A 54495-nucleotide genomic window follows, 5' to 3' on the forward strand; every position below is an offset into this window, starting at 1 on the left:
CCCCTTCACGATACCATTAAATCTGGTTGTCCACTGCTCGTGCGCCCGAACCGGCGCCGGAGGCCGGACGGGGCGGGAGATGTATGCGAGATGATCGGAACAGGTGGTGAAGATACGCGGATACTTGTCGTCGAGGATGACGGCATCATCGCGTTCGATATGGTGTCCCGCCTTGAAAAACTCGGGTACGGGGTTGTTTCGATTGCAGCGACAGGGGCTGATGCGATCCGCCGGGCGGAAGAGCTGCGGCCGCACCTGGTCTTCATGGATATCACGCTCATGGGTGATATGGACGGTATCGAGGCGGCGAAGATCATTCGTGACCGCTTCGGCAGCCGCATTGTTTACGTCACCGGACACTCGGATCCTTCCATCAAAAACCGGGCAATGGCAACGTCCCCCGCCAGATACATCTTAAAGCCATATACCACCGCGGATCTGATCTGCGCGATCAGGTGCGCTCTCCGGCCGGAGTAGCCCCGAGAGGGGGCACGTGCGGCTCCTCTCCGTTGAAGGCGATCGTCACCGTCGTGCCGCCGTCTCCCCGTATTGAGATCTCACCGCCCAGGTACTGCTCGACGAGGTATCGAACTGAGGGAAGGCCGGGGGTGGTGCCCGCGGCAATCTCCATTCCTTCCGGGATACCCACCCCGGTGTCCCGGACGGTAATGGTATATCTGCCTGTATGGTCGCGGTCGATCGCCAGTTCCATCGATCCGGTCATTCCGTCGGGGAATGCGTGCTGGATGACGTTGACAATCCGCTCGGTGAGGATGAATCCGGTGAACTGGGCAAGTTCGAGCGGCATCTCGACCCCCGGGGCACGCACTTTCCAGGCGATCTTCTCCGGGGGCACGTTGTAGGTCCTAAAGAGGGTGCCGGCGAGGCGGGCAATGTAATCCGCCATGCGGACACGGCTGAGGTTCTGCGAGAGGTGGAGTTCTTCGTGGGCGAGGGCGAGCGAGAGGATCTGCTGCTCGGTTGCCCGGACTGCTCTTCGTGCAGCGGGGTCGGTAAGGTGTGAGGTCTGCAGGTGCATGATGCTCGACACCGTCTGGAGTGCGTTGCGCATCCGGAAGTGAATGGCGTGGATCAACGCATCCTTCTCCTCCAGTGCTTTCCTGAGGTCCTGCATCGCTTCGACCTCGCGGGTGACGTCTTCTAGGATGACGGTCACCCCCGGTGCGCCGTCCTCGAAGACGATCGGGATGAACGTCGCGTGGAACTTCATCGTGTGCCCGTCCACTTCCCAGGGGAGTTTGCACCTGCGCTCCTGTCCCCGGAGAGCGGCGTGTATCATTTCGGTGATCTGCTGGCGGATGGGGCGGTCCGGGAGGAATGCCTCAATCGGATAACCGACGATCTCATCTCTGCCGGGGCAGAACTCGGTGCAGAATGCAGTATTGGCGAATACAATGCACAGGTTCCGGTCGAGGACGACGATCAGGTCGGATGTCAGCCCGAGGAGCGCAGAGACCGGCACCCGGTGCGCGAGGGTGTAGAGTTTCGCCGCCGCAACCCTGCGCACCTCGACCTGGCCTGCGGCATGGAGCATGCTCATGTACTTTGCCGTCACGTTTCTGCCGATGCCGAGTTTTCGGGAGATCTCGAGGATACTGAGTCCGTGAGGTTCCTTACGGAGGAGTTTCTTGATCTCTTCGAGTTCGAGCATCTCGCTCGTCATGCAGATCGCGCCTCCTCCGTACTTCTCCGCTGCCATGGTGGTTATTTATGATGTCCGCTCACCATAATTGTTGATATCTTGCCTCTGGAGAACCGGCTTGTGTGTAAAAAATTCATTTTTTTGCAAAAAATTCGAAATACGTTTCGAGAGGCTAAATTTTATTTCACAACATTTATCATAATCTTAGAGTGATCTGCATATAGTATATGCATGCATATATGCGTGCATATCCGCGGGGCGAATCACTCACCCGGGGTTCTCCCCGATATCCCGTGGGACCTGGTCAGGTCCTCTGCACCACCACCCTAGACCCACCGGCGGCAGAGCACACCCGAATCATACACACCGGGGGGCAGAGAGCCCTTTCCCGTTGCCGCACGAGTTCTTCCTGACCTAGTCCGCCTTCGGACGGAAGCATCGTCCATCGTCCCCGGGATGACCAATAAAGGGGATGAACTACGTGGAGAGGATACTGGAACCATTAGATGACAATACTTTCAACTCCGGTAATGACTGTGGAATAAGCGCTGACCTCATAAGGTTGCTTAAAAACGCCGTCGATGGGAGGTTCGAACCGGTGGGGCTCCCGGCCGGATTTAGAGAGAGCGGTGCGGTGGAGGCTCTTGAGTTGATGGCCGATGCCCGGACGGTCCTCCTGAAGAACCCCCTTCCCATGGTCCTCACCGACGTCGGCCTCAACGTCCTCGATCTCAACGATGAGGCGCTCGAACTTTTCGGATGGAGCCGCGAAGAGGCCCTGCACCTGAACATCAAGGACATTGACATCCTCGACCTGAATGGCAAGAGCGTCGCCGACGCCGTGCGCGAGAAACGCCCCATCTCCAGCGAGTTGAAGATCCGGTGCCCGAAGGGCATCCTGTTCCTCAAGACCTGGAGCATTCCTCTGCTTGACGCCGCCGGCAACGTCAAGAGAGTGCACATGCAATTTGTGGACGTCACCGCGGAGAAGAATGCGGCTGCGGATACTGCCGCCTGGTATGAGTCGATCCTTGACGCGGTCCCATTCCCCATCTCGGTCACCGATCTTGAGATGAACTGGACGTTCGTCAACAGGGCCACGGAAACCTTCCTCGGGCGGACGAGGGCGGAGCTCATGGGCCGGCAGTGCAGCGAGTGGCAGGCAAACATCTGCAAGACCCCTAACTGCGGCATCGCCTGCCTCCGGCGCGGGCAGCACCAGACGCTCTTCGAGCAGAACGGCGGCAACTTCCAGGTCGACGTCTCCTACATCAAGAATGCCCGGGGCGAGAACGTCGGCCACGTCGAGATCGTGCAGGATATCTCGGTTATGGTCAAAGCCTCCAGGTACATGGAGGGCGAGGTCCAGCGGCTTGCCGGCAACCTGAGCCGGCTTGCGGCGGGGAACCTGGACTTTGACACCAATATCGCCCCTGCGGACCGGTACACCGAGGACGTTCGGCGGAGTTTCGTCAAGATCATGGAGAGCCTCACGAGTGTCCGCGACAGACTGGGTGCAATGATCGAGGATGCCGAACTGCTGGAGCAGGCAGCGCAGGACGGGCGCCTGCAGGTCCGGGCCGACGCCACGCGGCACGAGGGTGAGTTCCGCACAATCATCGAGGGTCTCAACGCCACGCTGGACGCGGTCGTCACGCCGCTTACCGAGGCGAATGGTGTCCTCCAGCGGATGGCCGTCAATGACTACACAGTGCGGATGACCGGCCAGTATCAGGGAACCTATGCGGAGGTCGCGACGGCCATCAATCGGGTCATAGACCAGGTCAACCGCGTCGCCGATGTCTTTGACGGATCAGTCATGGTGACCTCTCCGACCGCGAAGCGCTTGCGAAAATCGGCCGCCGTTCTGAGCAGGATCGGCTTGCCCCGGCCGGTCTGCGCACTTTGGAGACCCTCCATACCCTGGTTACCGAGACTGAGATGCTGACTCGTGCGGCCCAGAATGGGCAGCTCGGCGTGCGTGCCGATGCAACACAGCACGAAGGGGAGTATCGCAAGATCGTGGAGGGGATCAACGAGACCCTGGATACCATCGTCGTTCCCTTCAAGATGGTAAAAGAGGCTATCGCCCAGCTCGAGAGCAGCACGCAGGAGACGAGCAAGAGTTCCGACGAGATTGCAAAGGCGGCCGAACAGGTGGCGGTGACGAGCCAGAAGTGTGCAGACTTCTCAAGGCAGGTGCTCAAAGAGATCGAGGGCATCGGGAACCAGATGGCGGATCTCTCCGCCTCCAACGAGGAGATTGCGAGCACTGTGCAGGAAGTGCTCTCTGTGAGCAATGAAACGGCCCGGATCGGAAAAGGGGGTCTGGAACTTGGAGAGGCCACCAAACAGAAGATGGCTGCCGTTGAGGAGATCTCCCGGCAGAGCATGGAAGAGATCGTCAGGCTCAACGGACAGATGGCCGAGATCGGCAAGATCGTGAAACTCATCAACGACATCGCCAACCAGACCAACCTCCTCGCGCTCAACGCCGCGATCGAGGCCGCCCGGGCCGGGGAGCACGGCCGCGGGTTCGCGGTCGTCGCAGGCGAGATCCGCAACCTTGCCGGAGAGTCCAAGAAGGCGAGCCACAACATCGAAGACCTTATCGCCTCGATCGTTGCGAACAGCAATAGGACCGCAACGAACATGGAGCAGGTCTACGCGGAGATCGAGGAAGGCGTCGAGAGCGTCAACCGCACGATCGCCGAACTGAAGAAGATCGTCTCCGGGGCGGAGACGGTCAGCGGCGATGTGGGTGAGATCGCCCGGGCTATCGAGAACCAGGCGAACGTCGGGAACCGCGTTGTCGAGGCGATGGACGAAGGAACCCGCCTGATCAAAGAGACCCAGGCGCAGGTGGAGAACCTGGCGTCTCTCTCTGAAGAGACGAGCGCTTCGACCGAGGAGATCGGGAGCGCCGCGCACGAACTCAACGACATGGCAGGCAATCTCAAGGCAACCATGCAGCGGTTCTCCTTCTAGAGCGGGGTGTGGAGAATGGCGACCATAGGTGTTGTTGAGTTCCAAGTCGGGGGATCACTGTATGCCCTCGACATCCACCTCGCGCAGGAGATCGTCGAGATGATGCCGATCACGCCGGTGCCGAGAGCACCGCCCTACCTCGAAGGGATCATGAACCTCCGGGGCGAGATCACCAACATCATCAACCTCAGTCAGCTGCTGTGCCTCTCCGAACAGGAGAGGACCGAGAATCAGAAGATCATCGTTCTGGCTCCCGAGGCCTCCGGCGGGTCGAAGGTCGGGATCGTCGTCGACGACGTCCTTAGCGTCATCCAGGTCGCGGAGACGGACGTCGAACGGCTGGACGCAGCCATCTCAAGCCAGGCCTACATGAAGGGGATCATCAAACTTCAGGGCAGCGACGGGCTTGACCGGGAGAAGAAGGGCGAGAAAGACCTCGTCATCTGGATAGATATCCAGAAGGCCCTCGGGGATCTGGTGAACGATCGGGGTGCGTGATGGAATGGGGTGGGGAAGGACCGTCCTCCTCATCCTGGGGCACGCGGCCGGCCCTGAACCGTGCGGTGCTTTCCGCAAGACCCTTCTGATGCAAAGTTGCTTCTGTTATTTTAGCGAAATACTGAGTTTTCAACGCCATTCCTCGAGCAGCCTTCGGATGAGTTCTCTCTTATCGGGCCTCCCGGCAGTGAGCGCCTGAAAATGCTCCTCGTAGATGGGTTTTTTCGCCGAATAAAACGTCCCGAGTGCGATAGGCGCTTCCCGGTCGTAGTTCCACTCACGTATCTTTGCAAGAGCGCTCTCGAACCGCCCCGTATCGACATCCCCCTCCCGCAGTTCGTAGGTGTGCTTGTTGTAGTAATCGGTCAGATTGAAGTAGGTCGCGCAGATCTGGAGAACGTCGACGAACGAGAACCCCCTGTGCATGATCGCTTCTTTGAAGAGGCCTTTTAGGTGCTGGACCTTCTTTGTGTAGCCACGCGCGATGTGGGTCGCCCCGGCGGCGAGCATCACCTCTAGCGGGTTTATGGGATGCTCCGTGATCCCGCCGGGGGTGGAGCGCCCTTTAAACCCGGTGGGCGATGTCGGTGTGTACTGCCCTGTCGTCAGCCCGTAGACCCGGTTGTTGTGGACGATGACCGTGATGTCGCTGTTTCGTTTGGCTGCGAAGATGAGGTGGTCGAGCCCCTCGGCGTAGATATCCCCGTCCCCGACGTGACAGATGACCTTTAAGTCCGGATTTGCCATCCGTATCCCGGTGGCCGCCGGGATCGAGCGGCCGTGGATGCCGTAGAAACTGTTGACGCCCAAGTAGTCGACCAGTTTACCGTGACATCCGATCCCGCCGAGGAGGACGAAGTTCTCGAGAGGTATCCCTTCCTCCTCCGAGAGCTCGGCGATTGCCGACTTCATCATATGCTGGATCGAGAAGTTGCCGCACCCGGGGCACCAGGTGTTCTGGACCGGGGTGATGAGTTCCCCTGCCGTCTTTCCCGCAGGCTGTTTTGGTTTCATACAAAGACCTCCGCAAGGCGCGCCTCGAGTTCATCAACCGCAAACGGCCGCCCGTCGTACTTCAGGATCGATCTCCCCGGGTCGAACCCATGCTGCCTGAGTAATCGTGCGAGCTGGCCGGTGGCGTTATTCTCGACGCAGACGACCTTCCCCGCCCCGATCATCGCCTCCTTCCAGGCGCGGACGGGGAACGGGGCGAGCACCAGCGGCTGGACGACCCGAGCCTCGAAGGCCTCGGCAGCCTCGATGCACGCCCACTTCTCCGATCCCCAGCAGATGATCGTTTTCCCGGCGTCGCGTGCGCCGTATGTCCTCACGACCGGGTAGGCGCCCAGTTCCGCCGAGAGACTTGCACCCTTCTTGAGCATCTTCTCCCTCAGTCTCCGTGTCTGATCAGGCGCTTCCGTGGTGAACCCGGCCTCGTCGTGGGCGTAACTGTTCACCTTCACGACCGCGCCCTCCCGCCCCGGGAAGGCAAGCGGCGATACCCCCTCCTCGGTCAGTGCATAGCGGCTGTACTCTCCATTTCCATCCCAGAGCAGTGGTTCCTGGTCCGGGTGCGGGACGACGGCATCGATATCGAAGGAGAAGGCGCCTTCCGCGAGCGTCTTGTCGGTCAAGATAATAGAAGGCACCTGATACTTCCATGAGAGCATCAGAGCGGTCGCCGACCAGACGTAGGCTTCATCGAGGTCGCCCGGAGCGACGACGAGTCGGGGGAACTCTCCCTGGCCTGCGTTCAGGATAAAGTGGAGTTCGGTCTGGGCAGTGTAGGTGGGGAGGCCTGTGCTCGGGCCGGGGCGTTGCCCCATCACGATCGTCACCGGGAGTTCCGCCATCCCGGCAAGGGAGAGCCCCTCGGTCATCAGGCAGAACCCGCCGCCAGATGTACCGACCGCAGCCTTCTTTCCGGCGTAGGCAAGGCCAAGGGCCATCATGACGACGCTGATCTCGTTTTCCGGGTGGAGGACCTTGATAGAGAGGTCCTCCGCCCGTTCCGCAAGGAAGTGGAGGAGGTTTGACGTCGGGGTCATCGGGTAGGCGATATAGGTATCTAGCCCGCCGTGGACGAGCCCAAGCCCCGTGACCTCGTTTCCGGTCAGGACGGGAAGCGTCGGAGCACCGAGCGGTTCGACGGAGAAGACGGTTTCCACGGCATCGTAGCCCCGGCCGGCGACCCGGAGGTTTGCCTCCAGGTGCTTTTCCGGGACGGCGGCGCGGAGGACATCCTCAAGGACCTCTCGGCCGATGCCCGCCGTCCGCGCGAGGGCACCGAGCATCGCGGAGTTCTTGGTGATCGGGGGCGCTTTCTCCTCTTCGATTATTCTATCGAGCGGGAGGCCCTGGCCTATCCCTTTTGCCACCTGAGAGGCGTCGTAGATGACTGTCGTGCCTTCGTGGATCCGTTCCCGGTGGGTCTCAATGCCGTTCTGGTCGAAGGCGAGAAGGATATCGACCCGGGTACGGTGTGCTCCGATTGCCTTATCCGAAGCGCGGATGATCGCGAAGTTATGCCCGCCGCGGATGAGCGATGGGTAATCGAAATACATGTAGGTGCGGTATCCGAGCCGTGAGAAGAGGCGGGCAATGGAGAGGCCTGCCGTGTTGATTCCTTCGCCGGCCTTGCCGCCGATCAGTACCGAGTATTCGCTCATGGTATTCGAGTGTGGCGTACCGCGGTTGCGGGTATATAGATTGTGCCTCCGGGGAAGAGGGGCATGAGGGCTGCGGGGCAGCAAAGGACGCAAAAAGGAATGGGCGGCAACCTTCGCCCCTCACGTCCATCATGGTACCCTTACCGCACAATCGGCGACGCTGTCTTATCGAAGGGGTTTGAACGCACGGCAAGCGAGAAGAGGTAGGGATAGTTCTTCTGGAGGTATTCCATGTAATTGAGCCATTCTCCTATGAGCAGGCTGTATGCCCGCTTGATGTCCACGGTGAGGTGGGCAATATCGGTCTGTGGGAGAGCGGAAAAGTCGCCCCGGCGTTCGAGTTCCTCGGTCAGGTGGAATACAGCCCGGAGGAGGTTGGTGAATGACTCGTGCTCCAGGAGGACAGGGTTCTCAAGCAGCCGCAGAAGGAATCCACGCCGCTCTGTAAGGTAACGGCAGAGTTCTTCAAGATTCGCGGCCCCGACGGAAAGGTTGCAACGATGGCTGCGAAGACGGTCGCGCACGCGCGAGAACCTCTCCGGCGTCCAGGCCTCCGTTACGATGAGTTCCTGCCTTATCTCCTCTAGATCTCGGTCGTGTTCCGAGAGGGAGGTGAGGAGTCCGGAGCCGACCTCCGAAAAGAATGCCCCGATGACCATATTCATCTTCTCCAACCGTTCGCGTTTGGCCCGAATGCTTAAAAGCTGGTTTAAGATGAGCGTCACAAGAAGGACATTGATCGGTAGAAAACCGAGGGCGTTGAAGATATACTGGTAGGTATTCTGGGGATCTCCGAGCAGGAGGTCTTTTACGACGTATATCACGACCGAAGAAGCAACCAGGATGATCCCGAGCCGTACTTCCCAGGTCCTAAGACTGAGATGCATGATTTAGAGAAAGTACGACTGCCGGGAAAATAATGGTTGGGCCCCGGGCAGCCTTCAAACGTGGAGGCGCGATGACGCCGGAGTCTTGAGGTGCAGCTTGGGCCTTTGCAGGCCTGCAATCTCTCCTCGAACCCAGGCGACGAGATCGAGCAGCCCCTCCTCAAGGGAGACCTTCGGCTCGTAGCCGAGGGCCTCCCGGGCACGGCTGATATCTGCAAAGCAGTGGCGGACGTCACCGACCCGGGCGGTCCCCATGATCTCGGGCGCAAGGTACTCTCGTCCGGTTATCGTTGCAAGGAGGTCGACGACGGTCCGGAACGTATGAGGGCGGCCGCTCCCTATGTTGAACGTCTCATAGGCAGCTCCTGGCGACTCCAGGGCCAGGCGGAAGGCGCGTGCCGCGTCGTAAACGCTCACAAAGTCGCGCTGCTGGTATCCGTCCTCAAAGAGGCGCACAGGAAGCCCCTGGAGGAGACGGGATGCATATTCGGTCAGCATGCCGGAGTACGGGCTGGCATAACCCTGATGCGGTCCATAGATGGGAAAGAGTCTGAGGATGGTCGTCGGAATGCCGTATGCCTCGCCGATCATCCTGCACATCTCCTCCTGGTTGTACTTGGAGACGGCATAGATCGAGAGTGGTGATGCTTCTTTCGTCTCCGGTGTGGGAAGGGGATAGATCACTTCGCCGTCAGGGCTCCGGGGTTCCCAGTTTCCCTTTGCAATATCCTTGGGCGAGCGCCTGATCTTCGGGTAGACGGTGCCGTTGTACGAACAGTACAGGCCTTCTCCGTAGACGGCAGAGCTTGAGGCGACGATGAGCCGCTCGATGGGATGGTCGAGCAAGGCCTCGAGGAGGACGGCTGTCCCGATGGTGTTGACGCTCGTATACTTCTCAATCCGGCACATGCTCGGCCGTTCTCCAACGACCGCCGCAAGATGGATGACGGCATCCACCCCCTCCAGGGCCTCCTGCAGATGCTGTGGGTCACGTATATCCCCGACGAGGACTTCGGCCCGCCCATCAAGATGGCCGGGAGGCTGCCTGTCTGGACCGTGCACCTGCGGCGTCAGGTTGTCAAGGATCCGGACATGATAGCCGTGCTGTAGCAGTTCCGTCGTGAGATGTGAGCCGATGAATCCAGCCCCACCGGTGATGAGGAGGGTTGGATTTGTGTCCGTATGCATGGTATATCAGGGAGACCTGACGCGCTCTTTACATTAAATATTATCGCGATAAATAAATAAATTTAAAAATTGGTGATTGGATGGATCCTCCCCTCCAGAGTTCTTGATTCCCGATCAATCAAGCGCTCTGGAGGTGGTCTGCGCCCATTGCGTGGTATGGACGTTTATCGGTGCTGCTGGTGCTGATGTGTAACTTATGAGTCGAGGATTGCCTCGGCGGCGTCGCGGTAGGCCCGCATTACGTATGGGATGCCGGAGACTGCTTCCGCCTCTTCGGTCAGGGCCATCAGATCGTTCCGGGAGATTGTCTTGAGGCTGAAGTTCCGCGTCCCGGCCATGATCTGCTGCAGTCCGGTCCTGAACTTCTGGGTGTAGGTGTAGACCCCCACCGCTCCGAGCGGGATCTCGTCGATACGGTCGGGGTACCTCTCCTTGAGCTGCTCGTAGCAGACGAAGATCTCCTCTTTTGTGCGGCCGTACTTCGAGACGGTCTTTGGGAGCTCGCCGGCTTCGAGCCACTTCGCAATATTCTTCCCGACCATGCCGGGGATCATGAGGGCACGGCCCATACAGACGGCCTTGGTGTAGGGGCTCCCCATGGCGAGCGCCTTAAAGACGTTTGCCTCATCCGAAAACCCGCCGGCGATGGCGATGTCCGGAACCCGGATGCCCCGTTCCCGAAGCCGTTCGGCGAACTGGTAGGCGAGGGACTCGATGTAGAAGGTCGGTATCCCCCACTCGTTCATCATCGGCCAGGGGCTCATCCCGGTGCCGCCGGGTGCGCCGTCGATGGTGAGGAGGTCAATCTTCGCCTCGGCTCCGTACCGAAGGGCCATCGCGAGTTCGACGGCCGAGTAGGCGCCTGTCTTGAGGGTAACCCGCTTAAACCCGATATCCCGGAGCCGGTCGACCTCCTCAAGGAACCCCTCCCGGGTGACGAAACCGAGACGCGAGTGCCTCTCGAACTCCTTTATGGCCCCGTTCCGGAAGGCTGCCTGCACTTCGTGGATCCCCGGATCGGGGAGGACGACGTAGCCGCGATCTTTTAGCTGATTCGCCCGGTCGAGGTTGCCGACCTTGATCTCGCCGCCGATACACTTTGCACCCTGGCCCCACTTCAACTCGATCGTCTCCAGGTTGTGCTTTGACGAGACGTACTCGGCGGTCCCAAGCCTTGTATCCTCCACGTTCATCTGTACCAGGAGTTCGCCGTACTTGTCGTGGAACTGCCGGTAGGTCTTGATACGGCGGTCCATCTCGGGCGACTTGCTGATCTTTCCGGTGTGGTCAAGTTCGAGCCCGGGGTCGACACCACAGACGTTCTCTCCGCAAACGAGGGTGATGCCCGATATGGCGGCTCCGATAGCGAAGTGCTCCCAGTTTGCCCGGGCACTCTCGGTCGACCCGAGCGCCCCGGTGAAGACGGGGACCCGCATCGGGACCTTGATACTCCATCCATACTCTGTCCTGGTATCAACATCCGGGAAGAGTGCGGTGTCCGGGCCGGCCTCGATACCCTCCGGCAGCCCTTTTGCACCCCTGGCATAGCCCTGGATGTTCAGGTGCGAGTAGTCGACCGGATAGTTCTTGTCCGCACCAGCGGTGATCTCCCCGTACGGGCCGGGATAGAGGACCTCCCTGCCCCGGAAGGAGGAGAGCCAGATCTCACAGGATCCCTTGCAGCCGTCGACGCACCGGCTGCAGATGCCTGACATGGGCACGACATCCCGGGAGCGGTTGCTCGTTCCAGTCGCGTCGTTGGCGTTCGGTCTTCGTAGGTTCATCGTTGCACCTGATGTGGATAGAAGTTTCCTTCCAATAATTATAAATCTTTCTATTGCCCGATCCGGGACAACTTCCTGATGTCTTTTTGGTCACTATTCGAGGTCGGGATCTCCATAAACCAGGCATTTTTATACAATATTCCGGGAAATTTGTCGCGGACCTTACGAAACTATGAAATATCATGATGCGCATGATCGGATCATGAACTTCAGGTTGCTATCCGCTCTGATCGTTCTGCTGCTCGCGTTCTCGTTTGGCGCTGCCTGTACGGGAGCTGGCAGTGACGTCGGGCCGTCCCCGACTGAGACTACCCCGATTGAGACTCCCGGGAGTACGGCAACGCCTGTCTCCACATCAACAGTCTCGCTGACACCCGGTCCGACGCAGACGATGCCGCCGGGAAAAGAGGTTGAGTTCCAGATTACGGGCGGATTCCCCTCACGGGTTACGAATGATCTCTACATCGCGTTCCGCGGCGGTGCAGGGAAGACCTTCGTAAAGAGCATCGACGTGCGTGTGACTAAGTCGACCGGGGAGGTCGTCACCGATAGCCTGCAGCCGATCACCGGCGAAGAACTGATCATCCAGAACGCAAAAGGAGAGAACCGGGTTGAGATTACCATCTCTCTCATCACGGGCGGTTCCTACAAGGTTATAGATCAGATTGCAGTGGTTCCGTAACACTCTCGCCTCTTTTTTCTAAAAAGGCGACCCTCCGGTAGAGATCTCCTTACCTATTCTCGACGCTCCACCGTATCAGGAGACCGTCATCGAGCTGAACGGCCTCGATCAGGCGCAGTCGCGCAAAGTCTGCTTCCCGGAGAAAACCCTCTCCGTCGGCAGGCGTGGGGGCGTCCTTTCCGCCGATGACGATGTTGCCGATGAATGTCTGGAGTTCATCGACAAGCCCCTGCTCAAAGAGTCCCCAGATCAGGGTCCCGCCCCCCTCGACCATCAAGCGTCGGACGCCCTGCCGGTATAGTTCCTCAAGCAGGGCTTGGAGATCGACCGAATCTTCGCCGGTGACGACGACGGTGGCGTGCTCTCTCAAGGCCTCTACCCGCTCTCGGGGCGCCTTGCGTGAGACGGCGATGATACGCTTACCGGTTCCCTTGTGGAGGATATCCGCATCGAGCGGTGTCCGTGCTGCACTATCCACCACGACGCGGATGGGATGCTCGTCTTTTCCTCCCGCTCTTCGCTCGGCACGGAGGTCCGGGGATTTGACGGTGAGCGAGGGGTTATCCGCAAGCACGGTACCGATGCCGACCATAATGGCATCACTCGCCGCTTTGATCCTGTCGACGCGTGAAAAATCCTCAGTTCCCGAGATCTTGACCTGTCGTCGCTCTTTTGTTGATATCTTCCCATCCGCGCTCATGGCGATGTTAACAAAGACAAACGGGCGCATATTTTAGGGTTAAACGACGATCTTCATATTCTCTCCTCTTTGGTCTTTTCTGCCAAATCCTCTCTTTTTTGCAAAATCGAGGGACTCTGTATTACAGAAGACCGAGTGGTATCTCCCCATTTTTATGAATGGTCTCTATCCATTGCTTCAAATTCCGAATGGTATATAGCCTCGTTCGATAAAACCTTGTACTTCGCATGTCTTTTAATCGCTGTCCTGTGAGCCATTCTAGAGAGGACATCTTCATCGATACAGATATTGTAAAAATGATTGTTCTGGTGTCCCTCTCTCTAGTGTCACTCATACTGACAGCGATTGAGCAGGTTAGCAGCAACCCTATCAGTCCCCTGATCTACTGCATTCCTATTCTCCTTGTAGCGCTCTGGTACCCTCAAAAGAGCCTTCTGTTGACCACGTTTTTGACTGTCGGATTTGTACTTATCCAACTCTACCAGGCATCTCTTGGCAATCTCATCAATCCGGTGATGACGGGGCTGCACACGATCTTCCTCTTCTGGTTCTGTGGGGCCACAACGCTCTTTACCCGTGACTCTCGCCTGGCCCTCTCCCGGTATAGACAACTCATAGAGAATTCTCGCGATGCAAAGTTTCTCTGCGACCCGGATAGTCTCCGGTTGCTCTGCGTCAGCAGGCGGTGCGCGGATATACTCGGTTATACTCCCCTGGAACTCATCGGCGTCCCGGTGGAGTTGTTCTGGGCCGACGAGACCTGTAAGGCGCGGTTTACAAGCGAGATGGAGCGGGAAGGCTACATTGGGAACATGGAGATGCCACTACGTGCACAGAACGGTGATACACGCTTGGTCTTTCTCTCCTGCCGAAAATTGGAGCCAGATAACATATATGAGTGCACGATTGTGGACCCTAGCATGCTCCAGGGTGAGCGTGAGGACCTTGTTCGGTCAAATGAGCGCCTGATGGAACTCATCCAGCAGTCAAACGATATCTTCTTTATGCAGGACGTAGACGGACGCATTCTCCACTTCTCCTGGCTGCATGCCCCAGAACATGGGATCTCTCCTGCCGACCTCATCGGAAAGGGTGTGGATGCCCTCCTGCCCGATGATCTTAGCGCACAGCACATGTCATGGGTCCGCAGCGTAATCAGCGAACGAAAGAATGCCTGCTACGATCTCGATATCGAGCTTGGAGGGGTTCACCATACATTCTCCGTCACACTCGCCCCGTATACCGGCACTGACGGCGCACTTATCGGTGTTGTAGGGTCTGCGCGGGACACCACCGAGATACGAAGACAGAGGATTGCCTGCAGGCAGATGGCCTGGGAGGTGGACCAGTGGAAAGGGCTTGTTTCGAATGTCTCCCACGAGTTGCGCACACCGCTTCAACCGCTCATCGGTTACCTTGGTATACTCGCCGATGATCCAGAGTATTATGGTTTAAAGGGCGAGACTGAGAAGTATCTCAGAACCTGCCTTGAGTGCGCGAGGCAGGAGCAGGCGGTGGTGGAGAGGATGGTCAAGTTGAGTCTGGTCATGACGGATCATATCGAACTTGCCATTCAGGACATACATCTCCGCTCCCTCATCAATTCCATCATATCGAGGGGTGGGTATGAGAGTGAAGCCGAGATCGAGAACGAAATCCCTGAAAATGCTCATATCTGGGGAGATCCCGATCTGCTTTACCAGGCTCTCGAGAGCCTGATATCGAATGCGGTTAAGTATAATGAACCGCCAAAGAAGGTATGGATCCGGTATGCGGGATCAAATAACAATCATTATATTATGGTGTGCGATAATGGCATCGGTATCCCTGCGGATATTATCGGATCGATCTTTGGGCCGTTATTTATCGGAGGTACCCAAGAAACGAGCCACAATTGCGTGCATTCAGGCCTGGGGCTTGCGATCGCGATAAAATATGTCCGATTACACGGAGGGGAGATATCAGTGACAAGTGAGGTTGGCGAAGGGAGCACCTTCACCATCAGAATACCAAAGGAGGCATAAACTGTGGGAAATGCGATTATGGTCGTTGATGACGACCTGCCAACGCTTGAGGTAATGGAACTCCTGCTCAAGAAGATCAACCGTGAACCTCTTCTGGTTCACAACGGTTGGGACGCCCTGCGGATGCTCAAGAAAGAGAAGCCTGCTCTCATCATCCTCGACGTGATGATGTCTCCCATCGATGGGTGGCAGTTCCTGGAGGAGTTGAAGAAGAATGAAGAATACAAGGATATTCCGGTCTTGCTCTTTACTGCAAAACATGTCTGGCCTGAGGAATATTCCCGATACGCGAACGACATCGTCGGCGTTCTAGAAAAGCCGATCTCGCTTGCTGAGTTGAAGGCAGCCCTGGAGAGAGCCCTTCCTGGGGACGCCTCTTCTCGCATGGATAATGCCCACTGCACCCCGCAGGTCAGGAGCGGGTAGCCTATTTTAGAAGCATCACCAGCCCCATAAGCCGGGTCTGGTGAACCTGGGCAAGCATATGGCAGGAGTGCTCCCTATACCGGGTATCTGCTTGCCCCACCGAAAGGCATTTTATTGGCTGGGGGCGTATTACCGGAGAGTGATCCTCAATGATCGTCACAGATCTCCCCAGTTGCCCGTCCCTCAAGGAATACCGGCGGATCGTAGGGGATGAGCAGTTCTCGGCGCTCGAAGAACTCGCCGATCGCTTATCCGGCAACAAGCTGCAGGAGATCAACTCGACCCGTTACGGCGGCGGTGTCGCGGAGATTCTCATATCATACGTCCCTTTCCTCAACGCACTCGGCCTTGAGACGGTATGGAGCGTCATGGAGGCCGAACCGGCTTTTTTCGACGTCACAAAGACGCTCCACAACTTCCTCCAGGGTCGCGACGGATTCTCGCAGTCGATGATCGAGACATACTGGGAGGCTCAGCGGCAGAACGAAGGACTGATTGAAGACGATTGTAATGTCGTGACCATTCATGACCCACAGCCGCTCGGGCTCATAGAGTTCCTGACGACCCGGGAACTCGAGCAGAAGAGACTCCTCTGGCGATGCCACGTTCAGCTGGAGACTGTGCCTACAGAGACCGTGGGGAGCATCGGCAACATCTTGCGAAGGCTGGTCGAGAAGTATCACGCGAGCATATTCTCGAGTTTCCAGTATCTTCCGCTCTGGAACGTGCCAAGTTTCATCATTCCGCCGTTCATCGACCCCTTATCCGAGAAGAACCGCGATCTCCCCCGTTCCGAGATCGATGCCGTCCTCGCGAAGTACGGTATCGACCCGGCAATGCCTATCGTCACCCAGGTCTCCCGATACGATGTCTTTAAAGACCCGGTCGGGGTCATCCAGGCCTTCAAGAAAGTTCGTCAGAAGGTCCCCTGCCAGCTCGTTCTCGTCGGCGGTCGGGCATGCGACGACCCTGAGTGCTATATTGTCCTGCGCGAAGTCCGTGAGACGGCCGAGGATGACCCTGACATTCATGTCCTCGACCTTCCACCGGACAGCCACCGGGAGATCAACGCTCTTCAGCGTGCGTCGGATGTGATCGTTCAGAAATCCATCAAGGAGGGGTTTGGCCTGACGGTAACCGAAGGCCTCTGGAAGGGGAAACCGGTCGTCGCCGGGAATGTCGGCGGGATACCGCTCCAGATCCGCGACGGCTGGAACGGCTACCTGGTCTCGACGATCCAGGAGACCGCCGATAGAATCCTCCATCTCCTCCGGCACCCTGAGAAGGCTGCCGAGATGGGTGCGCGGGGGAAGGACTTTGTCCGCGAGTATTATCTCCTTCCCCGGGGCGTGCAGGACCACCTCACGGTCATCGACCAGATCGTCAACGGCAGGATCACAGCCCGGGACAGCGTCATCTGTTACCACCCCCAGGTGGTGACGACCCGGATGGCCGGGTGCGCTGCCTGGTACTGATGGATGCGCCCCTGCCCGGAGATCCGGTTTGTATAGCGCGACGGGCCGGTAGTATCTCCATGAGAGTGGCGTTAGCCCCCAATCACTCTATGGTGATCCTCTTCCCTCCGCGTTCAGGCGCCCCTCTCATCTTTTGTAGCCGCACCTCTAAAACACCGTTCTTGAAACTCGTCCTTGCCGACTCGTCAGTTACGCTTGCTGGCAGACGTATCAGCCGGCTCATGATTCCATTCCCGCGCTCCCGGATGTAGTAACCACCAGATTCCTCCTCCACCGGCTCAGCGCGCCTTGCGGTTATCCGCAGGGTCTGCGGGTTGAGCAGATTGAGTTTGATGGTTTCCACATCAGCGCCGGGCAGTTCTGCAACAATGATCACCTCTGACTCCTGGTCGAGGATATCGACCAGGAAGTCTGTAGGATGGCCGCGGAAGTCGCGGATGCTCTCATGGGAAACAGCCGGGGCCTCCCTGCCCCGGGGATCCCTGGCTTCCCGATTATTCGTTCCCTCATCGGTGTTCCCCCTCCTGGAATCGGGGGGATTGCTTTCTCTTCCAGTCATGGCCCTCGTCTCCTGCGGTCTGGTTGTCATCGGATGGTCCGTCACCATCTAGCGCCCTCTCTTGGGCGGTTATACTTAACCCTTCGTACTAATGGGGTGGCACGTTTGTTGGGGAGCCCCCTTCATCCAGCCCCATCTCCTGCGATGTATACTTTGTGGTCTCTCAGTGCCCCGGGGTGGTGCCAGGCAGGATAACCGTCTAACTGTATACTCTTCATTGCCAGGGTGGTCGGGAACCGCATTTTACGCGGCCTCCGTTGCTGGCCGTTAGGTTTTTGTGGTGTGACCGGTATGGAAGGGGGGCCCCAGAATCTCCAGTATGCAGGGGTGAACCCGGGGGTTTGCCGCCTGTGCCCATACCACTGGAGATACCCATACTGAAGAGTTGGCGGGGGATATGGAGGGAGACGAAATGGCTCAGTTTAAACCCTTTGATATGGAAGGCATGCCGCTCGAAGAGCAGCCCCAGTCCTGGAAGGATATGACCCCGGCCCCATACGATAAGAAGGCGGTCGACGCCTACACCCGGACCCGGGTCATCCTCATGAATGGGATCGAGAACAATGCCGTCCTCATGTCGCACGCTATTGCGCGGATGCACCCGGACCCCGAGGTGAAGAAATCGATGGCTCTGATGAGGCGGATCGACTCCCAGCAGCAGGAGGCGGTCAACTGGCTCAACCCGGCCGACCAATCGGTCATCGAGACCACTCTCGGCTACGAGCAGGTGGCGGTCGACCTCACCGCGAACCTGGCACAGAACGAGCCGGACCCGTATGTCAAGCAGACACTGGACTTTGCGCTGCTCGAGGACTTCGACCACCTCTACCGCTACGGTTGCCTCTACGACTACATCGAGGGCGGCGACCCCGAGATGATCGTCCAGGGCAAGACCGAGGTGAAGCCCGGCAGGCCGACGAGCATCGAGCACCGCCACCCCTATGACTCAATGCGCAAGCACTACGACAAGGATACGGCCGATATCAAGACGAAGATGAATTATGCCACGATCGTCGCCGCGGAGCAACAGACGATGCTCTTCTACCGGTCTCACGGGTTCATGTACCCGGACGAGATCGCGCGGCAGCTGTATGCTGAGATTGCAGAGATCGAGGAGCAGCACGTGAGCCAGTATGAAAGCCTCGGCGATCCGCGGGAGACGATGCTTGAGAAGATGGCGATTCTGGAACTCAACGAGGCATACCTCTACTACTCCTGTGCCCAGCACGAGAGCGACCCGAGGATCCGGGGGATCTGGGAGAGTTTCATGAAGATGGAGATCGAGCACTTCAACGAGTGTGCGCGGCTCTTAAAGCAGTTCGAGGGCCGGGATATTCAGGACATCATGAAGACCGACGTCGTCGAATCCCTTGTCGTCTTTGAACCGAACAAGGACTATGTCAACAGCGTCCTTGAGAACCAGCTCGATCTTGCGCCGAGCAACATGGAGTATGTGCGGATGCAGGAGCTCCCGGACGACTGGGCGAGTTTTGCCTACCAGCGGGTGGTGAACGCGAAAGGGGTCCCGAGCGAGGAAGTCGTCTCTAAAGCGGGTCCGAGCCTTGCGGAGCGCGATCAGGCGGAGAAGATCCGGAGGGTCAAGCAGGAGATGGCCCGCCGGGTCGAGAAGGGCATGGCAGCGGTGCCGGCCCGGTAAACTACTTTTTTGACCTCGGATAACCAGCCCATTCGCCGCTTCAAGCCTCTGGTAGCGTATTACCCGCAGGATCCCGGGACCAGCTTCTCGGCTGTTTGCCTCGATGAATCCGTGCGGGTGGTCTTTCATCAGCCTTCAGAGAGCGTTTCGCGCTGCACGAGCAAAAGCAAGCGTCCGCTCGGGGTTGCGGACACCGTCTTTCTTGACGCCGGTATGTACGTCGACCCCGTAGGGACGGACCTTCCGTATGGCCTCTGCGACGTTCTCGGGCGTGAGCCCTCCTGCGAGTATCACGGGGATAGATGAACGGGCTACAATCTCCGCACTGATGTTCCAGTCGTGGGGGATCCCTGTTCCCCCGAGTTTCTCGTTCGTTCTGGTATCGAGGATGAGTGCATCGGCATAGGGTTCATAGCGCTTTGCCGTCGCGATGGCTGACTCGTCCATCACATGGACGGCTTTCACTATCTTTAAGTACGGGAGGGCGTCACGGATGCGATCGATCTCGGGCGGCTCAATGGTATCCTGGATCTGCAGCGTCGTGCAGTGTGACTCCCTCACCAGTTTGATGAGGTCTTCTGTATCCTGCAGGTGAGTGACCGCGACCGGCTCGATGAACGGCGGGAGGTGTCGTATCATCCGGGCGGTCTCTGCCGGGGTTATATAATCAGAGCTCTCGTGGGTCACGCCCATGATGAACCCCATAGCATCGCAGCCTGCATCGATCGCACATTGCATCTCCGCCAGACTCGCGGTTCCACAGAATTTGATGCGTATCAAGTCTTCCCTGCCGTTTGATGGATTTGGCCTATCTTCGATAGGCGCTATAAATACACCACAATATTGCTGACTGGATTAGAACTTGAGAAAAGATGCCCCCGCCCGGATTTGAACCGGGGACAACCAGATCTTCAGTCTGGCGCTCTCCCAGTCTGAGCTACAGGGGCTCCTGCCCTACAATGTTGTTTGTAGTCCCTAATAAATCCTGTGTTTCTCGTGGCGGGGGAGCAGAGGATCTTAAACTGCCTATTTATCTCTCCCTGCATAATACTATTGATGATGGACCGGAATGATCAGAAATCGAATGCTCAGGACGCAAACCTCATGAAGGCGCTCTCGGAGCGGACGGAGACCGTCGTGCACCTTACGCACAACGACCTTGATGCCGTAGGGAGCGACGCCATCCACCGGAGGAAGTACGGGGACGTCTTTACTGTCTGGTCTCCGGTCGGCAAATTCCTCGCTAATCTTGACGCCGTGGCCGGCTCTCCCGGACGCGGGAACCTTCTCAGCATATCGGATATCGGCTACCAGCCGGGCGTTGAGCAAAGGCTTGCGAAGGCGCGGTCGAACGGGTGGCGGATCGAGTGGCGCGACCACCACCGCTGGAAAGAGGAGGAGATCCGGGCCGTTGATGCGAAGACAAACCTCCTCCATATCGATGTCTCCACCTGCGCGACCGGGATCGTCGCCCGCGACCTTGCTCCCGAGGACCCGGTGGCGGTGGAGATCGCGCAGGTCGTCTGCGACTACGACCTCTGGAAGCATCAGGATCCCCGGTCGAAGATGCTCGGCCAGGTCGTGATGCAGAAAGGCTATCGCGAGTACGTCCGCGACAACCTCGTCCGGGGCACTATCGTTGATCCGAAAGTGGAGAGCGAGTACCAGCGGATCGTCCGGGAAATGGAGCAAGATATCAAAAAGAGCCTCCGGCACACCACCATCATCGAGGACGGCCGCTATCGGATAGCATTCTCCCCTCTCTACGGCTACCCCAGCGAGACGGCGCATGCCATCCGCGATGAACTCGATACCGATATCGAGGTGATCGTCTCGGGAAACGGCCGCATCTCTATCCGTTCAGTCCCCCCGGTCAGCCACCTCATTGCCCGGGAGTTCTCCGGCGGCGGTCATCCTCACGCAGCCGGAGGGACGTTTCCGTTCAGCCTCCTCGACCGCCTCCTCTTCTGGATCTTCAAGCGGAATCGACATTACCGGCGTCTTGCGGAAGTTGCGGAGACTATCGAAGAATGAAGGCCCCCTCCCGGAGGCGCTTCCAGTAATCCGGGCAGTTCTCCTCGCAGTAGCCGCCGACTTCAAGCATATCCGGGTCGGCAAGAGCGGTGGCGGCCGCAAGGTCCTCTGTCTCTGCATCGAGGAGGATCAGTCTTTTGATGTGGAACCGCTCCATCAGGTCCTCCGCCCGATTAAGATCCTTTGCCGGGAGGATGAGTCTATCCTGGTACTCGAGCAGGAGTTCCAGGTCGAAGGTCTCCGGAGCCCTCGGAAAGAAAAGGGTCTTTCTTTTCGCGAGTAAATCGAGTTCGATTGCGTCCGCTTCGTCCGCGATCAGGATGTGGCCCTGCACGCCCGCATCCCTCATCTCCCGCATGAGCCGAATGTATGAGGTCGCGATAGCCTCGGAAAAACCCTCTTCATCCCCGATATAGCCGTCACGAACACCGAGCATGTGGGGGGCGGGGAGAGAGATCCAGGCCCCCTTCTGCCTTGTCAGGATATAATGCGCATCCGCAACCACAGCAGCCGGGTCGACGTCCGGCTCACCGACAAGCACCCCGTCGATCACCCCGGGGAACGCTCCCCGCAGCCTCTCGCTGTAGAAGATACCTCCGGCGGCGGGCACCGTCACCCCCTCCTGGGCATCAATCGAACGGCCGAGCCGGTAGGTGGTGAGATCCGCCTCCACCACTTTTACCTCTTTCAGCCACCCTGTGATCTCCGGGACCGTGGGCATTCCGACCTCGGAGCCGAAAGATCGAACAGGCATCGTAATCCTTCGTGCCATGCGCTGGTATCTTTATTACCATCGCAACCAGAGTAGATAAGGATGAGTGGTAAGCCGTTGCTGGTAACGTGCGGCCTCCCGTACACGAACGGTCCCTGCCATATCGGGCACCTGCGGACCTACGTGCCGGCCGACTTTTACGTGCGCTATATGCGCCGGTCGGGTGAGGAGGTCGTCTTTATATGTGGTTCCGATAACCACGGAACGCCGATCGTGATCAGCGCTGAGCAGGAGGGTTCGACCCCCCGTGCCCTCTCAGAGCGCTATCATCAGCACTTCTACGAGACGTTCCGGCGGATGGGAGTAGTCTTTGATCGGTTCGGGATGACCGACGACGCCATGAACCACGAGACCACCCGCTCGATCGTCAAACGGCTTATCGAGAACGGCTACATCTACTCGAAGACCGTCAGCCAGAGTTACTGCCCGCAGTGTGAACGGTTCCTCCCCGATCGGTATGTGGAAGGGATCTGCCCCCACTGCGGGGCGATCGCCCGGGGCGACGAGTGCGATCAGGGATGCGGCCAGCACCTCGAGCCCGGCGAGATCAAGGACGCGGTCTGTAAGATCTGCGGCGGCAAGGCGGAGTACCGGGAGCAGGAGCACTACTTCTTCAAACTCTCGGCGTTCCGGGACTTCCTCCTCGAGTATCTCCCCAACCTCCGCGGCACGGCCACTGCCCGAAACTACGCCCTCGGCTGGGTGAAGGAACTCCTGCACGACTGGTGCATCACCCGAACGCTGGATTGGGGCGTCAAATTCCCGGGACGCGACGATCTTGTCGTCTATGTCTGGGTCGACGCGCCCATCGGCTACATATCGTTTACGAAAGAGTGGGCGGAGGCTGCCGGTGCCGACTGGAAGGACTACTGGTGCGGGGACGAGACCCGGGTCACGCACTTCATCGGCGGGGATATCATCTACCACCACTGCATCTTCTGGCCTGCCCTCCTCAAGGGGGCTGGTTACGGCCTCCCGCACGCGGTGGTCGCAAGCGGCATGGTCACGATCGAGGGCAGGAAGTTCTCAAAGTCTCGGGGATATGTGGTCTGGACGAACGACGACTACCTGGACCAGGGCCTCCCGGCAGACTACCTCCGCTACTACCTTCTCTCCTACACCAACCACACGAAAGAACTCGATTTCTCCTGGAAGATCTATGCCGAGCGGGTGAACAACGAGATCGTCGGGACGCTCGGAAACTTCATCTACCGGACGATGTACTTCGCTGAGAAGGAGTTCTCGGGGGTGCCCGACCTTGCCCCACGGCCGGTCGTCGTCGAGGAGATTGAGCGGTCGCTCTCCACGATCGATGCCCTGATGCGGGAGTACGACTTCAAGAGCGCCGTTGATGCAATGATGGCTCTTGCGTCGTTTGGGAACTCTTACATCCAGAGTAACGCTCCCTGGAAACTGATCAAGGAGGACCGGGCGGCGGCGGAGCAGGTCATAGCCGACTGCCTCCAGATTGTGAAAGCGCTTGCTCTGATCTTCGAGCCCCTGATGCCCGAGTCAATGCAGCGGGCCTGGACGATGCTCGGCTACGAGGACAAGATTGCGGATCATTCGATTGCCGAGGCAACGACGCCGGTGGGAGCACGAGCGCTCGCAAAACCCTCCCCGCTCTTTGCTAAGATCGAGAAGGAGCAGATCGCCGCTCTTGAGGCTATTCTCAATGAACGTGTCGAGAAGGCAAAAGAGGCCGCCAAACCAAAGACGCCCACTGTATCCATCGACGAGTTTGCAAAACTCGATATCAGGGTCGGACAGATCGTCTCGGCCGAGCCGATCAAGGGCTCAAAGAAACTCTACAAACTTATCGTCGATCTCGGCAGCGAGAAGCGCCAGGTGGTCAGCGGGATCGCGCAGTTCTACTCCCCCGAGGAACTGGTTGGCAAAGATGTCGCAATGATTGCAAATCTCGCACCGGCAAAGATCTTCGGGGTCGAGAGCAGGGGAATGATCCTCGCCGCCGGTGACGAGGCCTCCCTCCTTGTCCCCCTCCGGCCGGTCAGTCCGGGGACGAAGGTTAGATAACCCTTCTATTTTTTCTGTCAGCGGCGATCCCGGGTAGAAAAAGATCGATTCGCTGGTGTCGGCGAGATCTGGGACGATCCATACTAATTCCCAGCCATTCAAAGAAAAATGGTCCCTTCGGCAACGGCGTTAAAATCGACGGGCCTGGAGGGATTCGAACCCCCGGCATCCGGGTTAGAAGCCCGGCGCTATATCCTGGCTAAGCCACAGACCCACTCTGTAATACTCCCATACATTTTGGTTGTCAGGGGTTATTAACTCTTTGAGGGTCCGGGGCCCGGGAGCCCGTAAAAACGTATCAGCCGGCCCGGTAACAGGCCGACCTGATAATCTCGACTTTGGTCGGGTCACCCCATTTTCTCCCTTCAACGTCGCGGGCGATGGTCGTTCCCCGGAATTGGACTTTGATCCGTGCTGACATTCGTTCTCGTTCCTCAAAGTAGGTTGGGCCGGTGAGTTCGATCCGTTTCATGCTGATGTTGAGTGCCAGAAGGTCGACCATAATACCCGGATCTCCGGGAGAGAGGTCTTCCTCGTTGACGGACGTCAGGAAGAGGCACTCCCCCGGAGTGGCCTCGGTCAGGGTTATGATATTGTGGGCGCTGCTCAACTCAAGGGTGCGCGCCTTACCGCTCTTGAGTTCGGCGATGACTGATGGAGATATTCCGGTTAACGCTGCATACTTCATAGACTCACCCGTACATCGGCAGTTGCTCTCTTCTGGGTGCGGTCTCGGTCTTCTGTACCTGTTCTGCAATCTGGGCCATAGCCGCCTCGATCTCCACCGCCTGTTCGAGCAGCGGTTTGATATCCAGGTTGAGACCGTAGATCTTGTTTAAGACGTCGATCGTGGCCGCGGAAGACCGTGGGTCGGGGGTGTTCACCGTCTCTCCAAGAAGCCCGATGCCGGGGATACCCCGCGTCTTGCACTCCATGAGGATGCTTGCTGCAATTCCCGATATGCTTCCCATGGGAAGGATAGTCGTCTCGTCTAAGACGCGCTCAAGTATCTGCCTATTGGTTGCAACCCCAAAGACCCTCTTTTCTGGTTCGTTCGTGATGATTCCTGCGATTGTGACAATCTCCCTGATATCAAACTGAGTAAGCCAGTTCATGATGCCGTTTGCCACCTCGTAGCATATCATCGGGTGGATGGGGACATCTGAGACGATTGCCGTGAGGTGATCTTTGTCGTAGAGGCGAACGGGAGCATTGACCACACCTCTCGTCATGAGGGCGACCGGTGGAAAATATTTGCTTGTGATCGACCCGATCTGCTCAAACTCCATCTGCTCGACGAGGTACTGCAGGGCAATACTCCCGACGAGACCGCTTCCAGGAAACCCGATCAGCACTGTTTTATCGGTGCCGGAAAGCGCTCTTGATATGACCTTTATATCGTCCATGGGGATCAACCACTCACTTCCGGATTAATTTAACATAGTTGGGTGTCCCTTAAAAATATTATGCAGGAATACCAGATCAAGCGCGGATACACGAAAACTCTTGCAGAATCCATGGTTCAGGGTCTCCGTGACCAGTTTGGGGTTGAACCCACAGTGTCGGAGGATGGCCATTACATAATCTCCTACGGAGCGCTCCTGCGCCTTGAGGTCTGGCTGGGATCGGGAGGCAAGACCCTGATCGTCGATACTGAGGCGGATAAAACCGCCGACGATGAGACGATCCTCGAGACCAATCGCCGGTTCCGGAACTACCTCCAGCAGGTGACCGGGTACACGACAAAAGAACGGGCGAAGAAGGCTCAGCAGGCCGTGAAGGGGACGGAGTAACCGCTCCTCTTTTTGATCGGGCATCTCTTCTTTTTGCGGGCAATACATCCCTGCCCGCCGTTTTGGTGCAGTCGCATGAACCCATGCGTGGATTTCGGGGTGATATTACGCTTGGGGGAACGACATCCCGCAGGAATGGGGTTCGAGCACCGTTAGGTGCGAGGTGGGGTTGGCGGGGAGTGCGATGTTCTGGAGTACGACGCCCTGAAAATTTTGGTTGTTCAAGAGTCATCTACCGGACAGCGGCCTTCATTCTTATCTCATGTCAGGTCTTCTGCCCCGGCTCCATCGTCGACACTCCATGAAGCGCCAAGGAACGTGGGGGATGGGACGTTTAAAGAATCTTGCTTGAAAAAAGTAAAAAACGTGGGTGTTTTACTCGATCACTATCGCCGGCTTGAAGGGCAGGGCCCCCGACGCCTTCGGGTGTGTGCTCTCTTCAGCGTTCTGGACCGTGACCGGCACGCCGAACTCGTGCTCCAGGAACGCCCGTGCACCCTCAAGGATCGCCTGCTCATCGAGGGTCGCTTCTTGCAGTTGTTTCACGAGGTCGGGCGGCAGTTTCAGGACGAATTTCGTGATCTGCTTTGCGGCATCCGTCGCCTCGCGGCCGCGCCTGCGCATATCCTCGTTCTGCATGATATCGCGCATCACCCGGGTCTTGTCGGTCGATGCGGCGATGATCCGGAATGCCTCGTGCTTCCAGGCCGGGGCAACGAAGAGCTTGATGGACGTGGGTTCCATCGGGATCAGCTTCCGGATCGACTCAATATCCTCGACGGTCCGTGCGAGAAGCTCCTCGGCGAGTTCGACCTCCGGGCTGATCAGGCTCTCGTCCGCCACCGGCCACGGTGCAAACGAGACCATGCCCTCCCCGCCGATATCGCTCCAGAGCGCTTCACAGGTGTATGGGATGAAGGGGGCGAGCAGCCGTACCCAGGTGCGGCAGAGATCCTGCATCACGGCCCCGCCGTTTGCACCCTCGGGCAGGCGGCGGCGGTACCACTTCAGGTCGGCCTCCACGCCGAAGAACGCCTCCTGCAATGCCTGCCGGGTCTGGAACGACTCGAGCGCCGCTGAGGTGCTCATGATACGGTGCTGAAGCCTGCTCATGAGCCAGGCATCGATATCGTAGGCGCCTTCTGCAACCTTCGCCTCGTTAACGGTGTTCCAGAACCGCTCGATCTGCTTTTTGGTCGAGGAGACGAGTTCGTTACGCCAGTCAAAGTCCTGCCAGGGCTCTGCGCTTCCGACAAGGAACATCCTGACGGTATCGGCCCCGAACTCCTTCAAGGCGTCTTCGAGCAGGAAGACGTTGCCCTTGCTTGAGGACATCTTCGCCCCGTTCAGGAGACCCATGCCGAAGACCACCATGCCCTTCGGCTGTAGTTCCTGTGGGAAGAGTGCCCGGTGGTGGAAGAGCTGGAACGTGAGGTGATTCGAGATGAGATCTTTTGCCGAGAACCGGTATTCATAGGGATACCAGTAGAGGAACTCGTTCCTGATCCTGTCGAGCGTCTCCCGATCGACCGTCTGGGGGTTCCCTTTGCCGAGGAAGATGTAATCAAAGACCTCCGGCGTCAGGTTCTCCGGCGGGATGGCCCTGAGGTGATGAGAGATTGTGTAGTAGGCCATGTAGATCGTCGAGTCGGAGAGCGGCTCGATGATCCAGGTCGGATCCCAGGGGAGTTTCGTGCCGAGCCCCACCCGCCGGGTGCAGGCCCAGTCCTTCAGCCAGTCGACAGTCCTGTCGAACTCAGCCCGGACCTCGGGCGGGACGAGCGCCATCCGCTCGAGCTGGGTCTTCACCTGCTCCTTCCAGCACGGGTCGCTATACTCCAGGAACCACTGGTCGTGGAGGATCTTCACAAAGACCCTGCCGCCGCACCGGCAGATCACCTGGCGAGTATCGAACTCGTACATCGGAATGGAGCCGTAGCGCTCGATCATCAACGCCGCAACGTCATCCCGTGCCTCGCGAACCGGTTTCCCGCCGTATTTCTCAAAGACCTTCCCCCGGGAGAACTCCGCGCTGTAGATCTCCTGGGTGAGCGCCTCCATCCCGGGGTCGTTCTGGTCGCGGATGCCCGCCCGCTCGACCGCGTCCTTTGCCGGGATCTCGCCGTAGCCCTCGACGGAGATGAGCGGAATCGGCTGGATGGACGTGTACTTCCCCTGCTGCTGCAGGTCGCGCAGAGCTATGTAGTCGAAAGGCGCGTGGGCGGGAACGCTCATGACGATGCCCGTACCCATGTCCGGGTCGACGAATGTCGCCGGGAGAACGGGGACGTCGCCGCAGAGTGGGTGAGAGACGGTCTGGTCGATGAGCGCCGTTCCGGGGATGTTCTCCTTCACCCAGACCTCGTGGTCCTGAAGGCCGAGTTTCGCCGCCGCCTCGGCACTCAAGATCCACTCCTCGCCGTCGATCGTCGCCCGCACGTAGGTGACGGCAGGGTTCACCCAGAGGTTTGTCACGCCGTAGATCGTCTCGGGCCGAAGGGTTGCGCATGGGATCTTCGCGTCGCCCCACTGGAAGATCACCAGGGTGAACTTGATGATCTCGGCCTTGTCGCCCTCAAGGAGGTCGTGATCGCCGACCGGGTTCTCACACTGAGGACAGTACTTGACCGGGTGAGCTCCTTTGACGACGTGATCCTTCTCGTGCAGGTGTTTGTACTGCCACTCGATGAACTTGCTGTACTGGGGATCGACGGTGATGAACCGCCGCCGCCAGTCGATCGAGAGCCCGCACTTCTGCATCACCCGCTGATACTCCTCAGAGAAGTATCGGACGATCTCCATCGGGTCGATAAATCGGTCGAGGGTGTCCTGCGGCACCCGGTAGAGGTCGCGGTACAGCCGGATTGTCTTTTCATCCCCGTTCGCGATCCTCTTTGATATCCCGATGACCGGGGTGCCGGTGACGTGGAACGCCATCGGAAAGAGGACCTGTTTCCCCTTCATCCGCTGGTAACGGGCGATGACATCCGGAACGATGTAGGTTCGCCCGTGCCCGACGTGCATCGCCCCGCTGGGATACGGGTATGCCACGGTCAGGTAATACTTCTCCTTCTCTGCCGGATCGGCCTCGAATGCGTGCTCCCATCGGGAGATGCACTCCAGCTCGTTACTTTGCATGTCCAGTCCGCTCACTCTATGCCTCCAGATACTGGTTTTCTATCTCTTTTTCTCTGCCTCATACCGGCCGCAGCCGGATTATCTCGCCATCGTTGTAGCGCTTGATCATTTCCTGGGCGATGGTGCTGTTCTTTGCAAGGAGAATGTCGCCTTCTTCGTTTACCGTAGCCGTGAAGAGATACTCTTTTCCGGCGAAGACATCGACGATCTTGCCCTTATTCTCCGGGGAAACGATGGTCAGTTGTTTCTTGTCGATGCGTATCTTGATGCCGCCGCCAAGGTGTACCTCCTCCTCGACCGGCCGTTTTGCCTCCAGTTCGCTCCGTGGCCGAATATCGATCCCGATACCGAGTTTGTTCACGATCGCCGAGACGTTCTTGCCGCCCTTTCCGATTGCTGCAGGGACGTCCTTATCGTCGATATAGACAACAGCTTTGTTGTCGCTGATGATCCGGACCTCGACCGGACCGTTCGTATACCGCCCGATCTCGCGCTGAACCTCTTTTTCAGCAACTTTCCAGGAGACGTTCTCCTCGGGCCCGGCCGGCGGGGCGGCTGGCTGCTCCGCGGGGAGTGCCGATTCCGCGCTGGTCCTCGCCGTAAGCGGCATCACCAGGGTCTCACCCTCGTAGCGGAAGATCTCGATCTCTGGCTCCCGCCGCGAATGCTCGCGAACGACGATGACCGGGCGGACGTGGGTGTCGCCGGGCATGCCCTCTGGCGCCTTGATCGTCAGTTCAAGGTCGTAAATCTTTGAGATCTTGCCCTGAACGACATAGATGATGGTGTTGATGATCTGTGGCAGGATACTGTAATCTACGCGGTCACAGAACCGTCGGAGGCAGTCGTGTACCTCCATTGCATGCACCACTCCAACCATACCCATTCCGGCAAGGCGCATATCGGCATAGACGCTGAAGTCCTCGTTCTTGCGGATCTCGTCAAAGACGACGTAATCGGGTCGGACAAGCAGGAGAGCCTCGGCAGTGTTCATCATGCTGCCTTCAAGCGCCGTGTACTGGGTGATGTGATCGGGCACCTGCAGGTCACGCGGGGCCTCCATCGTCTTTACGATGAAGTCGTTATCGGCAAGGAACGTCGCAAGACTCTGGGCGAGCGTGGTCTTACCCGCGCCCGGAGGACCTGCTATCAGGACACCGCGCCGGTTTCCGAGAATCCGCTTCTTGATCTCCGGTGCCATATCGTAATCGTCAAGCGAGAGATCGACGAGCGGACGTACCACCGTAATCTCCATCCCGTCCGAGAAGGGTCGCCGGGCGATCGAGATCCGGAGAGATCCGATCTGGGCGACCGTAATCCCACGCTTCTCGAGTTCGATGAACCCGTCCGGGTCACGCTTTGCCCGCTCAAGAAGTTCCTGCGCCATGATCCGGAGTTCATACTCGGTCATCGGGGTATCCCGAAGAGTGACCAGGCGAATGTCCCGGAGTTTTCCGATCTTTGCCATCGGCAAAGCACGCTCTTTCAAGGTGATCGCGGTCGTCTCCTCGTCGAAGAACTGGTCTATCGAGAGCGGTGAGAAATCGCCAACCTGCGGCTTTAAGTAGACGACGTCAAGCCCTTTTGCCTTTGCAACCTCTGCCTGCACGAGGTCGCTTGTGATGAACCGGGCATCGTGCTCGATGGCGACGTTCCTGATCAGGGCGTCTATCTCGCCTCCGCTGGAGAGTTTCACCTGGTCGAGGCTCGGGCGGTCTCCGGCAAACTGGAGATCAATGATCTTTTCCTCCGACATCCGGAAGAGTTCCTGGAGTTCGGTCAGACCGGAAAATCCTATCTCCCGCCCCTGATTTGCCTGTGCCTCCAGTTCGGCGACGACGGCTTCCGGTATGATTATTGTTGCGCCCTTATATTCTCCGGTTTTTATCATCGATGTTATGCGTCCGTCTATTACGACGCTGGTATCGGGTACAATTTTCATAAAAAATCACCATAGTAATGAAGTCATTCACCCTTATTAGCGTATACCTTCTCCGGATCAAAGACTATTCCGGCGATCTCTTCACCATCGATCGTTCGGTAGAAGCATGAGGCATGCCCGGTATGGCAGGCTGCGCCGGACTGCTCAACCTCATACAGGATCGCATCCGCGTCGCAGTCGACAAGCATGCGCGAGATGCGTTGGACGTGCCCGCTCTCTTCTCCTTTCTTCCAGATCTTCTGTCTGCTCCGACTGTAGTAGTGTGCGTATCCAGTTCGTTTTGTAAGGTCCAGCGCCTCGGCGTTTGCGTAAGCGAGCATCAGAACCTCACGAGTTCGCTTCTCCTGCACGATGACAGGTACCAATCCATTCTTGAACTGTATCTCCATATTGGTTCACATTCCTGCTAGGATCTTCATGATCTCAAAGAGGATATCACCCATGAATAGTGCAGTCAGGAATCCCGCCGTGATCGGTATGATGAACGGAATGCCATACGATATCCAGACCTTGCCGGCCTTTCGGTAAAGTGCAAGTTCCTTCTGGTAGTCCTCGGGGTGCAGCCTGAGGTCTTTTGTATATCGACGTTCTCCCCGAGTCATTCGCCCAAGCGACTCCGTAAAGCCAACGAATCGTCGGACAATCTTGCCGTCCTCTTCCCTGATATCTTCCATGACAAAGCCGAACTCGTTCTGGATCTTCTTCCCGTCGACGGGAAAGCCGAGGAAGAGGCAGGGGAGCGGAGCCCGGTTCCCCTCTATCAGGTTCTTCGCGAGTATTGCAAAGGGTGCCGCGATGTTGATCAGCACGGCGTTCGTCAGCACGGTGAATGGGAAGAACCCAAGCGGTGAGATGCCGAAGTACGGCTCGATCGGAGATAACGGGATGCATGCGGTGATGATGATGAGGGCATACGCATCCGCTCCTCCAAAAAGGCCTTTAGCCTGAAATAGGTAGAAAAACCCACAGAAGACTGCGACCAGAACGAGGTAACCTGCTGCCGTCCGCCAATCTGCAAGGAGGATCTGTCCGTATACCCAGAGTGCCGCAGGAATCGCAATCGCGAGTGCTGGCCGCCAGGTTCTGTGGGGTACCCGGCGATCTCTTGCATCCAGAACAGACGCATATATGAGCGTGGCGCCTATTGCAACCGTTGCAATGATGAGCGGGATGGCGATCACGGGCGAAAGCGTCATGGGATAGTACCCTATTCACTTTTTATTTCTTATTTCTGGCGATCTCACTTCACAGCGGATCCTGGTTCTTTCTATGCGGTCTTTGGGATAAATCTGAAGGCCTTCCTTTTGGCGTGGCGATCATGGGTTCTCTCTCGGCCCTGTTGTGGCACCTTTCTTCTCCTGATTCCTTCCTGATGTAATCATACGAATCAGGTGTTTACAGTCCGTTTTATTCTTATTTTTAAGATATTATCATCTATACGCGAGATACATTTTAGCAAGATATTAATAATAGCATAGTGATGTGGTATATTGCGGTAGAGCGGAAGTGTTCCACTTATCCTGCGCAATAATACCTTACCTGAAGATATCCATGGAAATAGTCGATCTCATGGACGAGATCCTTCAGCAGTCGACGTGTGAAGGGTGCTTTGATCTTGAGGAGTTGCTGCGCTATAGTAACGTCCATTCTCTGACCGGAATGGGGGTCACGAGAGAGAAGACACATACATTTTTCCTGATTCTCTCTAATGGCGAACCGAACGGCGCCATTCTTGTCGATGACAAGGGGACGCTCTTCGGGGACTCGGCCGTTCTGCGCCTGACCGGCGAGGAGAAGTTCGCACTCTATCTCATAGCGCCGGTGATCGCCGATGCGCTGATTGCCCGTTGCAGGATCTTTGAGACGAGTCATTTAAAGAAGAACGGCCGTCTTGATATCCCGACGATTGGTTCGCCTACCCGACAACGAGTGGGAGTCCTCTGTCTGACCGTCCGCGACAACCACTCGCCTCTCGCCGGCGCTCATGTCTCGATCCGGAAGGGAAAACTTGTCATCACGAGTGATGTGACGGATTCCCAGGGGAGAGTTTGCTTTCGACTGTTGAACGGGCGCTATATGTGTGTGATCGCGGATCGATCCGGGGAGCGAAGACGGTGCATCATCGACTTCCATGATCCTCAGGTAGAAACGTCTGTTGATGTTGGGGGCACAGAGGATGAGAACGGGTGAAGATGAAGAACGTGAATTGATTGCATCGGTCAGAAGTCTCCTTGCACAATCAGGGGGATCACAACCCGGCAGGGAAGAGGTTACAGCGGGGTCGCACGGCTCCGCTCCACCATCTCAAGAGAGTGATACAGAAGATCAAGGGGAGTCGGCCCCGGTCATGGATCCTGGTCCTGGCGGAGAGGAGATGCGTGAGCATTCTCCTGGCCCGGTCTTGAGAGGGGCCGATATCCGTTCAATCATCGGCTCGGTGATGAGTTCAGAAGATACCAGGGGGCGGCGCACAACTGCTGATGAGGATCCTGTCCGGGCACTCCTCAACCGGCTCGAGAGGTCGGGGAGGGAGACTGATAAGGAGCGTACGGTCACCCCTTCGCCGATGAGCAGTGATACAGGGCCGAAGGCTGCACCCTCTTCACCCGGGCATCGTGATCCCTTTGGTATCCTCAACCGGGTGAGAGGGATGAAAGAGGCCGGCGAGGCCGGGGAGATGGAGGCTGAAGGGCCCGGGTCCGAAGATCTCCCCGATGGGGTGATATCGGTCGAGGAACTCGGGAGCCTGGCAGACCTGATCCTCCCGAAGAGTGCGACGTTTGCTGTCGAAGAACTGAGTATCAACCGCAACGAGCACAATTTCGACTTCGTCGACAACGCCCGGGTCGTCTCGGAGTTCGATGACCTCTTCTCCCAGGCACTCTCCTCCACCGCGTTTGCCGAGGCCGCGGCGGAGGTGGCGTCTCCCTCCGAAGAGGTTCCAAAGCCCCGGTTCGGGTTCCTCCAGAAGCTCCGTCCACTTCGTCCAGAGATGGAGATCGAGGAGTACAACCCTGCCGTCCACGGGCCACTTCTCGATCTTTCAATGCGCCCCTCCCCGGGAGTGGAAGAGATCGAACTCTACCCGGTAAACGAACCATACGCCTACGTCAGGGTCATCTACGACAGCGCAACCCATGAGTACACCTACTGTGTGCTTGAGCCTGAACTCACGCCTGCGGAGCGGGAACTCTTCCTGGAGATCAAGGAGCGTCTCTTTGAGACGCTCAATATCACCACCCGTGACCTCACACGCGAGGCGGCACGCAAAGCGCTTCGCGACGCGGCAAACAGAATCATCGCCGATTACGGGATCCATCTTGATGCGGTGGGGCGGGAGAAGGTTCTGTATCACGTGGAGAAGGAGTTCCTCGGCGACGGATTGATCGACCCGGTGATGCACGACAAGTACATCGAGGATATCTCGTGCGACGGCGTGAACTGCCCAATCTTCGTCTACCACACCACATACGAATCGATGAAGACGAACCTTCTCTACCACGACGCGGCGGAACTCGACTCGTTTGTTGCCAAACTCGCGCAGCGGGCCGGGAAGTACATCTCGATTGCTGAACCGATGCTGGACGCCACGATGAGCGATGGGTCGCGTATCCAGATGACGCTCGGCTCGGAGGTGACCGCCCACGGTTCAACGTTCACGATCCGGAAGTTCCGCGAAGAGCCGATCACGCCGACGGATCTCATCGAGTGGCACACCTTCTCACCGCTCGGGATCGCCTTCATCTGGCTCGCGGTCGAGAACGGCAAGTCCTGCATATTTGCAGGCGGTACGGCGTCCGGAAAGACCACGACCCTGAACGCTATATCGCTCTTCATCCCGCCGCTTGCAAAGATCGTCACCCTCGAGGATACCCGTGAGTTGAAACTCCCTCACCCGAACTGGATCCCGAGCATCACCCGAGACTCGTTCTCGCAGGACGGGCGGGGCGAGATCGATATGTACGAACTCCTGCGTGCCGCCCTCCGGCAGCGCCCGGAGTATATTCTGGTCGGCGAGGTCCGTGGCCGTGAGGCCTTGACCCTCTTTCAGGCGATGAGCACCGGGCACGTCACCTACGCGACGATGCACGCCGACTCGGTAGCGAGTGCCGTCCACCGTCTGGAGAACCCGCCGATCAACGTGCCGAGGAACATGCTCTCTGCCCTCTCCCTGATGTCCATCCAGGTGCAGGCCCGGGTGGGGGGCCAGCGGATCCGGCGGAACAAGCAGCTCATCGAGATCCTGGATATCGATCCCCGGACGAACGAACTGATCACGAACGAGGTCTTCCGGTGGCATCCCGCGACCGACGAGATTCGTTACTCGGGCAAATCCTACATCCTCGAGCAGATCATGGAGGACCGGGGATGGAGCGAGGAGCGGATGCAGGAAGAACTGAAGCGGCGTCAGGAGGTGCTTGAATGGATGCGCATCAAGAAGATCCGGCATTTCCGCGATGTAAGCAAGGTCCTTGTCTCCTACTTCCGCGATCCGGAGGGGGTCATCGAACGCGTCCGTTCTGACCTTTATGGTGGGATGGTGAGGCAGCATGAATAGTTATGAGCGGTTCTGCTTCAACCTGATCGGCCGTGACTTAAAGGAGAAGCGTGGGGAGTTCATCAAGCTCAGAAACGATCTCGTGGGGGCCCGGATGAACACACCCTTTGAGGCCTACCTTGCGACCGCTTACGTCTCCTCGGTCATTGTTGGGCTGGTCGCTGCGGTAATCATCGGGCTTCTGACTTATCTTCTGCGGGTCCCCGAGATGATCACCTACCGGGGAGCGGTCCCGGAGTTCCTCTACGCGTTAAACGACTACAAGCTCCTCCTTGGGACCATCATCATCACGCTCATCTCCCTTGCGATCTTCGGAGGGATAACGTACCTGGTCTTCCTCCTCTACCCCGGGATACGGGCCGGGGAGCGCCGCAGGAACATCGATGCCACACTCCCATACGCCATCAACTACATCACCGCGATGTCTTCGGCCGGGATCACTCCCGCGGAGGTCTTCCGGCTGCTCGGTCAGAGCACGATCTACGGCGAGAGCGCCGTCGAGGCCCGATATATATCCCGGGAGACGGATTTCTTCGGCAAAGACCTCCTTGATGCGCTTCGGACGGTCTCTCAGGCGACGCCGAGCGAGCGGATGCGTGAATTCCTGCAAGGAGCCGTCGCGAGCATCTCGAGCGGGAGTAATCTAACGGAGTATTTCCGCACCAAGGCTCACCAGTATACGCTCGAGAACAATCAACAGCAGAAGACATTTCTGGAGACGCTCGGGCTGATCGCAGAGTCCTACGTCACTGCGATGGTCGCCGGCATGCTCTTTTTGATCATTCTGCAGTCGGTGATGACGATCCTCTCGGGCGACTCAAACCCGCTCTTCCTCTACATCATCATCTACCTGATCATCCCGTTCGGGAGCGTGATGTTCATCATTCTGATCAGTTCCATGACCCCGGAGGTGTGATATGGGGTTCAAAGAGATTATCGATGACTTTCTGAACCGATTGCCGGGCCAGGACCGAACGACGGGCGGCGCGGCGGCGGACGCCCTGGTGTCCGAGTCGTTTGAGGAGCGGGAAGAGGAGATCTTCGGCCGGATAGAGAACTGGCGGAAGTATCAGGAAGGGTTTTACCGGTTCCTCAAGCACCCGCTTAGAGTTATGGCGGAAGAACCCCTCACCGTCCTCTTCATCTCCATCCCAGCTGCCCTCCTCCTCTTTGCCGGCGGATTTATGAGCCTGGTCCTCTCCTACGGCGTCGGCGTCCTCTTTTCGACGACGATGATCGACGATGTCTTTGTCTTCTCGCTCCTCATCGCCATCGTGCCGCTTGCAATCCTCGACCTCAAGGAGTCGCTGCGGGTATCAAGCATCGAGGCATCCCTCCCGAACTTCTTCCGGGATGTGGCCGGGATGAACGACTCGGGCATGACCCTCCCGCATGCAATCCATATCGTCTCGGAGGGGGAGTACGGGGCGCTCACGCCGCACATCCGTAAACTCGACACCGAGATGTCCTGGGGCGTCCCGTTCGTCGAGGCCATTCGCCGATTCGGGAAGGCCGTGAACACCCCGCTCACCGAACGGAGCGTCGACCTGATCGCCCACGCGAGTTCGGCCGGCGGCGACGTGAGCGAGGTGCTGCGGGCTGCGGCACACGATGCCTACGAGTTCTTCAACCTGAAGATGGAGCGGAGAAACGGGATGATGATCTACATGATCATCATCGTTATGTCGTTCTTCGTCTTCCTCTTCGTCATCGGGGTGCTCTCAAGCACGTTCCTCACCACGATGGCGGAGGCGGGGACGGCGGTTGCGGCCTCGGGTTCGACCCAGACATTCATGGGGACCGTAGACCTCTTCCTCTACAACCGCCTCTTCTGTCACGCCGCACTGATCCAGGGGTTCTTCTCGGGACTCGGGGCCGGGGTCATGGGCGAGGGCCGGGTGCTCGCCGGTCTGAAGTACTCGGCGATCATGGTGCTGATCGCCTGGATCGCGTTCCGGTTCTTTATCTGAGGGCCGGGACGGGTTTTCTCTTTTTGCGGTGGTAAAAGAGGTTTGGATATCTGTATCTTCACCCGAATTCTATCTCACGCTTCAGACGTGGCGTCCGTTGCATCCAGAAAATATGCCATAATCGCATCCATATCCACGTGCTCCTCAAAGTGCCGGGCCAGATTGTCGTAGGCCGCCTCAATCCCGAGGGTGCCTCCGTCGATCTCCGTGACCGGTTCAAACGGCACGCCCCGCCGCTCTGCGAGGTAGGCGAGGAGGGCGTTTGCCGCACCGGGGTTCTGGAAGAGCCCGTGCATGTATGTCCCAAAGACCAGGCCGTCGGGGGTCGAGGCCCCTTCCCCGGAGAACGCCTCGGGGAGGCCGTTCCGTTCAGTCTCACCCATGTGGATCTCGTAGCCCTCCACCTCCCCCATTGCCGGGAGGATGGGGCCGGGCCCGGTTGCCCGGCGCCGGACCTGCACCGTCGTCTTGTGGTAGCCGGTAAAGGCCGTGACGACATCGAGGAGCCCGAACCCCTGGTACTCTCCGGGAGTTTCCGACTCAATGCCCGCATCGACGATCCGCCGCCCGAGCATTTGATAGCCGCCGCAGATCCCGATGATCGGGACTCCTCTCTCCCGGGCAAGCCGGAGTTCTTCCCCCACTCCCGCACGGTTGAGGACGGCGAGGTCCTCCACCGTGTTCTTCGTCCCGGGGAGGATGATGCAGTCGTAGCCTGAGAGCGTTGTGCCGGGCTCGACGTAGTCCACCGCGGCGTAACGCTCGAGGAGCTCGAAGTCGGTAAAGTTCGATATCCGTGGGAGGCGGACGACGGCGATCCTTATCGGCGATCCGGTCTTTTGGTCTCTCTTATCGGCGATCGAGAGCGAGTCCTCGCTCGGGAGAGGGATGTCGGCGTAGGGGATCACCCCGAGCACCGGAACACCTGTCAGTCCTTCGAGTCTCTCAACACCTGATGCAAAGAGCCCGGGGTCTCCCCGGAACTTATTGACGATGACCCCGGCGACGAGTGGTCTGATGTCTTCCGGGAGGAGAGCGAGCGTCCCGTAGACCTGGGCGAAGACCCCGCCCCGCTCGATATCGGCGACGAGAACGATGGGGAGACGGAGGGCCCTTGCGAGCCGGATGTTCGCGATATCGCGATCGTAGAGGTTCACCTCGGCGGCTCCCCCGGCCCCTTCTACGACCACATGCCCAAAGCGCCTCCGTAATCGCTCGAATGCGGCAACCGCCTCGGATAGCAGCATATCGGTCTCGGCATAATAGTCCCGGATCAGCACATCCTTATATGGGCGGCCGAGCAGCACCACCTGTGAGGTCTGGTCACCCTTTGGTTTGAGGAGGACCGGGTTCATATCGGCTTCCGGCTCAAGGCCCGCCGCGAAGGCCTGGACAGCCTGCGCAATCCCGATCTCGCTCCCATCGGCCGTGACATACGAGTTGAGACTCATGTTCTGGGATTTAAACGGAGCGACGGAGATTCCCCGTCGGTGGAGTGCACGGCAGAGCGCCGCGACCGTCACGCTCTTGCCCACGTGGGATGCAGTTCCGAGCACGATAAGAGACATTGCCGGCAGAAGAGTTGGACGCGACGGATTATTAAGGGCGGGGTCTTATGGGGTATTACATGGAACTCTCCCCGCAGGGCCGCATCCTCCTGGAACACCGCTACCTCCTCCCCGGAGAAGCACCAGAGGACCTCTTCTCCCGGGTCGCCGACGCCGTGGGCGGAACGGCACGGTCTCGCGAGTTCTTCTCGCTCATATCGAGCCTCCTCTTCCTCCCGAACTCTCCGACCCTGATGAACGCAGGAACCCCTGGGGGGCAGCTCTCGGCCTGTTTCGTCCTGCCGATCGAGGATACCCTGGAGGGGATCTTTCGCACCCTCGGCCAGATGGCGCTCATTCATCAGTCCGGGGGCGGGACGGGGTTCTCGTTCTCACGCCTCCGTCCCCGCGGTGACTCCGTCAACGGGGTCGCCGGCGCCGCCACCGGGCCGGTATCGTTCATCCGGGTCTTCGATGCGGCGACCGAGGCTGTCCGGCAGGGTGGCCGGCGACGGGGGGCGAACATGGGAGTGCTTGCGGCCTCCCATCCCGATATCGAGGAGTTCGTCACCGCCAAGCAGGACGGGGGCCTCTCGAACTTCAATATCTCGGTCGGGATTGATGAGCAGTTCATCCATGCTCTTGCAACCGGCCGCGAGTACGATCTTATCAACCCCCGCGACGGCAGCATGTGGCAAAGCATCGACCCACGGTCGCTCTGGCATCTTATCGCCGCCTCCGCAAGGGATTCCGGCGAGCCGGGTGTGCTCTTTCTCGATGAGATCAACCGTAGGTGCACCACGCCGCACCTCGGCCCCATCGAGGCGACCAACCCCTGCGGGGAGCAGCCGCTCTACCCCTACGAGAGCTGTAACCTAGGAAGCATCAACCTTGCCCGATGCATCAGAGGAAGCGACCTTGACGAGGACCTGCTCGCCACCGTCGTTCGGTGCGGCGTCGAGTTTCTCGATGCGGTCATCGATGTAAATCACTTCCCAATCCCCGAGATCCAGGAGCGGACCCTTGCTACCCGAAAGATCGGTCTTGGTGTCATGGGATTTGCCGAGGCGCTCATACGCCTCGGGATCCCCTACGAATCAGAGGAAGCGATCCGGTTTGCCGGGAGCCTGATGGAGATGATCCAGACCTGGGCCAGGGAGCGGTCGGAGGAACTGGGGAGGGAGAAGGGGTCGTTTCCAGCCATTGAGGGTTCAATCTACTCAGGAGAGATGCGCAACGCCACCGTCACCACCATCGCCCCTACAGGATCGATCCATCTTATCGCCGGAACCACGAGCGGTATCGAGCCGGTCTTCTCGTTTGCCTACGACCGGACGATCGATGGGCGGCCGGTCAGCATCGTAAGCGACCTCATCACAGAGTTTCTGCCGAAGACCGCCGGTGGAAGAGATGTCGCGGAGCACGTGCGGCGTTATGGGACGGTTGACGGCCTCCCCCTGGATGACCATACTCGCGACCTCTTCAAGACGGCCCTTGAGATCGCACCGGAGCACCACGTCAGGATGCAGGCCGCATTCCAGAAGCACGTTGACAATGCCGTCTCAAAGACCGTGAACCTCCCGGAGAATACGGAGGTCGATGATATAACCCGAGTCTTTTCCCTTGCTCATGACCTCAAGTGCAAGGGTATCACCGTCTACCGCTACCGGAGCCGGTCTGATCAGGTAATCTCCCAGGGCTGCGATATCTGTCGGATTGACGGGTGACATGCCAACTAATATATAACGAGAGCTGAAAGGTACATGCAATGAACGGTGGGATATGTCCGACCTGCGGACTGCCAAAGGAACTGTGTATCTGTGAAGAAGTTGCCAAAGAGCAGCAGAGAATAAGCGTAAAGGTAAACAAACGCCGGTATGGAAAGGAAGTCACGGTCATCGAGGGCCTCGATCCCTACGACATCGACCTCGAAGACCTCTCGAAGTTCCTGAAAGCGAAACTGGCCTGTGGCGGCACGGTCAAAGACTCTTCGATCGAACTGCAGGGCAACCATCGCGAACGGGTGAAGGATCTGCTTGCCCAGAAAGGATATAACATGGAAAATATCAGTTGACCCCGGGGCGTTCTCCCTAGGATCCGGGGATATCTACTTTTTTGCAGGCTTCATTACGGGTTGCAGGGGAAGCGGATGCTGTTTGTTCGTTCGTACTCCATAGTGAAATCCGCGATGAGTTACTATCGAGACGGCTGAAGGGTATCGAGAGATCCCGACTGCGATGGCCGGATCAGCAGGCAATATAATTAGCAGGTACAATACTCTGAGAGTTGATTGCCTATGGCGATGAGATGTTCGTTTGCGCTCGATCCCGACCTGATGGAGCAGATCGACCAGTATGCCAGAGATCACTCGTTCGACCGAAACGAAGCGATTCTTGAACTGATCGAGATCGGACTTGCCTGTCGGAAGGAGAATGGGGCGGCAAAGGTACGGCAACGCCGCTCGTATGAGGAGTTGAACCGGCTCCTGCGTGAGGTCGAGGATGTCAAGGCTATCCTCACAGATCTTCGAAACGAGGTTAAACTGGTTCACCACACGATCGAGGCAGACTGGACTAAGGAGGCGAAAGGCGTCCCGTTCCAGACCAAACGCCCGTGGGAGTTCTGGCGAAAGTAAGTCTGTTAACTAATGATATTCGCGATGCTCCGGAACCCTTCCTCGCTAAGATCGTCGCAGAGGACCGCCTCGACCTTCGCCATATCGACGCTGGGCGTCTCGCGGCACCTGGTGCAGTAGGCCCGTGCCGGTGACGGCACCTCTCTTCCTCCAATAACGACGAGAACTGAGTGAACACAAAACCTGCACCGATCAACGGGCTCAGGCTTATTCGGGGTGCACTGCACCAGGCCCCGGACGACCTGTAGACGCCGGGTTCTACTCATAGGCCTCGACCCGGTAGCCGGCACGCCCGAGAACCTCGCTGACCTTTGCTCTCCAGGCGGTATCGCTCTCGATCATGAGCGGCGCGATCGATTCGTTCCAGCACTGCTGGAGGGCGGCATCCTCTGTGACGAGGCTTCTTCTCCCCTTCACCTTCCCGACCTCCCGGCCGTCACCGGCAAAGATCCTCATTGCACAGCAGGTGTAGGATCGGCAGACCAGCGGTCGGCTGTTGTGAATGGTGCAGACGTACTTCCCCATCTCCCCGGGGAGAGGGCGCAAGAACGGGCACCAGGATGGGTGTTTACGGTTCTCGGATCTGTCCATGAAAGCATCAAGGAACCTCTCTTCGACCCGGGCGCGGAACGTGCCGCCGACGATCTTCTGCCGGCAGAGAAAGTCCCGGCTGGTGAGTTGCTTCTCGACCTCGATGAGTTGGCCGCCTGCGTGCATGCAGCACTTCCCGCAGAGGCTACATTCAAATGCGGTCATCTAGTAGATTCTTTGCGCAACAGAGGATAAAGGTTGGGAACTGGCGCCCTAAGGGTTAAATCGATACGCATACAATGGAGTGGCATGAAGGTGTGCATTATGTGCGGAGGGGAGGGCACACGGCTCCGTCCCCTCACGTTTGGGCGTCCCAAACCGTGTATTCCCATTGTCAACAAACCTTCTATCCAGCATCTCGTCTCACACCTCGCAAACCTCGGGTTCACTGATGTAGTGATCACGCTCGGCTACATGAGTGACGCAATCGAGGCGGCGCTTGGGGATGGATCGCTCTTTGGGGTCAATGTCACCTATGTCCACGAAAAGACGAAACTCGGGACGGCGGGAAGCGTCAAGAACGCCCAGAAGTATCTTGAGGAGCAGCCGTTCCTGGTCGTCGGCGGCGACCACGTGGTGGACCTGAACCTGCTTGAGTTCTACCGCGAGCACCTCACCAACGACTCGATCACGACGATCGGGCTCATCAGCATCGATGACCCAACGGAGTACGGTATTGCCGAGATCGATGCGAACTACCAGATCAAACGGTTCAAGGAGAAGCCGAGCCCTGGTGAGATCTTCTCGAACCTCGCAAGCACCGGGATGTACGTCTGCGACCCCGAGATCTTTGACCATATCCCGGCCGGCGAGAAGTTTGACTTCGCCCGCAACCTCTTCCCCGAGTTGATGGAGGCTGGCTACTCCCTGAAAGCCTGGCTTGCCCGTGGCAACTGGTCGGATGTGGGGAGCCCGCGATCGTTACGGGAAGCTGAGCGGTGGAAACTACAGGACATCGGGTTTACGAACATATCCGGCGACCTCTACATAAAAGGCGCCCGAATTATGGGCCCGGCGCAGATCGGGAGTTGTGTCTCGATTGCGGCGAATTCTCGTGTGATCGGTCCGGTCTCGATCGGTGCCGGGACGATCATTGAGGAGAACGTCGTCATCGGGCCGTACACGAGCATCGGAGAGGGCTGTATCATCAAGAACAGCGCAAAGATCTTCTCCTCGTCCATCTACAACCGTGTGGTGATCGGCCGGGACAGCACCATCAGCGGGAGCATCATCGACAACGATACGCTCGTCGGCAGCGGGTGCAACATCGAACACGACACGGTCATCGGCCCGCACGTGGTATTAAAGAACGGTGTCGTCGTCCATTCCGGGACCCGGCTCTGGCCGGAGGTGATCATCCCGGAGGGGACGGTCGTCAAAGAGCACGTCCTCAACGAGGACTACGATACCAGGACCGAGGGCTCCTAACCGTGCCGCACAAGCCGGTGCGTCAGCGCAACGAGGGGATGGCGGGCGTAATCGAGCACCTTGATGTCGTCGAGGGTCTTTAAGTTCAGCGTCCGGGCGGTCCGCTCCATCCCCAACTCTATATTCTCCCTGATCTCGATGATGTAGGCATCAAGGTTCGTGATCCCGAGCCTCTTTGCCGCGATCGCCCGGTGATGCCCGTCGACCAGGATCAAGCGCCCTGGCCGCCGGACCACGATCAGGGGTTCAGCAAGCCCCTTCTTGATCTCGTACATCCGCCCCTCGAGTTCGTCTTCATAAATCTTAGACTGGGTGGGCAGGAGGTTGTTTATCTCGACCGAGCCCCGCTTCAATGTCGGCTCGACACCATAGAGCCTCCTTAGGGTCTCAATGAACTTGAAGACCTTCTCCGGCGAGACATGCTCGATCTGGGACCTGATGACGTCGGCGTTCGATATGATCCCGATGAGGGTGTTATTCTCGTCGACGACCGGGAGTTTCTGGATGCCGGAACGGAAGATGACGCGGGCCGCATCATTCACGCTCATGTCCGGGTCGGCGACGATGAGGTGGCGGGACATCACCTGTTCTATTGGTGTAGCCGGGTGGACGAAGAGGAGGTCCCGCGCCGATATGTAGCCTACCACTTCCTTTGAGTCCTCCACGACCGGAAATCCGTCATGATGTGTCTTCTTTATGGTCTCGATGACGTCTCGAACCGTACCATGGACGTTGACGGTGACGACGTCGTAGGTCATGTAGTCCTTGACCCGCTTTTTATCCATCATGGTAGTGTCACGCTGGCTTAACATGAATTATTCGGTTTCGGATTGCCAGCGGCATGAAAAAATGTTACTCTATGGGGATCGTAGTCCCCGTCTCTGTCGGCGTTTTCTTCAGCCGGACCTCGAGAACACCGTTCTTGAATGTTGCTCTGGCGTTCTCCTCGGTCACCTCGGCAGGAAGAAGCACGGTGCGGCTCATCTGGCCGTAGATGCGCTCTCGCATGAAGAAATCCATGCTCTCCTCCTCGGTCTCGCCGCTCCGGATGCTCATGATCTCCAGGTGCTGGGGATCGATGAGCCGGATAGTAACGTCTTCCTTCTCGACGCCGGGGAGATCGGCGACGACGATCACCTCATCCTCGTGGTCCCGGACATCCACGCGGAAGTCCCGGATCGTCGGTACGACTCTTCCCCGAACCTCCTCGCCCCGTGTGCCGATCCCTCCGAGCAGAGACTGGAACCTGCTCTCCATCTCGGCCATGAGGTCATCGAAATCCTGCCATATTGTCCGATATGGTCCGCGTAAGTATCTTGCCATTTGTAATCACTCCTGTCATCTGGTGTAGCCCCGGAACAGTCGGACTGCCGAGGCTAACCTAAAGGTAGGGTTATTAAAATATAAATTTTTGCTTTGATGCAACCCCAATCTCCCAAACGCTACTATTTTATTTCCCCGAAAGGCGATTGTACCGTAATGAAACAGACAGAGAAGAAGAGTTCGAAAGATGAGAATACTCCGTGGATGAAGTGGGCCTATGTAGGAATCGCCCTGCTCGTTGCGGTGGCTATGGTGGGGACATACCTCACCCCGATGTTTGAGAAGAAACTGACCGCCGAGGCTGGAAAGACGGCGTTGATCGGCTATACCATCCGTGCAGAGGACGGGCGACCTCTTGTCACGACCGACCAGGATCTCCTGGCAAGCGAATATAAGAAGGGGAACCATGTCCTCCTCACGAGCAGCATGGAGATCCCCGTCGGCGCCCAGCTTACGAGTGAGAATATTGTGCCTGTCCCGATCCTGTATCCGGAGGGCACCGGGTTTTCCGGATTTGGCTTGATGGGATTTGAGACCAACGCCATCTCTGCCGGGTTGGTCGGGATGCAGATCGGGGAGACGCGGATGATACCGTTCTCCTATGGAGAAAACAATCTTGCAATGAGCCTGAGCCGCGAAGACGCGGACGGCATCGGCCTCAACTTCACGGAGACGGAAGTGGGCGAACTGGTCCCGCTCGGGCTCACGACCTCCCCGGAAATCCCGGTGGGTAACGAGACCTCCCAGATCCCGGCACTGCGCATTGGAAAAGTCCTCGAAAAGACCGACGATAAACTGGTCATCGCATACCGCTACGGCAGCGCCGAGGTCACGCTCAATGGTATATCGGGGTGAGTATACCCCACAATTTTTATAGTCTCCCTTCCTTCTGCCATATATGGCGATAAGAGTGATCTGCTTCTACCAGGAAGGGTGTATGGGGTGCGAGGAGCAGGCCCCGATCCTTCGTGAAGTGGAGCGGGATCTCGGGATCGAGATCGAGGAGATCGATGCCGTGAAGAACCCGGAGTATATCAAAGAGTATGACCTCAGGGTGACGCCCACTACCCTCATCCTCGAGGATGGCAAGATCAGGGAGCGGATGGTGGGGCTCGTTCACCGCGAAGAACTCGAGGCCGCGATCCGCCGGTATCTTCCAGCGCCACGGTGAGGAGGGCCACGCGAGAGCGGATGATCACCGCCGCTCGGAGCCTCTCTCGAGGTAGCCATAGACTCTCTTTACCCTGCGAGCTACTGTCTTCCAGCCCTCTTTTCGCATGACCGGACCATCGCGGAGTTTTATGTGCGAGATCCTGATCCGCCTTCCGTTGAAGGTGTAGGCTTCGCCGACGACGAGCACCTCCTCCCCGTCCATGGTCTGATAGAGCGGAATGGTCGTGCGTCCGGTATGGACGGATGCCCTCACCACAACCTGCTCAATCCCTCGGGTCCAGAGGGCCGTCACCTCTTCGGCCTTTGCCTGTCGAACTCTCTTTTCTCCTGTCTCGATCCCGGTAACCTCGACTCCGAGGACCTCCTCCTCGCACTCTGCGACGATCTTGTCCCCGAGAGAGACGACTTCACCCTCAAACATCTCCGTGCTGCAGACCTTTGATTCGGTCTCGCGGCTCACGATCGTCTTGACGGTGATGACCCGGGGCTCGGGGGGCCTTGGTATCCGGTGAACCTGGCCACACTCGCTGCACTGCACCACCAGTTCGGCGGCTTCCCGGAGAACCTGGTGTTCGCACTCCTCTTTACAGACGGGGCAAACGATGCTAATCATTCATTAGCAATAGCATCCCTCTCCTAATTAAGCATGAAGGCGAGGGATACTGTCCGGGCGCGGGGGCACCCGCTGATCCGGGGAACCCATCGGACGACGTTTGAGGTGACGAAAGACGAGACGCTGACCGAGACCGGGGACTGCATCATCGGGATCGGGGCCGACAAAGGTGCCGCCGACCTTGATCCCGGCTTCAAAGCGCTACTTTCCGACGACCGGGCGGTGCTCACGACTCGTCTGAGAGTGGGAGACGAGACCGTCGAGGTCCGATCAAGAGGGAGCGCGGCGTTCACTCTGGACCATCCTTCCGACCTCGTCTGGCGGCGAAGCGATTTTGTCTCGGACCGAACCGTGGGCATCCGCTCCGACCGGGTGGCGGCGTCCATCCCCCGTGGGTTCATCGAGGCACTCCGGCGAGGGGAGGAACTGGTCGTCGAACTCGAGGTGGAGGTCCCTGAGACCTCTTAATCACGGTTGTTCTCTCTCACTGTGAATTCACGCCCCACAAAGCCGGCGTGCGAGACTGCAATGCCGCCAGGGATAGATTTATGCGTTGGCGGTGCAGGAGAGGGTTGAGAGATGCAACCGCTTGCCCCGGCGCTCGAAGAGATCCTTGAGCACCTGGAAGACCTCGATCGCCGCCTGCGTCTTCGCAGGGTGGATGCTGGTGCGGAAGATGTGCTCCTCCAGAGGTCGGACCTGGCGGAGATTTATGTTCATATCGATGCTCTGATCTCCAGCATCCGGAGCATCGACACCGAATTCCGCCGATATCGCGATCGGTTCCTCCACCATCCGGCCGCCTGCCTCTGCACCAGTCCGGACGGTATTGTCCTCGAGGAGAATACGGCAGCAGCTCGCCTCTTTGATCTCCCCCCCGATCGCTTGCGGGGCTCCTCCCTTGATGTACACCTCCATCCGGAGAGCCTCCCGGTCTTCCGATCTATGGTTGCAGCCCTTGCTCGTGGTGAGGATCTCCGACGGCAGGAGTTTCTCCTCAGGAGAACCGATGGCGGCGCCGCTCGGGTCGCGGCGGCGGTCTCGGCATTGCGTGGTCCCGGCGGCGCCCTTATCGAACTCATCTGGGTGTTCCAGGAGATCCCGGCAGGCCGCGAGGTGGGGGAGGCCCTCCGGAGGAGCGAAGATGAGTACCGGGCGATCGCGGGGGGCAGGCCGAGTTGATCTACCGTTGGCTCCCCGATGGCACCGTCACCTTCGCAAACGAGGCCTACTGCCGCTACATTGGCATCCCGTGCCGGGATCTCGTTGGACGACGGCATGCCCCCGGTCTCGTGGCCAAAGATGGGGCCCGGGCCCGGCAGAGCCTTGCCTCCCTCACCCCGGACCACCCGGTATCGGTCACCGAACGTCGGGTCGTCATGCCGGAAGGGGGGGTCCGGTGGCAGCAGTGGACCGATACGGCGTTCTTTGACGACGAGGGCTCCGTCGTCGAGTATCAGTCCGTGGGACGGGACATCACCGATGCACGGGCGGCCCGGGAGGCGCTCCTCCTCGCAAACCGGAAACTCAATCTCCTCTCGGAGGTGACCCGGCATGACATCCTGAACCTGCTTTCTGTACTCATGGGATACCTCGATCTCTCCCGGGCACAGACGGACGACCCGGAGTTGCAGGAGTATTTCAAAAAAGAGGAGGAGGCCATCCAGGGAATCCAGCGCTGCATGGCCTTCACCGGGGAGTACCAGGATGTCGGCGTGGCCTCCCCGGTCTGGCAGCCACTCTCCCGGATCATTCATGAAGCGATGGCGGGGCTCGATCCGGGCGATATCGCCGTCGAGATGGAAGCGGATGACCTGGAGGTGTATGCCGATCCCCTCATTGCCCGGGTATTTGCAAACCTCATCGACAACTCGCTCCGGCATGGGGGCAACGTCTCCCGGATACGCATCTATCCCGAAGTATCGGACCGGGAGATCAAGATCATCTACGAGGACGACGGCATCGGCATCCCCCATGCCGAGAAGGAAAGGTTGTTTGAGCGGGGATTTGGGCGGAAGACCGGGTTTGGGCTCTTTCTTGCCCGGGAGATCCTCTCAATCACCGATATCTCCATACGCGAGACCGGCGAGCCCGGGAGCGGCGTTCGGTTCGAGATCAATATTCCGCCGGGATTCTACCGGTTCACCGGTCCCGGCCGAGCTCGGTGAGTTTCATCTCGGCTGATGTGAGGAGGTCTTCGCACTGCTTCACGAGGAGTGCGCCCCGCTCGTAGATTGCGATGCTCTCCTCAAGGCTTGCATCGCCTTCTTCCAGTCTTCGGACGATCTTCCTGAGTTCTTCCAGTTTCTCTTCAAAGGTCTCTGTCATACATTATCTCCTCGACAGCGGCTCTCGCCCGCCCGTCTTTCATCCGCAGAGTCACCCGATCAGCCGGTGTGAGGTCGCGGACGCTCCTTGCAACCCTCCCGTTCACCTCGACGATGCAGTAGCCCCGATCGAGGGCGGCGAGCGGATTCTGTCCGGCGAGACTTGCCCTGACCTCGGCAAGTGCGCCTCGCTCTCGCTGAATCCGGGCAAGCGCCGCACGCCGGAGCATCTCCTCGTGCTCGGCGAGGCGTTGCATTCGTTCATTGATGCGGCGGGAAAGCCGCCGGGGATGCATCCGCCCTCTGATGTCCTCGACCTCGCTTCGTGCAGCGGCGAGGCGGTGGAGGAGGAGCGCTTCCATCCTCTCCCGGAACCCGGAGATTTCCCTGAGTACTTCTTCTCTATCGGGAACGGCCAGTTCGGCGGCTGCCGACGGGGTCGGCGCCCGGAGGTCTGCTGCAAAGTCGCAGAGGGCGGTGTCCACCTCGTGCCCGACGGCGCTGATGACCGGTGTCCTGCATGCCGCGACGGCTCTCACAACCTCCGGGTGGTTGAAGGGGAAGAGGTCCTCGAAACTCCCTCCGCCGCGCCCGACGATGATCACATCAACAAGCCCATCAACCCGCCGGATCGCCTCCGCGATCTCGATGTGCGCCCCCTCGCCCTGGACGGCCGTCGGTGAGAGAACCACCTCGACCGGATACCGGCGCGAGATGACCGTGAGGATATCCTTCAGCGCCGCACCGGTCCGGGAGGTGACCACGCCGATTCGATGCGGGAAGCGGGGCAGAGGTCGTCTTCGTTCGGGGTCAAAGAGCCCTTCGGCGGCGAGCTCCCGCTTCCAGCGCTCGACCATGAGGTGCCGTTCACCGGTGCCCGCCGGGAGGAGTTCCCGGACGATCAACTGATACTTCCCATGAGGCTCATAGACCTCCACGGACCCCCAGGCGAGGACGTCCATGCCATTTTTTGGTTCGAACCCGAGCCCTGCTGCATACGTCCGCCACATGACGCAGTTAATCAGTGCGGACTCCCTTCCGGTCCCTTCAGAGAGCGAGAAGTAGCGGTGACCGGAGGTATGGTCTTTGTAGTTGGTCACCTCTCCCCGCACCCAGATCCCGTGCAGGCGATCGTCGTCGAGGAGGTCGCGGATGAGCCCCGATACCTCCGAAACCCCGAGGATCGGGGTGCCGAACCGGTCCGGGCCGGCGGGAGAGCCGCTCAACATCATCACAATCTATTAGACCTATGGTTTATATCAACTAGTGTTATGGGCCGTTTTGCTGTCTCGACCATGTTCTTCCACGAGTACCCGTGTGACGATATCTTTGACTATGTCGCCGAGTCAGGACTGGACAGCATCGAGTTCTGGATCGAGACCCCTCATTTCTGGCTCCGCGGCGCTCCTCTGGATGATCTTTCCCGATGCGTTGCCGATCATCCGGAACTCTCTCCGATCACCGTCCATGCCCCCTCGCTCGACCTGAATCCTTGTTCTATCAACCCGAAGGTGGCCGAGATCTCGGTGAAGTATACTGTGGAAGCTGTCTGGATGGCGGACCGAATTGGTGCCGGCGTCGTCACAATCCACCCTGGGAGGAGGACAGCAAAGCGGGACCCGAGCGCCTATGACTACCGACGATTCGAGGCTTATATCGCCCAGATCCGGGATATTGCCGAGGAGACGAGGGTGAAGGTGGCAATCGAGAACCTTGAGCCCCGGGTCAACGCCATGCTCTATAAGGCAGAGGACGCTCGAGAGGTCCTCGATCGGGAACCCTGGCTCTGGTTCACGCTCGATATGGGGCATGCCATGATGGCGTCCCGCGGAGAGGTGGACCGGTTCATTGACCTCTGCATCGATCGGATGGTAAACGTTCACGTCAGCGCACTTGGGGCAAATGGCCGCCCCCATCACCCCATTCATGACGATCCGGCTGCACAACGGGTGCTTGCAGATCTTGCCGACCGGGGCTACACCGGATACCTCACCCTGGAGCTTGAGGATATGGTCTTTTCAGGAGCACTCTCATCAGAAGAGAAGATTGTGCTTCTCTCACGAGAATTGAGGGCACTTCAGGAGATATTCTCGTGAAGCGCTGGTTTTATAACATCTGCCTGCAACATAATTCATATAACCCCCAAAAATAACCAATGCTGGATTCAGCCGCTTAATGCGGCGTGGAGCGAATGGTAGTTATAGATCTCTTAATAGTGGAAGTTGTTTTATTTATTGCCGCTTTGCTCTTTTCGGGCTTCTTCTCGAGTTCTGAAGTTGCTCTTATCTCAATCACGCGGGCAAAAGTCCATGCACTCCAGAGTCAGGGCCGGAAGGGAGCGAAAGCACTCGATACACTGAAGCGGTCGACCGATGCCATCCAGATCACCACCTTGATCGGGAGTACCATCGCCAATGTGGCCGTAGCATCGCTTGCAACCGCGATCGGCATAACCCTTTACGGCAACCTCGGTATCGCTGTAGGTCTCGTTGTTGCGGCCGTCCTGGTGCTCGTCTTCGGCGAGATCGGCCCGAAGATGTACGCCTCCCGGTATACCGAGGAGCTGGCGCTTCGTGTGAGCCGTCCCATCCTCTTCTTCTCGAAGTTGCTCTACCCGGTGCTCTGGGTCACGGACCGCATCGAGCAGCAGTTTGCCTTCAGGCCCGGCGTGACCGAGCCGGTCGTCACCGAGGAGGAGATCAAGGAATGGATTGACGTCGGTGAGGAGGAGGGGACGATCGAGGAGGAGGAGCGCGATATGCTCTACTCCGTATTGCGTTTTGGAGATACGACCGCCCGTGAAGTGATGACGCCGCGTGTCGATGTCGTCATGATCGAGGATACCGCCACACTCGAGAGCGCGCTTGCCATCTTCAACGAGACGGGATTCTCACGGATCCCGGTATATCATGAGCGGATCGATAATATCGTCGGTCTCTTGAATGTAAAAGATGTCTTTTCGGCGGTCTTTCGCCAGCAGACGAGCGCGACGATCCGTGACCTGATGTATGAACCCTATTTCATCCCCGAGAGCAAGAAGATCGATGAACTCTTAAAAGAACTTCAGGTTAAGAAGCAGCACATGGCCGTCGTTCTTGACGAGTACGGATCGTTTGCAGGGATAGTGACCGTCGAGGATATGCTTGAGGAACTGGTCGGCGAGATTCTGGACGAGTTCGACGAGGAAGAACCCGAGGTACAACAACTCGAGGAAGGCATCTACCTGGTCGATGCACGGACATGGGTTGAGCATCTCAACGAGGACCTGGACCTCAATCTTCCGCTGATGGACACGTATGAGAGTATCGGCGGCCTTGTCATCGAGCGTCTGGGGCATATCCCCCGCCGCGGCGAGGTGGTCAAGATTGAGGAGAGCAACGTCACGCTGGTGGTGATGCAGATGCGGGGCCGACGGATTGTCAAGGTGAAACTGATTATTGGTCCACCGGTTCCGCCGACGGAGTCGCGGTAAGGTGTAGGGAGAGCGAGACCTATGGATCCAGAAATATGCGTTAGCAAAAAAAGGGTAGCTGTACTTGCCTCAGGGCGAGGATCGAACTTTCAGGCAGTGATCGATGCAATCGCTGCCGGGGATATTCCGGCGGTCTGCGTTGGCCTTATCACCGATAACCCCCGGGCATACGCGATCGAGCGGGCAAAAGCCGCCGGCATCCCGGTGACGGTTGTCGAGTACGCGCGGTTCCCCTCGAAGGCCGCCTATGAGGAGGCGCTCCTTTCCGCAATGAAGAGTTGCCGTGCGGATCTCTTTGTCCTTGCCGGTTACATGCGGATCCTGGGCGCCGAGATTGTCCACGAGTTCTCGGGCAGGATGATGAATATTCACCCTGCTCTACTCCCGGCATTTGCCGGCCTGCACGCGCAGCGGCAGGCGATTGAGTATGGAGTAAAGATTGCGGGCTGCACTGTCCATCTCGTGGATGAGGGGATGGATACAGGGCCCATCGTCGTTCAGCGGTGTGTCCCGGTCCTTCAGGACGACGACGAGTCGACGCTCGCCGAACGGATCCTGGTGGAAGAGCATAAAGCCCTCCCCCTCGCTGTAAAACTCTTCTGTGAGGACCGACTCGAGGTAATCGGCCGCCGGGTGCGGATCCGATGACCCGAAGATCAAACTCTTATATTCTCCCGCCCCCAACCTCAAAACCCGCAATTTGATGGGAACGGATCATGGCAGACACTACACGAAGATCGGGCTCTCGGAGACTCGCCCGCGAGAGGATCGCTCTCCTCTTTGCGCGTGCGGCGGAGTTTTACCCTGAAAATCCCGCCTGGAGCAACCGTTGCGTCGAACTCGCGCGCAAGATCGGTATGCGCCACCGGGTTCGGATTGAGCGCCCGCTGAAGCGCCGGTTCTGTCGCCGGTGCAACGCGTACCTGGTGCCGGGTTCGAACGCCCGTATCAGAATCCACCGCGGAAACGTGATCGTCACCTGCCTTACCTGTGGACACCGGTCACGGTATCCGGTGGGGAGGCCTCAAGAATGAGCAGGGAATCGTATCAGGATATCAAGCCAACTGTCTGGATCGGCAAGCGCGGCATCACAAACGTCATGATCGATGAGATTCGGCGCCAGCTTAAAGATCGCAAGATCGTCAAGGTCCGCTGGCTCAGGAATACCGAGGTTGATCCCGAGAAGGTAGCGGTCTCAACCGACGCGGTTCTCCTCGAGGTCCGAGGGAGGACCCTCGTCCTCGCGGAGCGCCGTCGTCGATCTTCCTGACGGGAATCTCGAAATATATAAAACATCACTGGACGAATATGTAAAGACTGTTAGCGATAGTGAGGTTCATCTATGACGACCGTATATGACATCCCTGCCGAGATGCTTATTCGGCAGGTGGCAGAAGAACTCAAGAAAAATCCGCAGATTCAGCCCCCTGACTGGGCCGCTTTTGCGAAGACGGGGGTACACAGAGAGATGCCCCCCGAGAATGAAGACTGGTGGTACGTGCGTGCGGCGGCGATCTTCCGGCGTATATATACTGATGGCCCGGTGGGGATCCAGAGGATGCGTTCCGCCTACGGCGGCAAACGCGACCGGGGCTCGGCTCCCAATCAGTTCCGGCGGGGAAGCGGCTCCATTGTCCGAAAGGTTTTCCAGCAGCTCGAAGCTGCCGGGTACGTCTCCCACACAACTGAGGGGCGCGTGGTTACCCCTGCCGGGAGATCGTTCCTTGACAACGTCGCAAACAGTCTGAAGGCCCAGGCTGCCGAGACTGCCCCGGGACTTGCCCGATACTAACCGACTGAGGGTGTAACTGATGGTAGACGACGAACTCGCGGACCTCCGCCGCCGGAGGATGGAACAACTCCAACGGCAGGCGATGGAACAACAGGCAGCCGAGGAGGAGATGGAGCGCCAGCGGCAGATCGAGTCGCAGATCCGCGTCAT

At 58.4% G+C, this 54495-nt stretch carries 56 protein-coding genes and 2 tRNA genes (1 of these 58 only partly in view); 32 read left to right on the forward strand and 26 right to left on the reverse strand.

What is annotated here, in order from left to right; all coding sequences use genetic code 11:
• Positions 1 to 90 precede the first annotated feature (90 nt).
• Positions 91 to 477 carry a response regulator gene (locus MCUTH_RS04935; RefSeq protein ID WP_066956358.1) on the forward strand — a complete coding sequence of 129 codons (387 nt, stop codon included), beginning with the start codon at positions 91 to 93 and terminating at the stop codon, positions 475 to 477.
• Here MCUTH_RS04935 and MCUTH_RS04940 read toward each other — a convergent pair.
• Positions 452 to 1720 (reverse strand): sensor histidine kinase, encoded by a 1269-nt coding sequence (locus MCUTH_RS04940; protein WP_066956361.1) that lies wholly within the window; start codon positions 1718 to 1720, stop codon positions 452 to 454. The two genes, MCUTH_RS04935 and MCUTH_RS04940, sit on opposite strands and share 26 nt — an antisense overlap.
• Before the next feature lie 505 nt (positions 1721 to 2225).
• On the opposite strand from MCUTH_RS04940, the gene MCUTH_RS04945 reads away from it, so the two are divergent.
• From MCUTH_RS04945 to MCUTH_RS04955, 3 genes are read left to right on the forward strand one after another with little or no spacing between them, the layout of a single operon-like run.
• Positions 2226 to 3611, forward strand: a complete 1386-nt coding sequence (locus MCUTH_RS04945) for a PAS domain S-box protein (RefSeq protein ID WP_066956363.1) — start codon at positions 2226 to 2228, stop codon at positions 3609 to 3611.
• On the forward strand, positions 3605 to 4651 hold the full coding sequence (locus tag MCUTH_RS04950; protein WP_150468678.1) for a methyl-accepting chemotaxis protein: 1047 nt from the start codon (positions 3605 to 3607) through the stop codon (positions 4649 to 4651). The genes MCUTH_RS04945 and MCUTH_RS04950 overlap by 7 nt, the downstream gene beginning before the upstream one ends.
• Before the next feature lie 15 nt (positions 4652 to 4666).
• Positions 4667 to 5149, forward strand: coding sequence for a chemotaxis protein CheW (locus tag MCUTH_RS04955; protein WP_066956369.1), 483 nt, complete (start codon positions 4667 to 4669; stop codon positions 5147 to 5149).
• A 129-nt stretch (positions 5150 to 5278) separates the two neighbouring features.
• On the opposite strand, the gene MCUTH_RS04960 is transcribed toward MCUTH_RS04955, so the two are convergent.
• The 5 genes from MCUTH_RS04960 to MCUTH_RS04980 all read right to left on the reverse strand — a co-directional run bounded on the left by MCUTH_RS04960 (position 5279) and on the right by MCUTH_RS04980 (position 11677).
• Positions 5279 to 6163, reverse strand: coding sequence for a thiamine pyrophosphate-dependent enzyme (locus MCUTH_RS04960; protein WP_066956371.1), 885 nt, complete (start codon positions 6161 to 6163; stop codon positions 5279 to 5281).
• Complete coding sequence (locus MCUTH_RS04965; protein ID WP_066956374.1) at positions 6160 to 7818, reverse strand: 2-oxoacid:acceptor oxidoreductase subunit alpha; 1659 nt, start codon at positions 7816 to 7818, stop codon at positions 6160 to 6162. The genes MCUTH_RS04960 and MCUTH_RS04965 overlap by 4 nt, the downstream gene beginning before the upstream one ends.
• Before the next feature lie 140 nt (positions 7819 to 7958).
• The gene (locus MCUTH_RS04970; RefSeq protein WP_066956377.1) at positions 7959 to 8705 is read right to left on the reverse strand and encodes a hypothetical protein; all 747 of its coding nucleotides are present in this window, start codon (positions 8703 to 8705) and stop codon (positions 7959 to 7961) included.
• 54 nt (positions 8706 to 8759) lie between these two features.
• On the reverse strand, positions 8760 to 9893 hold the full coding sequence (locus MCUTH_RS04975) for an NAD-dependent epimerase/dehydratase family protein (protein WP_066956380.1): 1134 nt from the start codon (positions 9891 to 9893) through the stop codon (positions 8760 to 8762).
• A gap of 194 nt (positions 9894 to 10087) precedes the next feature.
• Positions 10088 to 11677, reverse strand: a complete 1590-nt coding sequence (locus MCUTH_RS04980; protein WP_066956382.1) for an FMN-binding glutamate synthase family protein — start codon at positions 11675 to 11677, stop codon at positions 10088 to 10090.
• 202 nt (positions 11678 to 11879) lie between these two features.
• Between MCUTH_RS04980 and MCUTH_RS04985 the strand changes: the two genes are divergently transcribed.
• Positions 11880 to 12359: a hypothetical protein gene (locus tag MCUTH_RS04985; protein ID WP_066956972.1), complete on the forward strand. Its 480-nt coding sequence runs from the start codon at positions 11880 to 11882 to the stop codon at positions 12357 to 12359.
• Between the two features lie 49 nt (positions 12360 to 12408).
• On the opposite strand, the gene MCUTH_RS04990 is transcribed toward MCUTH_RS04985, so the two are convergent.
• Entirely contained in the window at positions 12409 to 13089 is a 681-nt protein-coding gene (locus MCUTH_RS04990) for a 2,5-diamino-6-(ribosylamino)-4(3H)-pyrimidinone 5'-phosphate reductase (protein ID WP_066956385.1), read from the reverse strand.
• A 293-nt stretch (positions 13090 to 13382) separates the two neighbouring features.
• Here MCUTH_RS04990 and MCUTH_RS04995 point away from each other — a divergent pair, with 293 nt between their 5' ends.
• From MCUTH_RS04995 to MCUTH_RS05005, 3 genes are all read left to right on the forward strand, one after another.
• The gene (locus tag MCUTH_RS04995) at positions 13383 to 15083 is read left to right on the forward strand and encodes a PAS domain-containing sensor histidine kinase (RefSeq protein WP_224732723.1); all 1701 of its coding nucleotides are present in this window, start codon (positions 13383 to 13385) and stop codon (positions 15081 to 15083) included.
• Positions 15084 to 15086: 3 nt separating this feature from the next.
• Positions 15087 to 15509, forward strand: coding sequence for a response regulator (locus MCUTH_RS05000; protein ID WP_224732724.1), 423 nt, complete (start codon positions 15087 to 15089; stop codon positions 15507 to 15509).
• 149 nt (positions 15510 to 15658) lie between these two features.
• Complete coding sequence (locus MCUTH_RS05005) at positions 15659 to 16984, forward strand: glycosyltransferase (protein WP_066956394.1); 1326 nt, start codon at positions 15659 to 15661, stop codon at positions 16982 to 16984.
• An 82-nt stretch (positions 16985 to 17066) separates the two neighbouring features.
• Here the strand turns inward: MCUTH_RS05005 and MCUTH_RS05010 are convergent, their stop codons facing one another.
• Positions 17067 to 17543: an Hsp20/alpha crystallin family protein gene (locus MCUTH_RS05010; RefSeq protein ID WP_066956974.1), complete on the reverse strand. Its 477-nt coding sequence runs from the start codon at positions 17541 to 17543 to the stop codon at positions 17067 to 17069.
• Positions 17544 to 17955: 412 nt separating this feature from the next.
• Between MCUTH_RS05010 and MCUTH_RS05015 the strand changes: the two genes are divergently transcribed.
• Positions 17956 to 19200: a hypothetical protein gene (locus MCUTH_RS05015; RefSeq protein ID WP_066956977.1), complete on the forward strand. Its 1245-nt coding sequence runs from the start codon at positions 17956 to 17958 to the stop codon at positions 19198 to 19200.
• A 135-nt stretch (positions 19201 to 19335) separates the two neighbouring features.
• Here the strand turns inward: MCUTH_RS05015 and MCUTH_RS05020 are convergent, their stop codons facing one another.
• A complete protein-coding gene (locus tag MCUTH_RS05020) occupies positions 19336 to 19980 on the reverse strand; it encodes a phosphoribosylanthranilate isomerase (protein WP_224732725.1) in 645 nt (214 codons plus the stop codon).
• A gap of 93 nt (positions 19981 to 20073) precedes the next feature.
• Positions 20074 to 20147 (reverse strand) — tRNA-Phe (locus tag MCUTH_RS05025).
• A gap of 112 nt (positions 20148 to 20259) precedes the next feature.
• Here MCUTH_RS05025 and MCUTH_RS05030 point away from each other — a divergent pair.
• Positions 20260 to 21234, forward strand: a complete 975-nt coding sequence (locus MCUTH_RS05030; RefSeq protein WP_066956983.1) for a DHH family phosphoesterase — start codon at positions 20260 to 20262, stop codon at positions 21232 to 21234.
• On the opposite strand, the gene MCUTH_RS05035 is transcribed toward MCUTH_RS05030, so the two are convergent.
• A complete protein-coding gene (locus MCUTH_RS05035) occupies positions 21221 to 21988 on the reverse strand; it encodes a hypothetical protein (RefSeq protein ID WP_224732726.1) in 768 nt (255 codons plus the stop codon). The two genes, MCUTH_RS05030 and MCUTH_RS05035, sit on opposite strands and share 14 nt — an antisense overlap.
• 60 nt (positions 21989 to 22048) lie before the next feature.
• Between MCUTH_RS05035 and metG the strand changes: the two genes are divergently transcribed.
• Positions 22049 to 24043, forward strand: a complete 1995-nt coding sequence (metG, locus tag MCUTH_RS05040; protein ID WP_066956400.1) for a methionine--tRNA ligase — start codon at positions 22049 to 22051, stop codon at positions 24041 to 24043.
• Positions 24044 to 24182: 139 nt separating this feature from the next.
• Here metG and MCUTH_RS05045 read toward each other — a convergent pair.
• The 3 genes from MCUTH_RS05045 to MCUTH_RS05055 form a co-directional block, all read right to left on the reverse strand.
• A tRNA-Arg gene (locus tag MCUTH_RS05045) sits at positions 24183 to 24257 on the reverse strand.
• An 84-nt stretch (positions 24258 to 24341) separates the two neighbouring features.
• The gene (locus MCUTH_RS05050; RefSeq protein WP_066956403.1) at positions 24342 to 24731 is read right to left on the reverse strand and encodes a DUF473 domain-containing protein; all 390 of its coding nucleotides are present in this window, start codon (positions 24729 to 24731) and stop codon (positions 24342 to 24344) included.
• 4 nt (positions 24732 to 24735) lie between these two features.
• On the reverse strand, positions 24736 to 25449 hold the full coding sequence (locus MCUTH_RS05055; protein ID WP_066956406.1) for a proteasome assembly chaperone family protein: 714 nt from the start codon (positions 25447 to 25449) through the stop codon (positions 24736 to 24738).
• 60 nt (positions 25450 to 25509) lie between these two features.
• Between MCUTH_RS05055 and MCUTH_RS05060 the strand changes: the two genes are divergently transcribed.
• Entirely contained in the window at positions 25510 to 25836 is a 327-nt protein-coding gene (locus MCUTH_RS05060) for a DUF5611 family protein (RefSeq protein ID WP_066956409.1), read from the forward strand.
• Positions 25837 to 26211: 375 nt separating this feature from the next.
• Here the strand turns inward: MCUTH_RS05060 and leuS are convergent, their stop codons facing one another.
• The 4 genes from leuS to MCUTH_RS05080 are packed head-to-tail and all read right to left on the reverse strand — an operon-like array spanning position 26212 to position 32112.
• Positions 26212 to 28974: a leucine--tRNA ligase gene (leuS, locus tag MCUTH_RS05065; RefSeq protein ID WP_066956413.1), complete on the reverse strand. Its 2763-nt coding sequence runs from the start codon at positions 28972 to 28974 to the stop codon at positions 26212 to 26214.
• Between the two features lie 58 nt (positions 28975 to 29032).
• Positions 29033 to 30916: a PINc/VapC family ATPase gene (locus MCUTH_RS05070; protein ID WP_066956416.1), complete on the reverse strand. Its 1884-nt coding sequence runs from the start codon at positions 30914 to 30916 to the stop codon at positions 29033 to 29035.
• Between the two features lie 23 nt (positions 30917 to 30939).
• Positions 30940 to 31305 (reverse strand): phosphoribosyl-AMP cyclohydrolase, encoded by a 366-nt coding sequence (gene hisI, locus MCUTH_RS05075; protein WP_066956419.1) that lies wholly within the window; start codon positions 31303 to 31305, stop codon positions 30940 to 30942.
• 6 nt (positions 31306 to 31311) lie between these two features.
• Positions 31312 to 32112: an A24 family peptidase C-terminal domain-containing protein gene (locus MCUTH_RS05080; RefSeq protein ID WP_066956422.1), complete on the reverse strand. Its 801-nt coding sequence runs from the start codon at positions 32110 to 32112 to the stop codon at positions 31312 to 31314.
• 355 nt (positions 32113 to 32467) lie between these two features.
• Between MCUTH_RS05080 and MCUTH_RS05085 the strand changes: the two genes are divergently transcribed.
• The 4 genes from MCUTH_RS05085 to MCUTH_RS05100 all read left to right on the forward strand — a co-directional run bounded on the left by MCUTH_RS05085 (position 32468) and on the right by MCUTH_RS05100 (position 37444).
• Entirely contained in the window at positions 32468 to 33106 is a 639-nt protein-coding gene (locus tag MCUTH_RS05085) for a hypothetical protein (protein ID WP_066956425.1), read from the forward strand.
• Positions 33107 to 33290: 184 nt separating this feature from the next.
• On the forward strand, positions 33291 to 35474 hold the full coding sequence (locus tag MCUTH_RS05090) for a type II/IV secretion system ATPase subunit (protein WP_224732727.1): 2184 nt from the start codon (positions 33291 to 33293) through the stop codon (positions 35472 to 35474).
• Complete coding sequence (locus MCUTH_RS05095; protein WP_066956430.1) at positions 35467 to 36390, forward strand: type II secretion system F family protein; 924 nt, start codon at positions 35467 to 35469, stop codon at positions 36388 to 36390. Before MCUTH_RS05090 ends, MCUTH_RS05095 begins: the two co-directional genes overlap by 8 nt.
• A gap of 1 nt (position 36391) precedes the next feature.
• On the forward strand, positions 36392 to 37444 hold the full coding sequence (locus tag MCUTH_RS05100) for a type II secretion system F family protein (RefSeq protein WP_066956433.1): 1053 nt from the start codon (positions 36392 to 36394) through the stop codon (positions 37442 to 37444).
• A 74-nt stretch (positions 37445 to 37518) separates the two neighbouring features.
• On the opposite strand, the gene MCUTH_RS05105 is transcribed toward MCUTH_RS05100, so the two are convergent.
• Positions 37519 to 39012 carry a cobyric acid synthase gene (locus MCUTH_RS05105; RefSeq protein ID WP_066956436.1) on the reverse strand — a complete coding sequence of 498 codons (1494 nt, stop codon included), beginning with the start codon at positions 39010 to 39012 and terminating at the stop codon, positions 37519 to 37521.
• Between the two features lie 59 nt (positions 39013 to 39071).
• Here MCUTH_RS05105 and MCUTH_RS05110 point away from each other — a divergent pair, with 59 nt between their 5' ends.
• From MCUTH_RS05110 to MCUTH_RS05120, 3 genes are all read left to right on the forward strand, one after another.
• On the forward strand, positions 39072 to 40718 hold the full coding sequence (locus MCUTH_RS05110; protein ID WP_066956985.1) for an adenosylcobalamin-dependent ribonucleoside-diphosphate reductase: 1647 nt from the start codon (positions 39072 to 39074) through the stop codon (positions 40716 to 40718).
• Positions 40719 to 40759: 41 nt separating this feature from the next.
• On the forward strand, positions 40760 to 41065 hold the full coding sequence (yciH, locus tag MCUTH_RS05115) for a stress response translation initiation inhibitor YciH (protein ID WP_066956439.1): 306 nt from the start codon (positions 40760 to 40762) through the stop codon (positions 41063 to 41065).
• A 228-nt stretch (positions 41066 to 41293) separates the two neighbouring features.
• On the forward strand, positions 41294 to 41626 hold the full coding sequence (locus MCUTH_RS05120; RefSeq protein ID WP_236707434.1) for a type II secretion system protein E: 333 nt from the start codon (positions 41294 to 41296) through the stop codon (positions 41624 to 41626).
• A 5-nt stretch (positions 41627 to 41631) separates the two neighbouring features.
• On the opposite strand, the gene MCUTH_RS05125 is transcribed toward MCUTH_RS05120, so the two are convergent.
• Both MCUTH_RS05125 and MCUTH_RS05130 read right to left on the reverse strand, forming a co-directional pair.
• A complete protein-coding gene (locus MCUTH_RS05125; protein ID WP_066956446.1) occupies positions 41632 to 41892 on the reverse strand; it encodes a hypothetical protein in 261 nt (86 codons plus the stop codon).
• Positions 41885 to 42382 (reverse strand): YkgJ family cysteine cluster protein, encoded by a 498-nt coding sequence (locus MCUTH_RS05130; protein WP_150468679.1) that lies wholly within the window; start codon positions 42380 to 42382, stop codon positions 41885 to 41887. The genes MCUTH_RS05125 and MCUTH_RS05130 overlap by 8 nt, the downstream gene beginning before the upstream one ends.
• 84 nt (positions 42383 to 42466) lie before the next feature.
• Here MCUTH_RS05130 and MCUTH_RS05135 point away from each other — a divergent pair, with 84 nt between their 5' ends.
• A complete protein-coding gene (locus MCUTH_RS05135; protein ID WP_066956449.1) occupies positions 42467 to 43645 on the forward strand; it encodes a sugar phosphate nucleotidyltransferase in 1179 nt (392 codons plus the stop codon).
• Here the strand turns inward: MCUTH_RS05135 and MCUTH_RS05140 are convergent.
• Positions 43642 to 44430, reverse strand: coding sequence for a CBS domain-containing ParB/RepB/Spo0J family partition protein (locus MCUTH_RS05140; protein WP_066956991.1), 789 nt, complete (start codon positions 44428 to 44430; stop codon positions 43642 to 43644). The two genes, MCUTH_RS05135 and MCUTH_RS05140, sit on opposite strands and share 4 nt — an antisense overlap.
• A gap of 67 nt (positions 44431 to 44497) precedes the next feature.
• Positions 44498 to 44968 (reverse strand): Hsp20/alpha crystallin family protein, encoded by a 471-nt coding sequence (locus MCUTH_RS05145; protein ID WP_066956452.1) that lies wholly within the window; start codon positions 44966 to 44968, stop codon positions 44498 to 44500.
• Between the two features lie 156 nt (positions 44969 to 45124).
• Here MCUTH_RS05145 and MCUTH_RS05150 point away from each other — a divergent pair, with 156 nt between their 5' ends.
• Together MCUTH_RS05150 and MCUTH_RS05155 are read left to right on the forward strand one after the other, a co-directional pair.
• Positions 45125 to 45823: a hypothetical protein gene (locus tag MCUTH_RS05150; protein ID WP_066956455.1), complete on the forward strand. Its 699-nt coding sequence runs from the start codon at positions 45125 to 45127 to the stop codon at positions 45821 to 45823.
• 43 nt (positions 45824 to 45866) lie between these two features.
• Positions 45867 to 46139: a thioredoxin family protein gene (locus tag MCUTH_RS05155; protein ID WP_066956458.1), complete on the forward strand. Its 273-nt coding sequence runs from the start codon at positions 45867 to 45869 to the stop codon at positions 46137 to 46139.
• A gap of 24 nt (positions 46140 to 46163) precedes the next feature.
• Here MCUTH_RS05155 and MCUTH_RS05160 read toward each other — a convergent pair whose 3' ends face one another.
• Positions 46164 to 46754, reverse strand: coding sequence for an HVO_0476 family zinc finger protein (locus MCUTH_RS05160; protein WP_066956461.1), 591 nt, complete (start codon positions 46752 to 46754; stop codon positions 46164 to 46166).
• Positions 46755 to 46787: 33 nt separating this feature from the next.
• Here MCUTH_RS05160 and MCUTH_RS05165 point away from each other — a divergent pair, with 33 nt between their 5' ends.
• The 3 genes from MCUTH_RS05165 to MCUTH_RS05180 all read left to right on the forward strand — a co-directional run bounded on the left by MCUTH_RS05165 (position 46788) and on the right by MCUTH_RS05180 (position 48922).
• Entirely contained in the window at positions 46788 to 47222 is a 435-nt protein-coding gene (locus tag MCUTH_RS05165; protein WP_066956464.1) for a DUF371 domain-containing protein, read from the forward strand.
• A gap of 111 nt (positions 47223 to 47333) precedes the next feature.
• The gene (locus tag MCUTH_RS11325; protein ID WP_083524774.1) at positions 47334 to 47936 is read left to right on the forward strand and encodes a PAS domain-containing protein; all 603 of its coding nucleotides are present in this window, start codon (positions 47334 to 47336) and stop codon (positions 47934 to 47936) included.
• On the forward strand, positions 47933 to 48922 hold the full coding sequence (locus MCUTH_RS05180; RefSeq protein WP_066956476.1) for a PAS domain-containing sensor histidine kinase: 990 nt from the start codon (positions 47933 to 47935) through the stop codon (positions 48920 to 48922). Before MCUTH_RS11325 ends, MCUTH_RS05180 begins: the two co-directional genes overlap by 4 nt.
• Here the strand turns inward: MCUTH_RS05180 and xseB are convergent.
• Entirely contained in the window at positions 48897 to 49082 is a 186-nt protein-coding gene (gene xseB, locus MCUTH_RS05185) for an exodeoxyribonuclease VII small subunit (protein ID WP_066956479.1), read from the reverse strand. The two genes, MCUTH_RS05180 and xseB, sit on opposite strands and share 26 nt — an antisense overlap.
• Complete coding sequence (gene xseA, locus MCUTH_RS05190; RefSeq protein ID WP_224732728.1) at positions 49066 to 50313, reverse strand: exodeoxyribonuclease VII large subunit; 1248 nt, start codon at positions 50311 to 50313, stop codon at positions 49066 to 49068. Before xseA ends, xseB begins: the two co-directional genes overlap by 17 nt.
• 39 nt (positions 50314 to 50352) lie before the next feature.
• On the opposite strand from xseA, the gene MCUTH_RS05195 reads away from it, so the two are divergent.
• The 7 genes from MCUTH_RS05195 to MCUTH_RS05220 form a co-directional block, all read left to right on the forward strand.
• Positions 50353 to 51177 (forward strand): sugar phosphate isomerase/epimerase family protein, encoded by an 825-nt coding sequence (locus tag MCUTH_RS05195; RefSeq protein ID WP_066956485.1) that lies wholly within the window; start codon positions 50353 to 50355, stop codon positions 51175 to 51177.
• Between the two features lie 95 nt (positions 51178 to 51272).
• On the forward strand, positions 51273 to 52553 hold the full coding sequence (locus MCUTH_RS05200; RefSeq protein ID WP_066956488.1) for a hemolysin family protein: 1281 nt from the start codon (positions 51273 to 51275) through the stop codon (positions 52551 to 52553).
• Between the two features lie 21 nt (positions 52554 to 52574).
• Positions 52575 to 53201, forward strand: a complete 627-nt coding sequence (purN, locus tag MCUTH_RS05205; protein WP_066956491.1) for a phosphoribosylglycinamide formyltransferase — start codon at positions 52575 to 52577, stop codon at positions 53199 to 53201.
• A 68-nt stretch (positions 53202 to 53269) separates the two neighbouring features.
• Entirely contained in the window at positions 53270 to 53587 is a 318-nt protein-coding gene (locus MCUTH_RS11330) for a ribonuclease P protein component 4 (protein WP_083524775.1), read from the forward strand.
• Positions 53584 to 53823: a YhbY family RNA-binding protein gene (locus MCUTH_RS05210; protein WP_066956494.1), complete on the forward strand. Its 240-nt coding sequence runs from the start codon at positions 53584 to 53586 to the stop codon at positions 53821 to 53823. The genes MCUTH_RS11330 and MCUTH_RS05210 overlap by 4 nt, the downstream gene beginning before the upstream one ends.
• A 72-nt stretch (positions 53824 to 53895) precedes the next feature.
• Entirely contained in the window at positions 53896 to 54345 is a 450-nt protein-coding gene (locus MCUTH_RS05215) for a 30S ribosomal protein S19e (protein WP_066956497.1), read from the forward strand.
• Positions 54346 to 54364: 19 nt separating this feature from the next.
• A protein-coding gene (locus MCUTH_RS05220) for a DNA-binding protein (RefSeq protein ID WP_066956499.1) crosses the window boundary here: on the forward strand, positions 54365 to 54495 show its 5' end (the start). Its footprint extends 208 nt past the window's final position; only the first 131 of its 339 coding nucleotides appear in the window; it begins with the start codon at positions 54365 to 54367; its stop codon lies beyond the right edge, outside the window.

Source organism: Methanoculleus thermophilus, assembly GCF_001571405.1.
Classification (GTDB): Archaea; Halobacteriota; Methanomicrobia; order Methanomicrobiales; family Methanoculleaceae; genus Methanoculleus; species Methanoculleus thermophilus.

Excerpts from the sequence above, each read along its gene's own strand:
- MCUTH_RS05215 (WP_066956497.1), top strand. The coding sequence starts at position 53,896 with ATGACGACCGTATATGACATCCCTGCCGAGATGCTTATTCGGCAGGTG.
- MCUTH_RS05100 (WP_066956433.1), top strand. The coding sequence starts at position 36,392 with ATGGGGTTCAAAGAGATTATCGATGACTTTCTGAACCGATTGCCGGGC.
- MCUTH_RS05050 (WP_066956403.1), bottom strand. The coding sequence starts at position 24,731 with ATGAAGTATGCAGCGTTAACCGGAATATCTCCATCAGTCATCGCCGAA.
- MCUTH_RS05155 (WP_066956458.1), top strand. The coding sequence starts at position 45,867 with ATGGCGATAAGAGTGATCTGCTTCTACCAGGAAGGGTGTATGGGGTGC.
- MCUTH_RS11330 (WP_083524775.1), top strand. The coding sequence starts at position 53,270 with ATGGCAGACACTACACGAAGATCGGGCTCTCGGAGACTCGCCCGCGAG.
- MCUTH_RS05085 (WP_066956425.1), top strand. The coding sequence starts at position 32,468 with ATGGAAATAGTCGATCTCATGGACGAGATCCTTCAGCAGTCGACGTGT.
- MCUTH_RS05145 (WP_066956452.1), bottom strand. The coding sequence starts at position 44,968 with ATGGCAAGATACTTACGCGGACCATATCGGACAATATGGCAGGATTTC.
- MCUTH_RS04970 (WP_066956377.1), bottom strand. The coding sequence starts at position 8,705 with ATGCATCTCAGTCTTAGGACCTGGGAAGTACGGCTCGGGATCATCCTG.
- MCUTH_RS05110 (WP_066956985.1), top strand. The coding sequence starts at position 39,072 with ATGGAACTCTCCCCGCAGGGCCGCATCCTCCTGGAACACCGCTACCTC.
- MCUTH_RS04960 (WP_066956371.1), bottom strand. The coding sequence starts at position 6,163 with ATGAAACCAAAACAGCCTGCGGGAAAGACGGCAGGGGAACTCATCACC.
- hisI (WP_066956419.1), bottom strand. The coding sequence starts at position 31,305 with ATGGAGATACAGTTCAAGAATGGATTGGTACCTGTCATCGTGCAGGAG.
- MCUTH_RS05140 (WP_066956991.1), bottom strand. The coding sequence starts at position 44,430 with ATGGATAAAAAGCGGGTCAAGGACTACATGACCTACGACGTCGTCACC.
- MCUTH_RS05165 (WP_066956464.1), top strand. The coding sequence starts at position 46,788 with ATGAAGGCGAGGGATACTGTCCGGGCGCGGGGGCACCCGCTGATCCGG.
- yciH (WP_066956439.1), top strand. The coding sequence starts at position 40,760 with ATGAACGGTGGGATATGTCCGACCTGCGGACTGCCAAAGGAACTGTGT.
- MCUTH_RS05060 (WP_066956409.1), top strand. The coding sequence starts at position 25,510 with ATGCAGGAATACCAGATCAAGCGCGGATACACGAAAACTCTTGCAGAA.
- MCUTH_RS05200 (WP_066956488.1), top strand. The coding sequence starts at position 51,273 with ATGGTAGTTATAGATCTCTTAATAGTGGAAGTTGTTTTATTTATTGCC.
- metG (WP_066956400.1), top strand. The coding sequence starts at position 22,049 with ATGAGTGGTAAGCCGTTGCTGGTAACGTGCGGCCTCCCGTACACGAAC.
- xseA (WP_224732728.1), bottom strand. The coding sequence starts at position 50,313 with ATGATGTTGAGCGGCTCTCCCGCCGGCCCGGACCGGTTCGGCACCCCG.
- MCUTH_RS04935 (WP_066956358.1), top strand. The coding sequence starts at position 91 with ATGATCGGAACAGGTGGTGAAGATACGCGGATACTTGTCGTCGAGGAT.
- MCUTH_RS04940 (WP_066956361.1), bottom strand. The coding sequence starts at position 1,720 with ATGGCAGCGGAGAAGTACGGAGGAGGCGCGATCTGCATGACGAGCGAG.
- MCUTH_RS05090 (WP_224732727.1), top strand. The coding sequence starts at position 33,291 with ATGCGTGAGCATTCTCCTGGCCCGGTCTTGAGAGGGGCCGATATCCGT.
- MCUTH_RS05130 (WP_150468679.1), bottom strand. The coding sequence starts at position 42,382 with ATGACCGCATTTGAATGTAGCCTCTGCGGGAAGTGCTGCATGCACGCA.
- MCUTH_RS05150 (WP_066956455.1), top strand. The coding sequence starts at position 45,125 with ATGAAACAGACAGAGAAGAAGAGTTCGAAAGATGAGAATACTCCGTGG.
- MCUTH_RS05070 (WP_066956416.1), bottom strand. The coding sequence starts at position 30,916 with ATGAAAATTGTACCCGATACCAGCGTCGTAATAGACGGACGCATAACA.
- MCUTH_RS05080 (WP_066956422.1), bottom strand. The coding sequence starts at position 32,112 with ATGACGCTTTCGCCCGTGATCGCCATCCCGCTCATCATTGCAACGGTT.
- MCUTH_RS05160 (WP_066956461.1), bottom strand. The coding sequence starts at position 46,754 with ATGATTAGCATCGTTTGCCCCGTCTGTAAAGAGGAGTGCGAACACCAG.
- MCUTH_RS11325 (WP_083524774.1), top strand. The coding sequence starts at position 47,334 with ATGCAACCGCTTGCCCCGGCGCTCGAAGAGATCCTTGAGCACCTGGAA.
- MCUTH_RS04990 (WP_066956385.1), bottom strand. The coding sequence starts at position 13,089 with ATGCGCCCGTTTGTCTTTGTTAACATCGCCATGAGCGCGGATGGGAAG.
- MCUTH_RS05055 (WP_066956406.1), bottom strand. The coding sequence starts at position 25,449 with ATGGACGATATAAAGGTCATATCAAGAGCGCTTTCCGGCACCGATAAA.
- MCUTH_RS05030 (WP_066956983.1), top strand. The coding sequence starts at position 20,260 with ATGGACCGGAATGATCAGAAATCGAATGCTCAGGACGCAAACCTCATG.
- MCUTH_RS04955 (WP_066956369.1), top strand. The coding sequence starts at position 4,667 with ATGGCGACCATAGGTGTTGTTGAGTTCCAAGTCGGGGGATCACTGTAT.
- MCUTH_RS04975 (WP_066956380.1), bottom strand. The coding sequence starts at position 9,893 with ATGCATACGGACACAAATCCAACCCTCCTCATCACCGGTGGGGCTGGA.
- MCUTH_RS05095 (WP_066956430.1), top strand. The coding sequence starts at position 35,467 with ATGAATAGTTATGAGCGGTTCTGCTTCAACCTGATCGGCCGTGACTTA.
- purN (WP_066956491.1), top strand. The coding sequence starts at position 52,575 with ATGGATCCAGAAATATGCGTTAGCAAAAAAAGGGTAGCTGTACTTGCC.
- xseB (WP_066956479.1), bottom strand. The coding sequence starts at position 49,082 with ATGACAGAGACCTTTGAAGAGAAACTGGAAGAACTCAGGAAGATCGTC.
- MCUTH_RS04965 (WP_066956374.1), bottom strand. The coding sequence starts at position 7,818 with ATGAGCGAATACTCGGTACTGATCGGCGGCAAGGCCGGCGAAGGAATC.
- MCUTH_RS05035 (WP_224732726.1), bottom strand. The coding sequence starts at position 21,988 with ATGCCTGTTCGATCTTTCGGCTCCGAGGTCGGAATGCCCACGGTCCCG.
- MCUTH_RS05010 (WP_066956974.1), bottom strand. The coding sequence starts at position 17,543 with ATGACTGGAAGAGAAAGCAATCCCCCCGATTCCAGGAGGGGGAACACC.
- MCUTH_RS04985 (WP_066956972.1), top strand. The coding sequence starts at position 11,880 with ATGAACTTCAGGTTGCTATCCGCTCTGATCGTTCTGCTGCTCGCGTTC.
- MCUTH_RS05120 (WP_236707434.1), top strand. The coding sequence starts at position 41,294 with ATGAGATGTTCGTTTGCGCTCGATCCCGACCTGATGGAGCAGATCGAC.
- MCUTH_RS05005 (WP_066956394.1), top strand. The coding sequence starts at position 15,659 with ATGATCGTCACAGATCTCCCCAGTTGCCCGTCCCTCAAGGAATACCGG.
- MCUTH_RS05210 (WP_066956494.1), top strand. The coding sequence starts at position 53,584 with ATGAGCAGGGAATCGTATCAGGATATCAAGCCAACTGTCTGGATCGGC.
- MCUTH_RS05135 (WP_066956449.1), top strand. The coding sequence starts at position 42,467 with ATGAAGGTGTGCATTATGTGCGGAGGGGAGGGCACACGGCTCCGTCCC.
- MCUTH_RS04980 (WP_066956382.1), bottom strand. The coding sequence starts at position 11,677 with ATGAACCTACGAAGACCGAACGCCAACGACGCGACTGGAACGAGCAAC.
- MCUTH_RS05015 (WP_066956977.1), top strand. The coding sequence starts at position 17,956 with ATGGCTCAGTTTAAACCCTTTGATATGGAAGGCATGCCGCTCGAAGAG.
- MCUTH_RS05125 (WP_066956446.1), bottom strand. The coding sequence starts at position 41,892 with ATGAGTAGAACCCGGCGTCTACAGGTCGTCCGGGGCCTGGTGCAGTGC.
- leuS (WP_066956413.1), bottom strand. The coding sequence starts at position 28,974 with ATGCAAAGTAACGAGCTGGAGTGCATCTCCCGATGGGAGCACGCATTC.
- MCUTH_RS05195 (WP_066956485.1), top strand. The coding sequence starts at position 50,353 with ATGGGCCGTTTTGCTGTCTCGACCATGTTCTTCCACGAGTACCCGTGT.
- MCUTH_RS05105 (WP_066956436.1), bottom strand. The coding sequence starts at position 39,012 with ATGTCTCTTATCGTGCTCGGAACTGCATCCCACGTGGGCAAGAGCGTG.
- MCUTH_RS04950 (WP_150468678.1), top strand. The coding sequence starts at position 3,605 with ATGCTGACTCGTGCGGCCCAGAATGGGCAGCTCGGCGTGCGTGCCGAT.